At 62.5% G+C, this 56097-nt stretch carries 57 protein-coding genes and 2 tRNA genes (2 of these 59 only partly in view); 29 read left to right on the top strand and 30 right to left on the bottom strand.

The annotated features are described in order from the left end of the window. The 3 genes from trpC to Q0949_RS07245 form a co-directional block, all read right to left on the bottom strand. On the bottom strand, window positions 1-713 hold the 5' portion of the coding sequence (gene trpC / locus Q0949_RS07255; protein WP_299370060.1) for an indole-3-glycerol phosphate synthase TrpC. It extends 103 nt beyond the left edge of the window; the window shows 713 of its 816 coding nt (coding positions 1-713); it begins with the start codon at window positions 711-713; the stop codon falls past the left edge of the window. A gap of 81 nt (window positions 714-794) precedes the next feature. Beyond that, window positions 795-1814, bottom strand: a complete 1020-nt coding sequence (gene trpD / locus Q0949_RS07250; protein ID WP_299370058.1) for an anthranilate phosphoribosyltransferase — start codon at window positions 1812-1814, stop codon at window positions 795-797. Beyond that, entirely contained in the window at window positions 1811-2392 is a 582-nt protein-coding gene (locus Q0949_RS07245; RefSeq protein WP_299370056.1) for an aminodeoxychorismate/anthranilate synthase component II, read from the bottom strand. The genes trpD and Q0949_RS07245 overlap by 4 nt, the downstream gene beginning before the upstream one ends. 165 nt (window positions 2393-2557) lie before the next feature. Here Q0949_RS07245 and Q0949_RS07240 point away from each other — a divergent pair, with 165 nt between their 5' ends. Then, entirely contained in the window at window positions 2558-4006 is a 1449-nt protein-coding gene (locus tag Q0949_RS07240; RefSeq protein ID WP_299370054.1) for a divergent polysaccharide deacteylase family protein, read from the top strand. 5 nt (window positions 4007-4011) lie between these two features. On the opposite strand, the gene Q0949_RS07235 is transcribed toward Q0949_RS07240, so the two are convergent. The 7 genes from Q0949_RS07235 to fabI all read right to left on the bottom strand — a co-directional run bounded on the left by Q0949_RS07235 (window position 4012) and on the right by fabI (window position 11723). After that, entirely contained in the window at window positions 4012-5061 is a 1050-nt protein-coding gene (locus Q0949_RS07235) for a succinylglutamate desuccinylase/aspartoacylase family protein (RefSeq protein WP_299370052.1), read from the bottom strand. Beyond that, on the bottom strand, window positions 5058-6566 hold the full coding sequence (gene trpE, locus Q0949_RS07230; RefSeq protein WP_299370050.1) for an anthranilate synthase component I: 1509 nt from the start codon (window positions 6564-6566) through the stop codon (window positions 5058-5060). The genes Q0949_RS07235 and trpE overlap by 4 nt, the downstream gene beginning before the upstream one ends. Then, a complete protein-coding gene (locus Q0949_RS07225; protein ID WP_299370048.1) occupies window positions 6566-8410 on the bottom strand; it encodes a peptidylprolyl isomerase in 1845 nt (614 codons plus the stop codon). Before Q0949_RS07225 ends, trpE begins: the two co-directional genes overlap by 1 nt. Before the next feature lie 76 nt (window positions 8411-8486). After that, a complete protein-coding gene (locus tag Q0949_RS07220) occupies window positions 8487-9662 on the bottom strand; it encodes an aminotransferase (protein ID WP_299370046.1) in 1176 nt (391 codons plus the stop codon). Between the two features lie 121 nt (window positions 9663-9783). Further along, window positions 9784-10302 carry a xanthine phosphoribosyltransferase gene (gene gpt, locus Q0949_RS07215; protein WP_299370044.1) on the bottom strand — a complete coding sequence of 173 codons (519 nt, stop codon included), beginning with the start codon at window positions 10300-10302 and terminating at the stop codon, window positions 9784-9786. Window positions 10303-10304: 2 nt separating this feature from the next. Continuing rightward, entirely contained in the window at window positions 10305-10913 is a 609-nt protein-coding gene (locus tag Q0949_RS07210; protein ID WP_299370042.1) for a LysE family transporter, read from the bottom strand. Window positions 10914-10916: 3 nt separating this feature from the next. Further along, window positions 10917-11723 carry an enoyl-ACP reductase FabI gene (gene fabI, locus Q0949_RS07205; RefSeq protein ID WP_299370040.1) on the bottom strand — a complete coding sequence of 269 codons (807 nt, stop codon included), beginning with the start codon at window positions 11721-11723 and terminating at the stop codon, window positions 10917-10919. A gap of 105 nt (window positions 11724-11828) precedes the next feature. Here fabI and pdxH point away from each other — a divergent pair, with 105 nt between their 5' ends. The 4 genes from pdxH to Q0949_RS07185 all read left to right on the top strand — a co-directional run bounded on the left by pdxH (window position 11829) and on the right by Q0949_RS07185 (window position 13722). Next, a complete protein-coding gene (gene pdxH / locus Q0949_RS07200) occupies window positions 11829-12464 on the top strand; it encodes a pyridoxamine 5'-phosphate oxidase (RefSeq protein WP_299370839.1) in 636 nt (211 codons plus the stop codon). A 120-nt stretch (window positions 12465-12584) separates the two neighbouring features. Continuing rightward, window positions 12585-13121: a cold-shock protein gene (locus Q0949_RS07195; RefSeq protein ID WP_299370038.1), complete on the top strand. Its 537-nt coding sequence runs from the start codon at window positions 12585-12587 to the stop codon at window positions 13119-13121. A 52-nt stretch (window positions 13122-13173) separates the two neighbouring features. Then, window positions 13174-13602, top strand: a complete 429-nt coding sequence (locus Q0949_RS07190; RefSeq protein WP_299370837.1) for a DUF192 domain-containing protein — start codon at window positions 13174-13176, stop codon at window positions 13600-13602. 43 nt (window positions 13603-13645) lie between these two features. Further along, a tRNA-Pro gene (locus Q0949_RS07185) sits at window positions 13646-13722 on the top strand. An 11-nt stretch (window positions 13723-13733) separates the two neighbouring features. Here Q0949_RS07185 and Q0949_RS07180 read toward each other — a convergent pair. After that, a complete protein-coding gene (locus tag Q0949_RS07180; protein WP_299370035.1) occupies window positions 13734-14018 on the bottom strand; it encodes a hypothetical protein in 285 nt (94 codons plus the stop codon). Between the two features lie 208 nt (window positions 14019-14226). Continuing rightward, on the bottom strand, window positions 14227-14460 hold the full coding sequence (locus tag Q0949_RS07175) for a hypothetical protein (RefSeq protein ID WP_299370033.1): 234 nt from the start codon (window positions 14458-14460) through the stop codon (window positions 14227-14229). 262 nt (window positions 14461-14722) lie between these two features. On the opposite strand from Q0949_RS07175, the gene Q0949_RS07170 reads away from it, so the two are divergent. Then, complete coding sequence (locus tag Q0949_RS07170) at window positions 14723-18391, top strand: vitamin B12-dependent ribonucleotide reductase (protein WP_299370031.1); 3669 nt, start codon at window positions 14723-14725, stop codon at window positions 18389-18391. A 460-nt stretch (window positions 18392-18851) separates the two neighbouring features. On the opposite strand, the gene Q0949_RS07165 is transcribed toward Q0949_RS07170, so the two are convergent. Further along, entirely contained in the window at window positions 18852-19334 is a 483-nt protein-coding gene (locus Q0949_RS07165) for an RNA polymerase sigma factor (protein WP_299370029.1), read from the bottom strand. Window positions 19335-19569: 235 nt separating this feature from the next. Between Q0949_RS07165 and Q0949_RS07160 the strand changes: the two genes are divergently transcribed. Next, a complete protein-coding gene (locus Q0949_RS07160; RefSeq protein WP_299370027.1) occupies window positions 19570-19818 on the top strand; it encodes a hypothetical protein in 249 nt (82 codons plus the stop codon). Between the two features lie 221 nt (window positions 19819-20039). On the opposite strand, the gene Q0949_RS07155 is transcribed toward Q0949_RS07160, so the two are convergent. Further along, window positions 20040-20642, bottom strand: coding sequence for an outer membrane beta-barrel protein (locus Q0949_RS07155; protein WP_299370025.1), 603 nt, complete (start codon window positions 20640-20642; stop codon window positions 20040-20042). Between the two features lie 382 nt (window positions 20643-21024). On the opposite strand from Q0949_RS07155, the gene Q0949_RS07150 reads away from it, so the two are divergent. Continuing rightward, complete coding sequence (locus tag Q0949_RS07150; protein WP_299370023.1) at window positions 21025-22563, top strand: trimethylamine methyltransferase family protein; 1539 nt, start codon at window positions 21025-21027, stop codon at window positions 22561-22563. Window positions 22564-22586: 23 nt separating this feature from the next. Here Q0949_RS07150 and Q0949_RS07145 read toward each other — a convergent pair whose 3' ends face one another. After that, window positions 22587-23762 carry a pyridoxal phosphate-dependent aminotransferase gene (locus Q0949_RS07145; protein WP_299370021.1) on the bottom strand — a complete coding sequence of 392 codons (1176 nt, stop codon included), beginning with the start codon at window positions 23760-23762 and terminating at the stop codon, window positions 22587-22589. Window positions 23763-23834: 72 nt separating this feature from the next. Beyond that, window positions 23835-24191, bottom strand: coding sequence for an MmcQ/YjbR family DNA-binding protein (locus Q0949_RS07140; protein WP_299370019.1), 357 nt, complete (start codon window positions 24189-24191; stop codon window positions 23835-23837). Between the two features lie 223 nt (window positions 24192-24414). Between Q0949_RS07140 and cysS the strand changes: the two genes are divergently transcribed. Genes cysS through Q0949_RS07120 form a run of 4 tightly spaced genes read left to right on the top strand, consistent with a single transcriptional unit; the run spans window position 24415 to window position 28898 of the window. Continuing rightward, window positions 24415-25800, top strand: coding sequence for a cysteine--tRNA ligase (gene cysS, locus Q0949_RS07135; RefSeq protein ID WP_299370017.1), 1386 nt, complete (start codon window positions 24415-24417; stop codon window positions 25798-25800). Further along, the gene (cimA, locus tag Q0949_RS07130) at window positions 25793-27409 is read left to right on the top strand and encodes a citramalate synthase (protein WP_299370015.1); all 1617 of its coding nucleotides are present in this window, start codon (window positions 25793-25795) and stop codon (window positions 27407-27409) included. The genes cysS and cimA overlap by 8 nt, the downstream gene beginning before the upstream one ends. After that, window positions 27406-28134, top strand: a complete 729-nt coding sequence (locus tag Q0949_RS07125; RefSeq protein ID WP_299370013.1) for a class I SAM-dependent methyltransferase — start codon at window positions 27406-27408, stop codon at window positions 28132-28134. The genes cimA and Q0949_RS07125 overlap by 4 nt, the downstream gene beginning before the upstream one ends. Beyond that, window positions 28131-28898, top strand: a complete 768-nt coding sequence (locus Q0949_RS07120) for a squalene/phytoene synthase family protein (protein ID WP_299370011.1) — start codon at window positions 28131-28133, stop codon at window positions 28896-28898. The genes Q0949_RS07125 and Q0949_RS07120 overlap by 4 nt, the downstream gene beginning before the upstream one ends. Here the strand turns inward: Q0949_RS07120 and Q0949_RS07115 are convergent. Beyond that, window positions 28895-30118, bottom strand: a complete 1224-nt coding sequence (locus tag Q0949_RS07115; RefSeq protein ID WP_299370009.1) for an MFS transporter — start codon at window positions 30116-30118, stop codon at window positions 28895-28897. The two genes, Q0949_RS07120 and Q0949_RS07115, sit on opposite strands and share 4 nt — an antisense overlap. A 104-nt stretch (window positions 30119-30222) precedes the next feature. Here Q0949_RS07115 and Q0949_RS07110 point away from each other — a divergent pair, with 104 nt between their 5' ends. Genes Q0949_RS07110 through Q0949_RS07100 form a run of 3 tightly spaced genes read left to right on the top strand, consistent with a single transcriptional unit; the run spans window position 30223 to window position 32185 of the window. Further along, on the top strand, window positions 30223-30897 hold the full coding sequence (locus Q0949_RS07110; protein ID WP_299370007.1) for a precorrin-6A/cobalt-precorrin-6A reductase: 675 nt from the start codon (window positions 30223-30225) through the stop codon (window positions 30895-30897). Next, window positions 30879-31523, top strand: coding sequence for a DNA-3-methyladenine glycosylase 2 family protein (locus tag Q0949_RS07105; RefSeq protein ID WP_299370005.1), 645 nt, complete (start codon window positions 30879-30881; stop codon window positions 31521-31523). Before Q0949_RS07110 ends, Q0949_RS07105 begins: the two co-directional genes overlap by 19 nt. Further along, window positions 31520-32185 (top strand): alpha/beta fold hydrolase, encoded by a 666-nt coding sequence (locus tag Q0949_RS07100; protein ID WP_299370003.1) that lies wholly within the window; start codon window positions 31520-31522, stop codon window positions 32183-32185. The genes Q0949_RS07105 and Q0949_RS07100 overlap by 4 nt, the downstream gene beginning before the upstream one ends. Here the strand turns inward: Q0949_RS07100 and Q0949_RS07095 are convergent. Continuing rightward, complete coding sequence (locus tag Q0949_RS07095) at window positions 32174-33289, bottom strand: hypothetical protein (protein WP_299370001.1); 1116 nt, start codon at window positions 33287-33289, stop codon at window positions 32174-32176. The genes Q0949_RS07100 and Q0949_RS07095 overlap by 12 nt on opposite strands. A 628-nt stretch (window positions 33290-33917) precedes the next feature. Here Q0949_RS07095 and Q0949_RS07090 point away from each other — a divergent pair. Next, window positions 33918-34502, top strand: a complete 585-nt coding sequence (locus Q0949_RS07090; protein ID WP_299369999.1) for an HNH endonuclease — start codon at window positions 33918-33920, stop codon at window positions 34500-34502. Between the two features lie 61 nt (window positions 34503-34563). Here the strand turns inward: Q0949_RS07090 and xth are convergent, their stop codons facing one another. Further along, a complete protein-coding gene (gene xth, locus Q0949_RS07085; RefSeq protein WP_299369998.1) occupies window positions 34564-35346 on the bottom strand; it encodes an exodeoxyribonuclease III in 783 nt (260 codons plus the stop codon). Window positions 35347-35690: 344 nt separating this feature from the next. Between xth and Q0949_RS07080 the strand changes: the two genes are divergently transcribed. Continuing rightward, window positions 35691-36149, top strand: coding sequence for a DUF6749 domain-containing protein (locus Q0949_RS07080; protein WP_299369996.1), 459 nt, complete (start codon window positions 35691-35693; stop codon window positions 36147-36149). Between the two features lie 49 nt (window positions 36150-36198). Next, complete coding sequence (locus Q0949_RS07075; protein WP_299369994.1) at window positions 36199-37269, top strand: hypothetical protein; 1071 nt, start codon at window positions 36199-36201, stop codon at window positions 37267-37269. Window positions 37270-37327: 58 nt separating this feature from the next. On the opposite strand, the gene Q0949_RS07070 is transcribed toward Q0949_RS07075, so the two are convergent. Continuing rightward, window positions 37328-37651, bottom strand: coding sequence for an iron-sulfur cluster assembly accessory protein (locus Q0949_RS07070; protein ID WP_299369992.1), 324 nt, complete (start codon window positions 37649-37651; stop codon window positions 37328-37330). An 84-nt stretch (window positions 37652-37735) separates the two neighbouring features. Here Q0949_RS07070 and Q0949_RS07065 point away from each other — a divergent pair, with 84 nt between their 5' ends. The 8 genes from Q0949_RS07065 (at window position 37736) to Q0949_RS07030 (ending at window position 45875) form a co-directional block, all read left to right on the top strand. Further along, window positions 37736-38884, top strand: a complete 1149-nt coding sequence (locus Q0949_RS07065) for a deoxyguanosinetriphosphate triphosphohydrolase (protein ID WP_299369990.1) — start codon at window positions 37736-37738, stop codon at window positions 38882-38884. Between the two features lie 117 nt (window positions 38885-39001). Further along, window positions 39002-40744: an arginine--tRNA ligase gene (gene argS, locus Q0949_RS07060; protein ID WP_299369988.1), complete on the top strand. Its 1743-nt coding sequence runs from the start codon at window positions 39002-39004 to the stop codon at window positions 40742-40744. Window positions 40745-40946: 202 nt separating this feature from the next. Next, window positions 40947-41840 (top strand): SPOR domain-containing protein, encoded by an 894-nt coding sequence (locus tag Q0949_RS07055; RefSeq protein WP_299369986.1) that lies wholly within the window; start codon window positions 40947-40949, stop codon window positions 41838-41840. After that, the gene (nagZ, locus tag Q0949_RS07050; protein ID WP_299370835.1) at window positions 41837-42841 is read left to right on the top strand and encodes a beta-N-acetylhexosaminidase; all 1005 of its coding nucleotides are present in this window, start codon (window positions 41837-41839) and stop codon (window positions 42839-42841) included. Before Q0949_RS07055 ends, nagZ begins: the two co-directional genes overlap by 4 nt. Continuing rightward, window positions 42834-43637 carry a ScpA family protein gene (locus Q0949_RS07045; protein ID WP_299369984.1) on the top strand — a complete coding sequence of 268 codons (804 nt, stop codon included), beginning with the start codon at window positions 42834-42836 and terminating at the stop codon, window positions 43635-43637. The genes nagZ and Q0949_RS07045 overlap by 8 nt, the downstream gene beginning before the upstream one ends. Further along, entirely contained in the window at window positions 43621-44274 is a 654-nt protein-coding gene (gene scpB / locus Q0949_RS07040; RefSeq protein ID WP_299369982.1) for an SMC-Scp complex subunit ScpB, read from the top strand. Before Q0949_RS07045 ends, scpB begins: the two co-directional genes overlap by 17 nt. Window positions 44275-44334: 60 nt before the next feature. Then, window positions 44335-44568 carry a hypothetical protein gene (locus Q0949_RS07035; protein ID WP_299369980.1) on the top strand — a complete coding sequence of 78 codons (234 nt, stop codon included), beginning with the start codon at window positions 44335-44337 and terminating at the stop codon, window positions 44566-44568. 80 nt (window positions 44569-44648) lie between these two features. Next, window positions 44649-45875, top strand: coding sequence for a hypothetical protein (locus tag Q0949_RS07030; RefSeq protein WP_299369978.1), 1227 nt, complete (start codon window positions 44649-44651; stop codon window positions 45873-45875). Here Q0949_RS07030 and Q0949_RS07025 read toward each other — a convergent pair. The 8 genes from Q0949_RS07025 to Q0949_RS06990 all read right to left on the bottom strand — a co-directional run bounded on the left by Q0949_RS07025 (window position 45872) and on the right by Q0949_RS06990 (window position 51814). Further along, window positions 45872-46951: a 2'-deoxycytidine 5'-triphosphate deaminase gene (locus Q0949_RS07025; RefSeq protein ID WP_299369976.1), complete on the bottom strand. Its 1080-nt coding sequence runs from the start codon at window positions 46949-46951 to the stop codon at window positions 45872-45874. The two genes, Q0949_RS07030 and Q0949_RS07025, sit on opposite strands and share 4 nt — an antisense overlap. A 70-nt stretch (window positions 46952-47021) precedes the next feature. Continuing rightward, window positions 47022-47098 (bottom strand) — tRNA-Pro (locus tag Q0949_RS07020). A gap of 64 nt (window positions 47099-47162) precedes the next feature. Beyond that, on the bottom strand, window positions 47163-48332 hold the full coding sequence (locus Q0949_RS07015) for a MerR family transcriptional regulator (RefSeq protein WP_299369974.1): 1170 nt from the start codon (window positions 48330-48332) through the stop codon (window positions 47163-47165). A 3-nt stretch (window positions 48333-48335) separates the two neighbouring features. After that, window positions 48336-48638, bottom strand: a complete 303-nt coding sequence (ihfA, locus tag Q0949_RS07010; protein WP_299140856.1) for an integration host factor subunit alpha — start codon at window positions 48636-48638, stop codon at window positions 48336-48338. 111 nt (window positions 48639-48749) lie between these two features. Further along, the gene (locus Q0949_RS07005; RefSeq protein WP_299369967.1) at window positions 48750-49727 is read right to left on the bottom strand and encodes a beta-ketoacyl-ACP synthase III; all 978 of its coding nucleotides are present in this window, start codon (window positions 49725-49727) and stop codon (window positions 48750-48752) included. Next, window positions 49724-50815, bottom strand: a complete 1092-nt coding sequence (plsX, locus tag Q0949_RS07000) for a phosphate acyltransferase PlsX (RefSeq protein ID WP_299369966.1) — start codon at window positions 50813-50815, stop codon at window positions 49724-49726. Before plsX ends, Q0949_RS07005 begins: the two co-directional genes overlap by 4 nt. A 40-nt stretch (window positions 50816-50855) precedes the next feature. Continuing rightward, window positions 50856-51062 (bottom strand): 50S ribosomal protein L32, encoded by a 207-nt coding sequence (gene rpmF, locus Q0949_RS06995; RefSeq protein WP_299369965.1) that lies wholly within the window; start codon window positions 51060-51062, stop codon window positions 50856-50858. Window positions 51063-51259: 197 nt separating this feature from the next. Further along, window positions 51260-51814 carry a DUF177 domain-containing protein gene (locus tag Q0949_RS06990; RefSeq protein WP_299369964.1) on the bottom strand — a complete coding sequence of 185 codons (555 nt, stop codon included), beginning with the start codon at window positions 51812-51814 and terminating at the stop codon, window positions 51260-51262. A 103-nt stretch (window positions 51815-51917) separates the two neighbouring features. On the opposite strand from Q0949_RS06990, the gene bamE reads away from it, so the two are divergent. The 3 genes from bamE to Q0949_RS06975 all read left to right on the top strand — a co-directional run bounded on the left by bamE (window position 51918) and on the right by Q0949_RS06975 (window position 55020). Beyond that, window positions 51918-52370 carry an outer membrane protein assembly factor BamE gene (gene bamE, locus Q0949_RS06985; protein ID WP_299369963.1) on the top strand — a complete coding sequence of 151 codons (453 nt, stop codon included), beginning with the start codon at window positions 51918-51920 and terminating at the stop codon, window positions 52368-52370. 78 nt (window positions 52371-52448) lie between these two features. Further along, complete coding sequence (locus Q0949_RS06980; protein ID WP_299369962.1) at window positions 52449-53171, top strand: GNAT family N-acyltransferase; 723 nt, start codon at window positions 52449-52451, stop codon at window positions 53169-53171. A 40-nt stretch (window positions 53172-53211) separates the two neighbouring features. Beyond that, a complete protein-coding gene (locus Q0949_RS06975; protein ID WP_299369961.1) occupies window positions 53212-55020 on the top strand; it encodes an ATP-binding cassette domain-containing protein in 1809 nt (602 codons plus the stop codon). On the opposite strand, the gene Q0949_RS06970 is transcribed toward Q0949_RS06975, so the two are convergent. Together Q0949_RS06970 and mnmA are read right to left on the bottom strand one after the other, a co-directional pair. Continuing rightward, window positions 55021-55776 carry an SDR family NAD(P)-dependent oxidoreductase gene (locus Q0949_RS06970; RefSeq protein ID WP_299369960.1) on the bottom strand — a complete coding sequence of 252 codons (756 nt, stop codon included), beginning with the start codon at window positions 55774-55776 and terminating at the stop codon, window positions 55021-55023. Between the two features lie 72 nt (window positions 55777-55848). After that, window positions 55849-56097, bottom strand: partial view of a tRNA 2-thiouridine(34) synthase MnmA gene (gene mnmA, locus Q0949_RS06965; RefSeq protein WP_299369959.1) — the final stretch only. It continues 891 nt past the right edge of the window; the window shows 249 of its 1140 coding nt (coding positions 892-1140); the start codon falls outside the window, past its right edge — the gene reads right to left on this strand; it ends in the stop codon at window positions 55849-55851.

Raw genomic sequence — 56097 nt, 5'->3', positions numbered from 1 at the left:
GCGCCGTACATCGCGAGATCGGCCAGATCGGCGGGGGTGTTCAGCCCGCTTTCGGCAACGATGGTGCGGTCGGCGGGCACGCGCTTGGACAGGGTGCGGGTGGTGTCGAGCGTCACGTCAAAGGTCTTGAGATTGCGGTTGTTGATGCCCATCAGCGGGCTTTTGAGGAGGGCGGCGCGGTCCAGTTCTTCTGCGTCATGCACCTCGAGCAGGACATCCATGCCCCAGCCGTGGGCCGCGTCCTCCAGCTCTGCCGCCTGGGCGTCACTGACGGAGGCCATGATGATCAGGATGCAGTCGGCCCCAAGCGCGCGGGCCTCGGCCACCTGATAGGTGTCGTACATGAAATCCTTGCGCAGGCAGGGCAGGTCGCAGGCTGCGCGTGCGTCCGTCAGAAACTGTTTCGCGCCCTGAAAGCTGGGCGTGTCGGTCAGGATCGACAGACAGGTGGCGCCCCCCTCTGCATAGGCCTGGGCGAGGGATGCGGGGTCGAAATCGGCGCGGATCAGACCCTTGGACGGGCTGGCCTTCTTGATCTCGGCGATCAGGCCGTAGCCTTCGCGGTTTGCGTATTGCAGCGCCTGGGCAAAGGGGCGGATGGGGCCGGCGCCCTGGGCTTCGGCTTCTACGGCCTCGAGGGGTTTCGCGGCCTTGTCGGCGGCGATTTCGTCGAGCTTGTAGGCCTTGATTTTGTCGAGGATCGTGTCTGTCATATGGTGCGCTTTTTGTCTGGCCGTGGGACCGAGGGGCCAGCCCCTCGTGCTCCCCGGGATATTTGGAGCCAAGAGAAGGGTTTACCCTGCTCTTTGGGTGATCTCGGCGACGGCCTTTATCTTGGCTTTTGCCGCGCCACTGTCGATACTTTCGGCGGCTTGGGCAACGCCGTCCTTGAGGTCGGTCGCGTGGCCTGCGACCTTGAGGGCAGCGGCGGCGTTGAGCAGGACCGCGTCACGGTAAGCGCCGGGCGCGCCGTCCAGCAGTGCGGTAAACGCCTGCGCGTTTTGCTCTGGCGTGCCGCCGACGATGTCCTCGAACGGATGCACGGGCAGGCCTGCGTCCTCGGGGTGCACCTCGAACTCACTCACTGCGCCGTTGTCCAGCGCCGAGACCCAGGAGACGCCCGTGATCGTCAGCTCGTCCGTGCCGTCGGAGCCGTGGACGAGCCACGCGGCCTCGGATCCCAGTTGCCCCAGAGTTTCGGCCATCGGGCGGATCAGGTCGCGGCGGTAGGCCCCCGTGAGCTGCCGTTTGACGCCTGCGGGGTTGGTCAGGGGGCCCAGGATGTTGAAGATCGTGCGCGTGCCCAGTTCTGCGCGGGTGGGCATCACGTGGGCAATCGCAGGGTGGTGCATGGGCGCCATCATGAAGCCGATGCCGGCCTGGGCCAGTGCCGCCTCGACCACGGGCGCGCCGACCATGACGTTGATCCCCATCTGGGTCAGCGCATCGGCCGCGCCGGATTTGGAACTGAGGTTGCGGTTGCCGTGTTTTGCGACCGGGACGCCTGCACCCGCGACGACAAAGGCGGTGGCGGTCGAGATGTTCAGCGTGCCCTTGCCATCCCCACCGGTGCCCACGATGTCCATGGCCCCTTCGGGCGCGGACACGGCGTTGCACTTGGCGCGCATGACAGCTGCGGCGGCGGCGTATTCGTCCACCGTCTCGCCCCGCGTGCGCAATGCCATGAGGAGCCCGCCGATCTGGCTGGGCGTGGCTTCGCCGTCAAAGAGGATCTGGAACGCCGCCTCGGCCTGCGTGCGGGTCAGCGGACCGTTCGCGGCGGCATCGATCAGGGGTTTCAGCGCGTCGCTCATGCCGCCACCGGCATCAGGTCGACGAAGTTCTTCAGCAGCGCGTGGCCGTGTTCGGAGCGGATGCTTTCGGGGTGGAACTGCACGCCGTGGATCGGCAATGCGCGGTGCGACAGGCCCATGATGGTGCCGTCCTCGACCTCTGCCGTGATCTCGAGGCAGTCGGGCAGGCTGTCGCGGTCAACGGTCAGGGAATGGTAGCGGGTGGCCTCGAACGGGCTGGGCAGCCCGGCAAAGACGCCGCGCCCCGCGTGGGACATGGTGCCCAGTTTGCCGTGCACGATGTCGGGGGCGCGCACGACCTTGCCGCCAAAGGCCTGGCCGATGGTCTGGTGGCCGAGGCACACGCCCATCAGCGGTGTGCGCGTTTCGGCGGCGGCGGCAGTAAGGGCCAGGCAAATGCCTGCCTGATCGGGGTCACATGGGCCGGGGGACAGCAGGATCCCGTCGGGCCGCATCGCCATCGCCTCCTGGACATTCAACGCATCGTTGCGCCGGACGACGACATCTGCCCCCAATTCCCCCAGATAATGGACAAGGTTGTAGGTAAAACTGTCATAATTATCGATCAGCAGCAGCATCGCGAAATCTCGTGTTCCAAGGGGGGCCTTTGGCCCGTATAGTTGGGGCCATACATGTTCAGGCTTGTTCGCCAGCGTCAAGGGGCGCTGGGGTGGCGGCGGAGCATGACGGGCATGTGGGGCACATCGCAAAGCGGGGCCTCGCGCACAGGCGGAGAGTGGGACATGGCACGGGGATTTTTGAGCGGCGTTCTTGTCGGGGGCGTGGTCAGTGTTGTGGGTGCGGGTGTCGCATCCGTGGTGGCCGATGGCCCGTTCCGGCCCGAGGCGGAGGTGACGGCCCCTGCGGGCACAACGGCACCTGCGGCCGGAGACACGACGACGGCGTCGGCGGTGACTGATGCGGATCTGGTGCGTGACGGCGATGCGCCGCAAGTGGCGTCGCCCGGCATTGATGACGTGTCCGCGGCAGAGAATGCAGGGGCCGACACACCGACCGTTCCGGAAACCGGCGGGGCGGATGCTCTGTCTGATCCAGCGGCTGCGGCGGATGCGGGCGGCGTGGCGCTGGACACGGATGCCCCGGTGCAACCCGGCGCGCCATCCGACGCGCCCGCGGTGCCCGGTTCCGAAACCGAGCTTTCCATTTCAACCGAGCCTGCGCAGCCTGCCGCGCCCACTGTGCCCGACACGTCCGGTGCCTTTGCGCCGAGCGCGGGCGACGCGCCAGAGGTGCCGGGCAGCGAAGCGCCTGCGCCGGATACAGGCCAGGCCAGCACCGCGCCCGAGGAACCCGACGTGGCCGTGGCACCGGCGCAGCCCGACACGCCCGCACCGCAGCCCGACGTAGTCGCCGCCTTGCCCGAACCGCGTGCCGAAGGGCGACCGACCATCGGCACACCTGCGGGGTCACTGGTGGATCGCACGCCGACCGTGCCGGGCACCGAGGCACCTGAGACGCCCGATGTGGCGCCGGATGCGCCACCGATCGTGGCCTTTGCCACACCGTTCGAGAACCCGGATGACAAACCGCTGATGTCCATTGTCCTGATCGACAGCGGCGTCGACCTGAGCGGTGGCCCGGTGGGGCCGACAGCCTTGCAGAGCTTTCCCTATCCGCTGACCTTTGCGGTGGACGTGACATTGCCGGACAGTGCGGCGCGGATGGCAGAGTACCGGGCGCAGGGGTTCGAGGTCATGGCGCTGGTCGACCTGCCACAGGGGGCCACGGCCAGCGATACGGAAGTCGCGATGCAGGCCGCGCTTGCCGCCGCACCCGAAGCGGTGGCGGTGATGGAGGGACCCGGCTCCGGCGTGCAGGGCACGCGCGAGGCCTCTGACCAGGTGACCGAAGCGGTGCTGGCCTCGGGCCACGGGCTGGTGCTGCAATCCAAGGGATTGAACACCGCGCAAAAGCTGGCGGCCCGTGCGGGTGTGCCTGCGGGGCTGGTGTTCCGAGATTTCGACAGCGCCGATCAGACCCCGACCGTGATCCGGCGGTTTCTGGATCAGGCGGCCTTTCGCGCCGGGCAGGAGGGCGGCGTGATCATGGTGGGCCGGGTGCGGCCTGACACGATCTCGGCCTTGCTGCTGTGGGGGTTGCAGGACCGGGCAGAGCGCGTGGCGCTGGCACCTGTGTCGGCGGTTCTGACGACGCTGAACGGCGATCCTTAGGCGCGTCAGATAATCTCGTCTTCGTCAAAGAGCGGGTCGGCCTCGAGCTGTGCCGTCAGGGCGTCGACCGTGTCCTCGTCCGCCTTGGGGCTGAGGGCCGCGAGGTGGAACACCGCGTCGCCCTCGTTCACGACCGGCAGGACCGCACGCCCGATGAGGATGCCCGCATCGGGGGCCGTCAGCTCGGTTTCCGTGTCGCCCGAAGGGTCGGAGACGGCGGCCAGGACCTCGCCCGCCTCCACGATATCGCCTTCGGCGCGAAAGGTGCGCAAGAGCCCGCCCACGGGCGCGCGCAGCCACGTCGACGACCGGCAGATCAGAGAGGGTGCGCGGGCCTTGGCGATGCCCTTGGCGGCCAGCATGTCCTGATCGCGCATCACGCGCAGGATGCCCGCCACGCCCACGCGCACCGCAAATTCGTCAAAGCGCAGCCCTTCGCCCGCCTCGTAGAGCAGGATGGGCGTGCCGCGTTCCGCGGCCTCGCCACGCAGGGATCCGTCGCGCAGGGGGGATGTCAGGATTACCGGCGCGCCAAAGGCGCGGGCCATGCGTGCGGTGGTCGTGTCGCCGGGGGTCACGCGGATCTGCGGCAGATTGGTGCGGTGTTCCGCCGCCGAATGCAGGTCGATTCCGAAATCGCAGCGCAGCACGACCTCGTGCAAAAAGATATGCGCCAGCCGCGAGCCGAGCGATCCCTTGGACGAGCCGGGAAAGCAACGGTTGAGGTCGCGCCGGTCGGGCAGGTAGCGCGAGCGCGCAAGAAAGCCGAAGCTGTTGACCACAGGCACGACCAGAAGCGTGCCGCGCAGGTTTTCCAGTTGCGGTGTGCGCAACAGGCGGCGCACGATCTCGACCCCGATGACCTCATCCCCGTGCACGGCGGCACTGACGAACATGGTGGGGCCGGGGCGCTTGCCGTGGATCACCTCGACGCGCAGGTTGATGGGGGTGTGATCGGGCAGGGCAGAAACGGGCAGCGGTACGCTGGCGCGCGTGCCTGGGGCGACCTGCGTGTCACCAATGGAAAAGGGCGCGCGGGTCGTGCGCGGCGTCACGTATTGCCCCCGCCAAAGCGCGCGGCATCCGCCGCCGCCCGCCGGATGGCACCGGCCTTGTGCACCGTTTCCATGAATTCGGCCTCGGGATCGCTGTCATAAACGACGCCGCCTCCGGCCTGAATATAGAGCTTTTGATCCTGCACCACGGCGGTGCGCAGGGCGATGCACATGTCCATGTCGCCGCCTGCGCTGAAATAGCCGACGCCGCCACCATAGACGCCGCGCTTTTCCGGCTCCAACTCGTCGATGATCTCCATCGCGCGGACCTTGGGCGCGCCGGACACGGTGCCCGCAGGCATGCCCGCAAAAAACGCATCCAGCGCGTCCTTGCCCGTCGCCAGTTCGCCCACGACGTTGGACACGATGTGCATCACGTGGCTATAGCGTTCGACGATGAATTCCTCGGTTGGACGCACGGTGCCGATCTTGGCCACGCGGCCCACATCGTTGCGGCCCAGATCCAGCAGCATGAGATGCTCGGCCAGTTCCTTCTTGTCGGCCAGCAGATCCGCCTCGAGCGCATTGTCCTTTTCGGGGGTGTCCCCGCGGGGACGGGTGCCCGCGATGGGCCGGATGGTGATCTCGTTGCCGAAGACGCGGACCAGAATCTCGGGGCTGGCACCGATCACCTGAAAGCCGCCGAAATTGAAATAGAACATGAAGGGCGAGGGGTTGGTACGCCGCAGGCTGCGATAGAGCGCAAAGGGCGGTTCGCGGAACTCTTGCGTCCAGCGCTGCGCCGGGACCACCTGAAAGATATCGCCCGCCTTGATATAGTCGCGCGCCTTTTCCACGGCAGCCTTGTAGGCGGGCTTGGTAAAGTTCGAAACGGGGTCCGCCACGGGTGCTGCATCGCCCAGATCGCGGGTTTCCATGGGCATCGCGCGTTCCAGATCGCGCACCGCGTCCATCACTCTTTCGGCGGCCTGCGCATAGGCTGCGCGCGCCGATTGCCCGTCGCTGACCCATGCGGGCGAGACCACGGTGACCTCGCCCTTGACCCCGTCAAGCACCGCGATGACCGACGGGCGCAGCATGACCGCATCGGGCAGGCCCAGCGGGTCGGGATTGATGTCGGGCAGGTGTTCGACAAGGCGGATCATGTCATAGCCCAGATAGCCGAACAGCCCCGCTGCCGCCTGCGGCAGGTCGGCGGGCAGGTCAATCCGGCTTTCGTCAATCAGGTCCCGCAGCACGTCGAGCGGGTTGCCGGGCACGTCCTCGAACGCATCGGCGTCATAGCGGGCGGTGCGGTTGATGGCGGAGGTCTCGCCCCGGCAGCGCCACACCAGATCCGGCTTCATCCCGATGATGGAATAGCGCCCGCGCACCTCGCCGCCGGTCACGGATTCCAGCACAAAGGCGTCCTTTTGCGCGCCGGTGAGCTTGAGCATCAGCGACACGGGCGTGTCGAGATCAGCGGCCAGACGGGTATAGACGATCTGGTTCCTGCCCGCCGCATAGTCGCTGGCAAAGGCGTCAAAGTCGGGGACGAGGGCCATCAGGGAAAGTTCACATGCACGGCGTCAAGCGCCTGTTGGTTGATCTGCGGACCGGCGCGCAGCACCACGTCCTCGCCAAAGAGGTTGAAGAGTTCAGCGGCCACCAGTTGACCGATTTCGCGGCTGAGGGCGGCGGTCTCTTCCTGCGCTTCCGCGTCGTTTTCGATGTCGTTGATCCCGTCCAGACGGACGATCATCACCGCGCCGAAGCCGTCGACGACACGCACCTCACCGGGCTCCATTTCGAACACGGTCTGCATGAAGATCGGCGGCGTGCCCTGAATAAATGCGCTGCGGTCCTGATCGGTTTCGACAATGGAATCGAGCGCTTGCGACGCAAAGCTGTCGCCTGCCTCAAGCGCGGGCAGCACGGTGGCGACCTGCGCGGTCAGACGTTCCTGCGTCTGTTCGGCGCTCCAGTTGGTGCGCACCGCGTCCGCCACGTTCTCAAATGGCGCGGGGCGGGGCGGCAACGTCTCTTCGAGGCGCATGGCGACGATCCCGCCATCGTCGAGCGTGATGATCTCGGGGAAATCGTTGTCGGTCAGGTCGCGCGCGGCGGAGCGGAAATCGTCATAGGCGGCGATGTCGTCGCCCACTGCCGGATACCAGTCGATCGTGCCCAGCTGCATATCCGTTTCCGCGTCCAGTTCCTCAAGCGTGGCGCCACCGGCCAGCAGATTGTCGAATTCCTCGGCCTGAAAGGCGACCTGACGGCGCGCGGCATCCAGTGCCAGATCCTGACGCAGTTGCGGCTGTGCCTCTTCGAACGTGGTCCTTTGCGCGGGCAGGACAGCGTTCACGCGGAACAGCGCAGGGCCCAGCGACGAGGGCAGCGGTCCGACCACGTCGCCCACGGAGGCGTTGAACACGGCCTCGCCCGCGGCATCCAGTTCCAGCCGCGTCACATCGCCCAGATCCACATCGCCCAGCGACAGGCCCCGGTCCTGCACCAGCGCCTCGAAGGTGGTGCCGCCAACCTCAAGCTGGGCCGCAGCGCGGTCCGCTGCCTCGGCATCCAGATAGACCAGACGTTCGACCAGACGCCGTTCCGGGGTGTTATACAGATCCGCCCGCGCCTCGTATTCGGCGCGCAACGTGTCTTCGGCCACCTCGACGGTATCAAGGATCATGTCAGGCAAGAGCGACGCATAGGTGATGCGCTTGGTCTCGGGCAGTTGGTAGTCGCCAAGATTGGCCTCGTAATAGGCGCGCAACATGTCGTCCGTTGGGGTCGGCAAAGGCTCGGTCAGGTCGGCTTCTGACAGGCTGACCCAGGTGAAATCGCGCGTCTCGCCAAGGAATGACACAAGTGTGCGGGCATAGGTGTCGGGCATGGTGACCCCGGACATGATCGCACCCTGCAAGAGGGAACGGGCGACTTCCTCGCGCAGCTGTGTTTCGAACTGCGCCTCGCTGGTGCCCGACTGTTCAAGCGCAAAGCGGTAGGCGTCGCGGTCAAAGCTGCCGTCGAGGCCGCGGAAGCTGGGGATGTTGAGGATCTCGTCGCGCAGGGTCGCGTCGCCGACGCTCAGCCCCATCTGCTCGGCCTCGTGATCGAGTGCGCGTGCGCGCACCATCTGCGACAGCACCGCCTGATCCAGACCGATGGCCTGGGCCCGGGCAAAGGTCAGCTGGCTGCCGGTCTGTTGGCTGACGGCCTGGATTTCCTGTTGCAGGGTGCGGGCATAGTCCTGGATGTCGATATGCTTGTCGCCGACTTGCCCGATGGTGCGGATGGTCCCGCTCAGGTTGGTGGCACCGAACCCGCCAAGCGCAAGGATGAGCAGGCCCAGAAGGATCCAGACTGCGGTTTTCGACAGGTTGTTTGAGCCCTTGGCCATGTGCGCCCTCTCCGGGGTTGTCTTTTGGTTGCCGATGTCTATCCCCGCGCGATGTCACGGGCAAGGGCGGTTCGGATCAGAGCGCGAGCGCTGACAGCCTTGTGTAAAACGCGTCGATCCCGGCGGCATCGAGATTGGCAAAGGCAATGCGCAGCTGCGCCGCGCCGCGTGGATCGCCTTGGGGCCAGAACATGGTGCCGGGCAGGCACAAAATGCCCGCCTCCCTGACCAGCAGCGGCGCCAGATCCGCAGAGGACATATCGAACGGGTGCGTGACATAGGCGAAGTACGCGCCCAGTCCCAGCAGGGACCAGCCTTTGTCGGCGAGGCGCGGAAACCCTTCGGTGATGGCAGCGCGGCGGGCAAGGATCTCGTCCCGTTCGCCCGCGACCCACTGGCTCAGGTTCTCGACCCCCCAAAGGGCCGCATATTGGCCGATCTGGCCGGGGCAGATGGCGACCGTGTCGAGGAATTTCTCGATCTCCGCCAGTCGCGCGGGTGAGGACGCCAGCGCGCCTACGCGGTGCCCGGTCAGGCGGTAGGCCTTGGAAAAGGAGTAGAGATGGATGAACGTCTCTTCCCAGCCCGGTTGTTGGAGGAGGGGGTGCGGCGGGCCGCTGCGGCTGTCGAAGTCGCGGTAGGTTTCATCGACGATCAGAGCCACGCCATGGGCGCGCGCCAGCTCGTAGAAAGCCAGAACCAGATCGGAGGGGTATTCGACACCTGCGGGGTTGTTGGGGGTGACCAGCGCGATGGCACGGGTCCTGTCCGTGATTGCGGCGCGTGCGCTGTCCACATCCGGCAGCATGTCGTCGCCGACGGCCAGTGGCACGGCAGTGACCCCGGCCATGTCGAGCCACATCTTGTGATTGAAATACCACGGCGTCGGCAGGATTACCTCGTCGTCTTCATTACAAAGCGACGCGATGGCTGCGGCAAAAGCCTGGTTGCAGCCGGAGGTGATCGCGATGTGCTCGGCCTGCGTCTCGGCACCGTAGTGGCCATTGATCTGGGCACTGAGTGCCGCGCGCAGGGCGGGCATACCCAACACGGGGCCGTACAGATGGGCGTCGTCTCGCATCAGCGCCGCATCGGCCATGGCCTGACGCAACGCAGGCGGGGGCGGGTCGACCGGGGCGGCTTGGCTCACGTTGATCAGGGGGCGGGCTTCGGAAAATGTGACGCCTTCAATCCAGCGGCGGGCCTCCATCACCGGGGGCGGGAAGGTGGCATTGGTGCGCGTCGGGATCATGAGGCGGGTCCTGGGTCAGAGTGCGGATGCATATTTGTCGGAACAATGAAGGAAAGGAAGGACCCTCGTCTTCATTGTTCGAGAAATATGCCCGCCGGAGGCATGAAAAGTAGGAATACGGTCAGTCGGTGCCGCGATAGGGTTCGACATATTGCAGCGCCATGTCCCAGGGGAAGAATATCCACGTGTCCTGGCTGACGCCTGTAATGAAAGTATCGACCTGCGGCTCGCCTGATGGTTTGGCGTAGACGGTGGCAAAATGGGCGTTGGGATAGAGGCTGCGCACCAGTTCCAGCGTCTTGCCGCTGTCCACGAGGTCGTCGACGATCAGGACGCCGGTGCCGTCGCCCATCATTTCGGCATTCGGGGATTTCAGCACCTCGGCGTCGCGGCGCTGGTCGGCCTTGCCGCCACCGGAGTGGTAGGATTTCACGCTGATCGTGTCGACGGTGCGGATGTCCAACTCGCGGGCGACGATCATCGCCGGGGCCATGCCACCGCGCGTGATGGCAACCACAGCGCGCCAGCTGCCGGCGTCGGGGCCCTTGCCGTCGAGGCGCCAGGCCAGCGCGCGGCTGTCGCGGTGCATCTGGTCCCAGCTGACGTGGAAGCCTTTTTCGTGGGGAAGGCGGTCTGCCATGGTTATTTCTCCAGTATCAGGCGCACGCCAAGCGCACCAAGTAGGGTTGCCGCGATGCGGTCAAAGACGGGTTTCAGGCGGACATATCCGCGCCGGGCGGGACCGGAGCCAAGCACGGTGGCAAGGCAGGTATAGAACAGCAACTCGAGCACCCAGTGGTTCAGAACGATCAGCGCGATATCCGCCGCCCGCAACCCTTGCGGGAAGATCACGACGATCACCGCCGCGGCAAAAAGCATCGACTTGGGGTTGCCTGCATTGACCAGCAGGCCGGACAGGAAAGCACGGCGTCCGGGTGTCGGCGCGTCGCCCAAGGGCGCGCGCGCGTGGCGCCATGTCTGCACCGCGATCCAGATCAGATAGAGCGCGCCGCCCAGTTTCAGCGCCGTATACGTCCACGGAAACAACGTGAACACCGCCTCAAGACCCATCAGCGCCGCAAAAGTCCACAGAGCCGCCGCCGTGCCCAATCCAAAACCGGTGGCAACCCCTGCCAGCCGCCCAGACGCCACCGTCATCCGCGTGATATAGAGCATCGCGGCACCGGGCGAGGCCAGCGCCGCGAGCAGTACGACATTGAAGGCAAGGAGATCGGATCCGGTGAGGCTCATGACTTAGCCTTTTGAGATGTCGGGCGCGTCCACCGCCTTCATGCCGACCACGTGGTAGCCTGCGTCGACATGAAGGTTTTCACCCGTGGTGCCAGAGCCCAGATCGCTGAGAAGGAAGAGCGCCGAGCGGCCGACATCTTCGATGGTCACGTTGCGGCGCAATGGCGAGTTGTATTCGTTCCACTTCATGATGTAGCGGAAATCGCCGATGCCGGAGGCAGCCAGCGTCTTGATGGGCCCCGCGCTGATGGCGTTGACGCGGATGCCGTCCTTGCCCAGATCCTCGGCCAGGTATTTGACCGATGCCTCAAGGGCCGCCTTGGCCACGCCCATCACATTATAATGCGGCATGACCTGTTCGGCCCCGTAATAGGTCAGCGTCACGGCGCTGCTGCCTTGGGTCATCATCTTTTCGGCGCGCTGCATCACGGCGGTGAAGGAATAGACGGAGATGTCCATGGTCAGTGCAAAATTGTTGCGGCTCGTATCGACATAGCGGCCGCGCAATTCATTCTTGTCCGAAAAGCCGATGGCGTGGACCAGAAAATCCAGTTGGCCCCAGCGTTCCTTGAGCGCGGCAAAGAGCGCATCAATCGACGCCTCGTCGCCGACATCACAGGGCAGGACAATATCGCTGCCAAGTTGGCCGGCGAGCGGGTCCACACGCTTTTTCAACGCGTCGCCCTGATAGGAGAAGGCCAGCTCTGCGCCTGCGTCGTGCAAGGTTTTCGCGATGCCCCATGCGATGGATTTGTCGTTGGCGAGGCCCATGATCAGCCCCCGCTTGCCCGCCATCAGGTCATTTGCCATTTTATTGCCCACCCGTCCCGTGTTTCTGTCGGTCAGCTTTAGGCCATTGACATAGGCGCATCAAGAGAGCGCGGACCGGTTGAAGCTGGCGTCAGGCCGCGCTAGCTGAAGCAGGGCAGGCGACAGGAGGCGGATATGACGGACAGGGACGGAAAATTTGCGGGCGACGATCCGTTCGAGATCATCCGCGGCTGGATGCGCGAGGCGGAAGCGAGCGAGGTCAACGATCACAATGCCATTGCCCTGAGTACCGTGGACGCATCGGGCATGCCGAATGTGCGCATGGTCCTGCTCAAGGAGGTCGAAGCGGATGCGTTTGTCTTCTATACCAACTATGGCAGCGCAAAGGCGCAAGAGCTTGACCATGCGGGCAAAGCGGCCTTTGTGCTGCACTGGAAATCCTTGCGACGGCAGGTGCGGGTGCGTGGCCTGGTATCGCGGGAGGATGGCCCGCAGGCGGATGCCTATTACCGGTCGAGGTCGCTGAAGTCGCGCCTGGGTGCCTGGGCATCGGATCAAAGCCAGCCGCTCGACGGCCGGGCGTCTCTGGTGGCAAAAGTCGCCAAGGTGACAGCGCAACAGGGCACCAACCCGCAACGTCCCCCGTTCTGGGGAGGATACCGGATTGAGCCGACTGAATTGGAATTCTGGTCCGACGGGGCGTTCCGATTGCATGACCGGTTCCGCTGGCGGCGGGAAAATTCGATGCAACCGTGGCAGATTACCCGGCTTAACCCGTGAATTTCACGACGCATGAAATGCAACACTCTGGAAACACGCATTTTTTTACGGGTTGAAAACAACGTGCAAAATAGCGCAAGTGTTGGAGTGCGGCACAATACACTCAAAGAAAGACAAGGCGTGTCAGAACAGAACGGCGATACAAGCCAGGTGACGGGAACGGTCAAGTGGTTTGACCCCGTCAAAGGGTTTGGTTTTATTGTTTCGGAAACAGGCGGTCCGGACATTCTTTTGCACGTGAACGTGCTGCGTAATTTTGGCCAGTCCTCTGTTGCGGACGGGGCCGCGATTGACGTGCGCATTCAGCAAACAGAGCGCGGCGTGCAGGCTGTGGAGGTGTTGCAGATCGTGCCGCCAAGCAGTGATGTCACCGCTGGGCTGACCGATATCGCGGAACTCGACGATCATGTCGTGTCGGACGCGCCGTTGCAGCCTGGCCGCGTGAAATGGTTCGACAAGGGCAAGGGCTTTGGCTTTGCCAACGCGTTCGGTTCGGCCGAAGACGTTTTCCTGCATGTCGAAGTCCTGCGCCGCTCGGGGCTGTCGGATCTGGCACCGGGCGAAGCGCTGGCGATGCGCGTGATCGATGGCAAACGTGGCCGCATGGCAGCACAGGTGCTGGCATGGGAAGCGGCGCTGCCGCGCGACGATGACTGACATGTGGCGTACCGCGCGCAGGTTTGCGTTGTGGGTGATTGCCGCCGCCTGCATGGGCGGCGCCGCAGCGGCCGCGGACTGTCGCGAAGATACCGTATGGATTCGGGGCGCGTTCGGCGAAGCGCGGTTCAACGTCGAGATTGCAGATGATGCTGCCGAACGGGCGCAGGGTCTGATGCATCGTCCTTCCATGGCGGCATCGGCGGGAATGCTCTTTGTCTATCCACATCCTCAGCGACTGTCCTTTTGGATGCGCAACACGTTGATCGAGCTGGACATGCTGTTTGTCGACCCACAGGGGGTTGTGCAGCACATTCATCATCGCGCCATTCCGCTGGATGAAACGCCTATACCGGGCGGATCGGGCCTGACCCATGTGCTGGAGATCAACGGTGGCCTGGCCAAGCGCCTGGGCCTTGCGCCGGGGGATCAGTTGCGGCACCCGAGCTTTGAACAAACCGGCGCCGCTTGGGCGTGTTAGGTCTTTTCAATCCTGTGCGGCAAGTCTAAGAGGGGCGCACGGTCGGAGCGTGGCGCAGCCTGGTAGCGCACCTGTTTTGGGTACAGGGGGTCGGAGGTTCGAATCCTCTCGCTCCGACCAAGTTCCCGAATTCACGAATTGTCAGCGGTACCGCCGGTCGCGGCCAGCAACTGGTCCATCAGCCTGTCAAGCTCGGGCTGCTTGAAATAGATGCGGCGTGGATTGCCTGACTTCTGAACCACTTCGGCGAAGTAGGACAGCTCGACCACGACATTTCCGTCGGCCGTTGCGGTTTCTTTCTGCACAACGAGCGTCGGCGCCTCGAGCGCCCCGTCATATTGCAGCACCAGAAAGGCGGCGACATCCGGAGGTGGCAGGATGCGGCACTGGATCACGGCGCGTGACACCTGTTTCAACGTATCACCTGGCGAGTCGCAGGATGAGCGGAATGCGGCATCCAGAGGTTTGGGGGATTCTTCGAATACCGCACGGCGCACGGGCAAATCTTGTCCCGGTTCGACCAGAGTCTCTACATATTGTGGTGCGCAGGCACACAAGCCGACCAGAAACAGGAGTGAAATAGGTCGCATATAGTGCCTCGGCTTGGGGTGTTGCCCCACAACATCATATTTTCCGCAGTGCGGCAAAACCTTTCTGTCCGCGATGCGTTAACGTGTGGATAACTTGATGTGAAGCATCCACAGCCTTGGCTAAGAAGGCCCAGCCGTTGACAAAAATCCGCACATGGCCGGGGATGAATTTCGGGTCCGATATGGCCCTGTTAACCTCTTGAATCAGTGGCATCGGCCAGCGGGTCCAGCAAGCGGTTTGGTCAAGACAAAAGTTGTCAAAAAACATTTAAAATTCCGTTGACGGGTGCCCCTTCAATACGCCAGTTTGTGTGGGCCAAGCGACGCACCACAACATTTAGTGGCCAACACTAGGAGGGGCGCGCAGGGCACGAGGGACAGAAACAAACGCTACTCACAGTTGTTGTTGCGGCCAAATGCGGCGGATGTGCCGGTCTGGTTCACTGACCTTTCGTGTCGGCACATACATACGGACACCCGCAACGTCGGGATGCTCCGCCTAGGACACATGCTGGAAACGAGGCAGCGCGATGAAAATTGAAAGACAGTTCACCAAAGCCGGTCAGGATGCATATGCAGATCTTGATTTCGTGAAAACTGCGTCGGAAATCCGTAACCCGGATGGCACGATCGTTTTCCGCCTCGACGAGGTCGAAGTGCCGGTGAGCTGGAGCCAGGTTGCGAGCGACGTCATTGCGCAGAAATATTTCCGCAAGGCAGGCGTGCCGTCGGCTGTGACCAAGGTCAAAGAAGCGAACGTGCCCGAGTTCCTGTGGCGGTCCGAGGCGGCCGAAGGAGCCGAGATGGGCGGCGAAACATCGTCCAAGCAGGTGTTTGACCGTCTGGCCGGGGCATGGGCCTACTGGGGCTGGAAAGGTGGCTATTTCACCACCGAGGAGGATGCGCGCGCCTACTATGACGAGATGCGCCATATGCTGGCCACGCAACGCGCCGCCCCCAACAGCCCGCAATGGTTCAACACCGGGCTGCACTGGGCCTACGGCATCGACGGGCCTGCGCAAGGGCACCACTATGTCGACTACAAGACCGGCAAGCTGACGAAATCGAAATCCTCCTATGAACATCCGCAGCCGCATGCCTGCTTTATCCAGTCGGTCGAAGACGATCTGGTCAACGATGGCGGTATCATGGACCTCTGGGTTCGCGAGGCGCGGCTGTTCAAATATGGTTCCGGCACCGGCACCAACTTTTCCTCCCTCCGCGGCGAGGGCGAGAAACTGTCCGGCGGCGGCAAGTCGTCGGGTCTGATGGGCTTCCTCAAGATCGGTGACCGCGCTGCGGGCGCGATCAAGTCGGGTGGCACTACACGCCGTGCGGCCAAGATGGTGATCGTGGATGCGGACCACCCTGATATCCAGGACTTCATCAACTGGAAGGTGATCGAAGAGCAGAAAGTGGCGTCGATCGTCGCAGGCTCCAAGATGCACGAGGAAAAGCTGAACGGCATCTTCGAGGCCATCGGCATGTGGGATGGCGCCGAAGCGGACGCTTATGATCCCAAGAAAAACAACGCCTTGAAGGACGCGGTAAAAGCAGCCAAGAAGGTTGCGATCCCCGAGACCTACATCAAGCGCGTGCTGGATTACGCCCGGCAGGGTCACACCAGCATCGAATTCCCGACATACGACACCGATTGGGACTCCGAGGCTTACAACTCCGTCTCTGGGCAAAACTCCAACAACTCGATCCGCGTCACCAACGCCTTCCTGACGGCCGTCGAAAAAGACGCTGATTGGGAGCTGATCAGCCGCGTGGACGGGTCGGTTACGAAGACGGTCAAGGCGCGCGAGCTGTGGGAGCAGGTGGGCCACGCGGCCTGGGCCTGTGCCGATCCGGGCATCCAGTACCATGATACCGTCAACGATTGGCACACATGCCCCGAAGACGGTGCGATCCGCGGCTCGAACCCGTGCTCGGAATACATGTTCCTGGACGACACCGCCTGTAACCTGGCGTCCATGAACCTGCTGACCTTCCTCAAGGACGGCAAGTTCCAGGTCGAGGATTACATGCACGCCGCCCGTCTGTGGACAGTAACGCTGGAAATCTCGGTGATGATGGCGCAGTTCCCCTCGAAGGAAATCGCGCAGCGTTCCTATGACTTCCGCACGCTGGGCCTTGGCTATGCAAACATCGGCGGTCTGCTGATGAACATGGGCCACGGCTATGACAGTGACGAGGGCCGCGCGCTCTGCGGTGCGCTGACGGCGATCATGACGGGGGTGTCTTATGCGACATCCGCTGAAATGGCGGGCGAGTTGGGGCCGTTCCCCGGCTACAAGAAAAACGCCGATCACATGCTGCGGGTCATGCGCAACCACCGCAATGCGGCTTACGGTGCCACCGAAGGCTACGAGGCGCTGGCGGTCAAGCCGGTCGCTCTGGATCATGCCAACTGCCCCGATCCGCGCCTGATCGACGTCGCCATGGGCGCATGGGACGAGGCGCTGAAACTGGGCGAGAAAAACGGGTATCGCAACGCGCAGTCCACCGTGATCGCGCCCACCGGCACCATCGGTCTGGTCATGGATTGCGACACGACCGGGATCGAGCCTGACTTTGCGCTGGTGAAGTTCAAGAAGCTGGCCGGTGGTGGCTACTTCAAGATTATCAACCGGTCGGTGCCTGCGGCGCTGGAAAACCTCGGCTACGGCTCGGCGCAGATCGAGGAGATCATCAGCTACGCCGTCGGCCACGGCTCCATCGGCAATGCTCCCGCGATCAACCACACGACGCTGGCGGGCCATGGCTTTGGACCAAATGAACTGGCCAAGGTGGATGCGGCACTCGAAAGCGCGTTCGACATCCGGTTCGTGTTCAACCAGTGGACGCTGGGCGAGGAATTCTGCACCGGCGTGCTGGGCATTCCGGCGGCCAAGCTGAACGATCCGACCTTTGACCTGCTCAAGTCGCTGGGCTTTGCCAAGGCGGATATCGATGCGGCCAACGACCACGTCTGCGGAACAATGACGCTGGAAGGGGCGCCGCACCTCAAGGAAGAGCACTACCACATCTTTGACTGCGCGAACCCGTGCGGCAAGAAAGGCAAGCGTTTCCTGAGCGTTGACAGCCACATCACCATGATGGCCGCGGCACAGTCCTTTATCTCGGGCGCGATCTCGAAAACGATCAATATGCCCAACGATGCCACGATCGAAGATTGCCAACGCGCCTATGAACTCAGCTGGTCGCTGGGGGTGAAGGCCAACGCGCTCTATCGTGACGGTTCTAAACTGTCGCAGCCTCTGGCCGCGGCGCTGGTGGAGGATGACGAGGACGCGCAAGAGGTGCTCGAAAGCGGTTCTCCGGTCGAAAAGGCCGCTGTCATGGCCGAAAAGATCGTCGAGAAGATCATCGTGAAGGAGATTGTGAAATCTCACCGCGAAAAGATGCCTCAGCGTCGCAAGGGTTATACTCAGAAAGCCATCGTAGGAGGGCACAAGGTCTACCTTCGGACAGGTGAGTACGAAGACGGCAATCTGGGCGAGATCTTCATCGACATGCACAAGGAAGGCGCAGGCTTCCGGGCGATGATGAACAACTTTGCCATCGCCGTGTCCGTGGGCCTGCAATACGGCGTGCCGCTGGAGGAGTTCGTGGACGCGTTCACCTTCACCAAGTTCGAGCCAGCCGGTATGGTGCAGGGCAATGACAGCATCAAGAATGCAACGTCGATCCTTGACTACGTGTTCCGCGAACTGGCGGTGTCTTATCTGGACCGCACGGACCTTGCGCATGTGAAACCCGAAGGGGCCACCTTTGACACGCTGGGTCAGGGCGAGGCAGAGGGGGTGTCCAACGTCTCTGAGTTGTCCGAAACGGCGGCGTCCAAGTCTTTGGAAGTGCTGAAACAAATCAGCTCGACCGGGTATCTGCGCAAGCGCCTGCCACAGGATCTCGTGGTGCTTCAGGGCGGTATGGCCGAAGCAGGGATCGACGCAGAGGTCGCGTTGCAAACGCTGGTGCCCGAGGTGGCCGTGAACGGCGGCGCGATTGCGGCATCGTCGGTCTCGACCACGACCGTTGCGGCGGCAACTACATCCATGGATGCGCGCACAAAAGCGAAGATGCAGGGCTATGAAGGCGAGGCCTGCGGCGAGTGCGGAAATTACACGCTGGTGCGCAATGGCACCTGCATGAAGTGCAACACCTGCGGCGGGACGTCCGGGTGTAGCTGATCAGCATACGCGACCCGGGGAAGGGACGCGAGGGGGCCGGGCCGGTTTGGCCGGTCAGGCCCCCGACGAGACAGGGTGGGGCGCGACTTTAGTCCTTCCCATCCTACTACGGAGGCGGTGCGATCCGCCTCTGGTACACGGGGCGGGTGCGCTCGCCCCTGACGACGTTCAGGCCGCAGGCAGAAAAGTACCGGGCGGTTAACATATTGAGCCTGAACGGCGAAACTAGAGGGGAGCGTTCGCGCTCCCCATTTTTTTGTTCGAGACATCGGCACGCTGACTCCACGCTCGGCTACGCCATGCGTTCTGCCAGAGGAGCGTGCGTCTGCTTGCGAAAACACCCGCGGCACGGCGAAACTCAACGGAGAGCTTCGGCTCTGCGTTTTTCTTGCGTGATGATCGTCGGTGGGTGCTCTCTTTGCTTTGCAAATTCGCCCACCCGCCGACCCCGGCGCGGGCATCAGTTCCGGGGGGTGTCTTCGGACAATGTGATGCGCAGTCGGGCACGGGCACGGGCAAGACGCGACATCACGGTGCCCAGCGGGAGGCCGGTTGCGGTTGCCAGCGCGCGCGGTGAGGTTTCGCCCGCAACCACCAGGTCGAGCAGTTGCCGTTGTGGTTTGGGCAGTCGGGCAATCGCGGCCAGCGTGTCGGCGCAGTCGAGACGCAGAAGGGCGTCGGGCTGTGTCAGCGCGTGGTCATCCTCGAGTTCGTCGGTGGCCTGTATGCGCCAGCCGCGCCGTGCGCGGTTGGACAGGGTGCGCATCGCGTAGGCTTGCAGATCGTCAATTTGCGCACCGTCCTGCAATTTCTGGCACAGGCTCAGCAGAGTGTCCTGTACGAGGTCTTCGGCCTCGGCGCGGTTGCGGGAGAGCTTTCGCGCACGTCTGGTCAGGGACGGGATCAGCGGCACGAGGCGGCGGGGCGTGAGGGGCTGTTTCATGGAGATCACGCTGGGGCTTCGCGCGTGGATTGAACAGCCCGGGGGTTTTCGCCGATGTGTCATCTGCCCTCTTTTTGGGCGGCAGATTGCTGATGGCTGTCGCATGGATCGGCGCGGGTTTGCGTGTTTGCGATAGGGTCTGTCCGGGGCGGATGCTTGGCCCGATTTGCGGCTCTTACCTTGTGAGGGCGCCACTCACGGACCCTCGCAATGCAAAATGCAATGGGAGTTCCCTATGACCAAACTAGCTTCACTGACGTTTCTTGCGGCACTCGCCGTTCCGGCCCTCGCAATGGGGCAGGCGGCGTCAGAGCTGGACACAAACGGCGATGGCGTTCTGACCATCGACGAGGTGCAAGCCAGCTTTCCGGAGGTGACATCGGACGGGTTCACGGCAATGGACCTGAATGCCGATGGGGCGCTGGATGCCGACGAGATCGCAGCGGCCCAGGAAGCCGGGTTGATGCCGGTCACGGACGGCTGACCGCCAAGGGTCACCTGCAATTCTGCATCTGAGAACGGGTAGGGCCGCCAGGTGCAGGAGGGTGGGGGTGTGAGGTCCGGTCTCCCCCCAGGGGCCGGGCCTCACTGTGTTTTTCCGACCTGGAAGGAAAGAAACACGGCGCGTGAAAACGCGCCGTGTGCCTGTTTTTGCGGCCTGATCCCGCAGGCCTTGGGGAGGATGCCTGCGGGACCGTGGCGGGATCAGAACCGGATGGATCCGCGAATCGTAAGGGTGGTGGCGTCAGCGTCCACGCCTGACCCGCCGATATCATCAAAGCTGTGTTCGAGCAGTTCGGCCCCCAGCGTGTACCGGTCCGTGATCCGGTGAGTGACGCCGATGCCAAAGTAGCTGCCGCTTTCCGATCCGATGGAGGTGTCGACTTCGGCGAGGCCTGCGCTGACATACCCCAGCGTACGGCCAAAGTCGTAGCCTGCGCGCAGCTTGAGGCGGGCCACGCTGTCGACGCTGGCCGCCCCGTTCAGATCGATATCGGCGAAGTCATAGTCAACCTCACCGCCCAGAACAAAGGTGCCGAAGTCGTAGTCATAGCCCAGATGCACCCCACCCAGTACGTCGTCACCATCGGCGGCGCCAGACCCGTTCACATCGCCATAGCCCAGCTGGACCCCGCCATATGCGCCGGTCCAGTCGCCGCCCGGAGCAGATGCCGGGGCAGGGGGTAACGGTTGCGCGGGTGGTGGTGCGTCGGCGGCGGGTGTATCGAACCCGCCGGCCATGAGGGGCCCCGCGGCCAGTGCGAACGACATGGCCGCTGCGAGATGCCGGAATTTCTGCGTTTTCATCTTCTGCTCCTTTTCAATCTGTGCGCGCGCGGTGTCGGCGGCGCGTGGCACAGACCTGACCCAAGATGATGGCAGCGCCAAACCACATTGGTGTTGGGTGATGATCTTGGCATGGCACCGCACAAATGGCGGGAATCACTGGGCAACTGCCCGCTGGCGTGGCGTCGCAAACAGGACAGACACGGGACGTTTTCGAGCGCAGGATGAACGCAGTCGGAATGTCACGAGATGCAAGGGAGGCTCGTCGTGCAGGAATGCCGTTGTAAGATATCGCTTGTCTCGCGGACAATCGGGGCGGAACGGGGACGGGCCGCAAGGGGCAGACCCATGCGGGATCAGGCGTAGTCACCTTTTCCCAATCTCTTTTCCCGGATCTACTCACATGAACGATCAATCTCCTTCTCGCTCTGGCGGCCGTGCGGCCCGCCGGGCGGCCCGTGCCGCTGCCTTGCCCGACCACCTGCGCCCCATTCGGCCCGGTATGGAGGGTGGCCGCTACAACCCGCTCACCGATGCCGAGGTGCTGCGCATCCACCACGCCGCGCTTGATGCGTTGGAGCGCATCGGGCTGGCCGATGCGCCGCCCTCGGGTGTCGCCTACCTGACGGCGGCGGGCGCGATCCAGGGCGATGACGGACGCATTCGGTTTCCGCGCGCGCTGGTCGAGGACACGCTGGCCAATGCCAACCGCACGCTCGTTCTGCACGGGCGCGACCCGGCACATGATTTGCACCTGAGCGGCGGCCGTGTGCATTACGGCACGGCCGGGGCCGCGGTGCATGTGGTGGAACCGGACGGTGAGACCTATCGCGAATCCGGCGTGCAGGACCTGCATGATGCGGCGCGCATTGCTGATCAGTTGGACAACATCCACTTTGTCCAGCGGCCGATGGTTTGCCGCGACATTCCCGACACCATGGAGATGGAATATAATTCCGTCTTTGCCTGTGTGTCAGGCACCACCAAACACGTGGGCACCAGTTTTTCCGAACCCAGCTGTGTTGGACCGGCGATCGAGATGTTGCACATGATTGCAGGCGGAGAAGACGCATGGCGCGCGCGTCCCTTTGTCTCGAACTCCAACTGCTTTGTCGTCCCGCCCATGAAATTCGCGCCCGAAAGCTGCGAAGTGATGGAGGCGTGCATTCTGCACGGGATGCCGGTGCTGCTGCTGTCTGCGGGCATGTCCGGAGCTACGGCACCGTCGACGATAGCAGGCGCCATTGTGCAGGCCACCGCGGAATGTCTGGCCGGGCTGGTCTATGTCAACGCGGTCAAGCCGGGGGCGCCTGCGATCTTTGGGACCTGGCCCTTTGGCCTCGATCTGCGCACGGGTGCGATGTCGATCGGGTCCGGTGAACAGGCGCTGTTGACGGCTGGATGTGGCCAGATGCACCGGTTCTATGACCTGCCTGGCGGTGCTGCGGGCGGTGCGTCGGACAGCAAGCTGCCGGATATGCAGGCTGGGTGGGAGCAGATGTGTTCGAACCTCACCGCCGGGCTGTCAGGGGTGAACATGGTCTATGAGGCGGCGGGCATGCATGCGTCGTTGTTGGGCTTTTGTCTGGAATCGCTGATCCTAGGCGATGACATCATCGGGCAGGCGATGCGCTGTGTGCGCGGCATAGAGGTCACGGACGAGACCCTTGCCGTGGACCAGATCGCGGACGTGTGCCTGTCGGGCGTCGGCCACTATCTGGGCACCGACCAGACCCTGAGTCGGATGCAGAGCGACTGCGTCTATCCGACCTTTGGCGACCGAACCTCGCCCAAGGAATGGGCGGAGCTGGGCAAGCCGGCGCTGTTGGCCCGCGTGGCCGCGCGCAAAGACGAGATTCTCGCACAGCGCCCCAAGGCGGCGCTGGATCCTGCGTTGGACGCAGAGATCCGGGCGCGGTTCAACATTCACTTGCCCGCCTAAGCATTTGCCGCCAATAGGTTTTCCTACTCTTTGGCGCAACTGTCGGCAAAGCGGCACAGGGTGCGCAACGCGGCTCCAAATTCCGCGTCGTCAATCGTCATGGCGACGCGGAGATGTCCGGCGGCGGCGGCGCCAAAGCTTTCGCCCGGCATCACCGCGATGTGGTGGGTGTCAAGGAGGGCGTTGGCGAAGTCATCGCCCGTCATCCCTGTCGCGCGGATGTCGAGCATCAGGTACATTGCCCCTTGCGCCGGGATCAGCCCGACGGTGTTCTGCCCGGACAGGATCTCTTGGGCGATGGCACGCCTGCGCTGGAACGGGGCTGCAACCTCGGCCTCGAACTCCGGGCCCTGGTTCAGGGCAAAGACACTGGCATCCTGGATAAAGCCCGGCACGCCATAGGTCGTGTGCGTGGCAAAGGTGATGAGATGGGAAATCACCTCCTCCGGCCCGATCAGCCAGCCGCAACGCGAGCCTGTCATTGCGTGGCTTTTGGACATGGAGCCCACGACGAGCGTGCGTTCGGCCATGCCGGGCAGGGCGCGGGGCGACAGGTGGGAGCCCTCCCAGACCTGGCTGTCATAGACCTCGTCCGAGATCAGCCATAGATCGTGGTCGCGCACGACCTGCGCAATGCCCTCCATCGTTGCGACCGAATAGACCGTGCCGGTGGGATTGTTGGGCGAGTTGATCAGCAGCGACTTGGCCCCGTCACAGGCCGCCGCGATGTCTTCGGCGCGCGGTTGAAACGCGTCTTCGGCGCGGGTCAGAATGGCACGCGGTACGGCGGAGACCCCGCGCAATGTGCCCGGATAAGTCGCGTAGTACGGATCGATGTACAGCGCCACGTCGCCTGGATCGCAAGCCGCCGCGTGGGCGGCAAAGAGGGCAGATTGCCCGCCGGGTGTGATCAGCACGTTGTCGCGGGTTGTGGGCACACCGGTGCGGTCTTGGGTGCGCCGGGCCACCGTGTCGCGCAAGCTGTCCGTGCCGGGCACCATGGCATATCCGGTATGCCCGCCCATCGCACTTTCGTGCATGTCCTGAAGGATCGGTGCGGCGGTGCGGATGTCATGTTCGCCAATGGTCAGCTCGACCACCGGGGTGCCGGCGGCGATCATCTTGCGCGCCTTGATGAACACGTCCCACCCGTCCGATCCGCCGCCGGTGAGATTGGAAATTCGCTGTGAAAGGGCCATGGGTCGCTCCGCCTGATGATCCGGCCAAGGGGTCAGAGGGGTGCGGGATTGTCAACACGGGCAGGCAGGGTTTCAGGTGCTATCCTGCCAGGCGGCCAGCGTGGCCTGCACTTTCTTGGGCAGTGCGCCGCGGATCAGGCCATAGGAGGTGTGGATCCGGTCGCGCACCTGGTCCGCGTCCCGGTCTGCAAATGTCACGCGGACCCAGGAGCGGTGGAAATATTTGGCCTTTTGCGCGGCCCCGATTTCGATCAGGAACTGTGCGCTGTCAACGTCGGGCGTTTTCACCGAAACGCCGTCGGCGGCATGCCCGATGCAGGCAAACATCTTGTCGCCCACCTTCCACGCATCCAGCCCGCCATCGGCATGGCTGACGTAATAGGCGCCGGGCAGTGCGGCACAGATCTGATCTGCTTCTTCACGTGTCATACCGCGACCTTGGCCCGTGCCGCCCGGTGAGACAAGGGTTGACCGCGCCTGTGCGTGTCGGATACGTCCGAGGCATGACCCGGACCATTTGCATCATTTGCTGCATTATCTGCTGAGCACCTCAGCGGGCCGGTTCTGTGTTTTCATGACATCTCAGACTTGATAGGCCCGCGCCAACCCTGTGCGCGCGCATCTGCGCGCCGCCAAGCCTGACGAGACGACGATGGACATTCAGCTTTACAACACTGCGACGCGCCGCAAGGACGCCTTCGCGCCGATCGATCCGGACAATGTGCGGATGTATCTGTGCGGGCCCACCGTGTACGACCGGGCGCATCTGGGTAATGCGCGGCCCGTGCTGGTGTTTGACGTACTCTTTCGGCTGCTGCGGGCCGCCTATGACGGGCGGGTCACCTATGTGCGCAACTTCACGGATGTGGATGACAAGATAAACGCCACCGCCCTCGCGCGTCAGCAGGCCGGGGCAGAGGGCAGTCTCGAAGACCTGGTGGCCGAGCGGACTGAAGAAACCATCGCATGGTATCATGCTGACATGGATGCGCTTGGCGCTTTGCGCCCGAACCATGAGCCACGCGCGACCGGTTATATCAGCCAGATGGTCGAGATGATCGAAGGGTTGATCGCGGACGGGTTCGCCTATGAAAACGACGGCCACGTCCTTTTTCGGGTGCGCAAATACAAAGATTATGGCGCGCTGTCGGGCCGGTCGGTGGACGACATGATCGCAGGCGCGCGGGTCGAGGTCGCCCCTTACAAGGAAGACCCGATGGACTTTGTCCTGTGGAAGCCGTCGGATGACGCTTTGCCCGGATGGCCCAGCCCGTGGGGCCGGGGGCGGCCCGGCTGGCACATCGAATGCTCGGCCATGGCGCATGACCTGCTGGGCGCGGAGTTCGATATCCATGGGGGCGGCAACGATCTGCAATTCCCGCACCATGAAAACGAGATCGCGCAGTCGAAATGCGCGGGCCATGGCTTTGCCAGGGTGTGGCTGCATAATGAGATGCTGCAAGTCGAGGGCAAGAAGATGTCCAAGTCGCTTGGTAATTTCTTTACCGTGCGTGACCTGCTGGATCAGGGCGTGCCGGGCGAGGTGATCCGGTTTGTGATGCTGTCGACCCATTACCGCAAGCCGATGGACTGGACCGAGAAGAAGCGGGCAGAGGCGGAAGCGACGCTGCGCAAGTGGCGGGCCATGACCCGCGGCGTCGCATTTGATGAGGCGCAGGAGTGCGCAAGCTCGGCTCTGGCTGACGATCTGAACGTGTCTGAAGTGATCATGCGGATGCACAGCCTTGCGGCGGAGGGCAAGGCAGAGGCGTTGAAAGCGACCGGAAAGATGATCGGCCTGCTGACCGACGAGATGGGTGCGTGGGCGGCGGCGCCTGACACGGACCTGTCTGCCTATGCGGATGCGCTGAGCGCGGCACGCGCGGCCGCAATGCAGAGCAAGGACTTTGCCGCCGTCGACGCGTTGAAATCGGCGCTGGTCGCGGCAGGGATCGAGGTGCGCATGAGCAAGGCAGGGGTCGAGTTGGTGCCCGGACCGGGCTTTGCGCCCGAAAAGCTGGAGGTGCTCGATGTCTAAGGAACGTCTCTATCTTTTCGACACAACTCTGCGCGACGGCCAGCAGACGCAAGGGGTGCAGTTCTCCACATCCGAAAAGCACCAGATCGCACAGGCGCTGGATACGCTGGGTATCGACTATATCGAAGGCGGCTGGCCCGGTGCCAATCCAACTGACAGCGCGTTTTTCGAGGATGCGCCGCAAACCCGCGCCACGTTCACCGCATTTGGCATGACAAAACGGGCGGGGATCAGCGCCGAGAATGACGACGTTCTGGCTGCCGTTCTCAATGCGAACACGCCTGCGGTCTGTCTGGTGGGCAAGACGCATGACTTCCACGTGGACAAGGCCCTCGGCATTTCGCTGGCGGAAAACACCGCCAATATCGCGCAGTCCTTTGCCCACATCGTGGGGCAGGGGCGCGAGGCGATTTTTGACGCGGAGCATTTCTTTGACGGCTACAAGTCCAACCCCGACTACGCGCTGGAGGCCATTCACGCGGCCTATGACGCGGGCGCGCGGTGGATTGCGCTTTGTGACACCAATGGCGGTACGCTGCCCCATGACATTCACGACATCACGTCTGCGGTCATCGCCTCGGGCATCGACGGGGCGCGTCTGGGCATCCACACCCACAATGACACCGAAAACGCGGTGGCCGGATCGCTGGCGGCGGTGCAGGCGGGCGCGCGGCAGATTCAGGGCACGCTGAACGGGCTGGGCGAACGCTGTGGTAATGCGAATCTGACCTCGCTGATCCCGATCCTTCTGCTGAAAGAGCCCTATGCCAGCCGGTTCGAAACAGGCGTAAGCCTTGATGCGCTGTCCGGTCTGACCCGGACGTCGCGGATGCTGGACGATATCCTGAACCGGGTGCCCCAGAAACAGGCGGCCTTTGTCGGGGCGTCGGCCTTTGCCCACAAGGCGGGGCTGCATGCCAGTGCGATCCTTAAGGACCCGACCACCTATGAGCATATCGTGCCGGAAAGCGTGGGCAACGCGCGCATCATCCCGATGTCCAATCAGGCAGGACAATCGAACCTGCGCAAGCGTCTGGTCGATATGGGGTTGGAGGTGGCACCCAAGGATCCCGCGTTTTTGGCCATTCTCGACCGGATCAAGGCGCGCGAGGCGGATGGCTACAGCTACGACACCGCACAGGCGTCCTTCGAACTGCTGGCGCGCGAGGAACTGGGTCTGTTGCCTGAGTTTTTCGAGGTCAAACGCTACCGCGTGACCATCGAGCGCCGCAAGAACAAGCGCAATCGTATGGTGTCGCTGTCCGAGGCGGTGGTCGTGGTCAAGGTCGACGGACAAAAGATGCTGTCAGTGAGCGAGAGCATGGATGAGAACGGCACCGACCGGGGGCCAGTGAACGCGCTGGCCAAGGCGCTGGCCAAGGATCTGGGGCGGTATCAAAGCTTTGTCGAGGATATCCGCCTCGTGGATTTCAAGGTGCGGATCACGCAAGGCGGCACCGAGGCGGTGACCCGCGTCATCATTGACAGCGAGGACGGCCAGGGGCGCCGCTGGTCGACCGTGGGCGTGTCCGCGAACATCGTCGATGCCTCGTTCGAGGCGCTGTTGGATGCGATCCGGTGGAAGCTGGTGCAGGATGGCGTGACATGACCCCGTCGGAATGGCAGGCTTTCCTGCAGGTTCACAGCGATCTGCCGCGTCAGGGGCCCGGTTTGCCAGAGGATGTCGCATGGGCGCTGGATCACCTGGATCTGTCGGGGCCCGTGCGGGTATTTGACGCCGGATGCGGTCCGGCAGACGACACGGTAACGCTGGCCCGTTTGTTGCCCGAGGCGCAGATCACCGGGGTGGACACAACGCAGGACTTTGTGGACCAAGCGCAGCCGCGGATCGCGCCCTTTGACGGGCGGGTCGAGGTGCGCTGTGACGATATGCGGTTCGCGCCCGAGGGCTGTGAGCTGATCTGGTGCGCAGGCGCGCTCTATTTCCTGGGCGTGACCGAGGGCCTGACCACATGGCGGCCTGCGCTGGCGCCCGGCGGACACGTGGCGTTTTCCGAACCGGTGCTGCTGGACACGCCTGCACGCCCAGAGGTGCACGCCTTTTGGGAAGAGTACCCGCAGATCACGGATCTGGACGGGATCAAGGCGCTGGTGGCCGCCGCCGGGTACCGGACCCACGCACATCGCATGATCGTAGGCGCGCCCTGGCAGGCCTATTACGATCCGATGCAGGCCCGCATCGACACCCTGCGGCAATCGCCCGCAGACGCGGCGCTCTCCAACGCGCTGGACGCTTGCCAAAGGGAAATCGATTTGTGGCGCGCAGCGATGGATCATGTGGCCTACGCGCTTTTGATCGTATCCCCCGAATGAGCCTGCCCGACAGCATAGTGCCCTGCGCGCGATTGGTGGAGCAAGGCGACCCGGACCGGTTCCGCACAGCGATGGCCTCGCCAGTGGCCGCGCGCGCGGTGCTGTTCCCGCTTTATGCCTTCAATGTCGAAGTGGCGCGCGCGCCTTGGGTCACCCAAGAGGTGATGATCGCGGAAATGCGCCTGCAATGGTGGCGGGACGCGTTGGAAGAGGTGCGCGAAGGCCGCGACGTGCGCAAGCATGAGGTGACGACGCCTCTGGCTGCACTGTTGTCGCCAGATCTGGCCGCGATGCTGGACCAGACGGTCGCGGCGCGGCGTTGGGACATCTACCGCGACCCGTTCGAGGATCAGGCGCATATGGATGCCTATCTGGACCAGACGGCGGGGCACCTGATGTGGGCGGCGGCGTCGCTGCTGGGCGCACCTGCGGATCAGGAACAGGCCGTGCGATCCGTGGGGCAGGCGGCGGGCCTCGTGGCCTTCCTGCGCGCGGTGCCACTGCTGGAAGCGGCCAAGCGCGTGCCCTTGGTCGACGGCACGCCGGACGGCATTGCGGCACTTGCTCGCGCGGCGCGGTCCCGGATCACGCGGCCCGATTTGCCGCGCAGCGCGCTGCCTGCGCTGTTGCCTGCGGTAGGAACGCGTGCGGCGTTGGATCAGGTGATCCGCAATCCGCACGTCGTTGCAGACGGGGCAATCTTCCCACCGTTGACCGCATGGCGGCTGGGGCAAAGTGCACTCACGGGGCGTGCCGCGATCTAGGCCAGCGCGCGCCGCTGCCGCATCACCAGCCAGATCAACGATCCTCCGGCCAGCACGAGGAACGGCACCATGGCGATGTTGACCGCGGCCCAGCCTTCGACCGGGTCACCGCCGATGCAGTTCATTAACCCGCCAGAGGCCAGCGAGGCCACCGTGACCCCGCCAAAGACGATCAGGTCGTTCATACCCTGCATACGCCCGCGTTCCTGTGGGCTGTGTGCGCCCGCCAGCATGGTCGTGGCACCGATGAAACCAAAGTTCCAACCCAGCCCCAGCAGAAATAAGGCGGCGTAGAAGTTGGCAAGATCGACGCCCTGGAGGGCGACGATGCCCGCGCCACCCAGAATGGCCAACCCGATCCCCATGATCCATTCCGCGCCAAATCGCGCGATCAGGTGCCCGGTAAAGAAAGACGGCGCGAACATGGCCAGCACGTGCACCGTCACAATATTGGCGGCGTCCGGTTCGGTATAGCCACAGCCCACCACCGCCAACGGCGTGGACGTCATCACCAGGTTCATCAGAGCATAGGACACCGCCGCACAGATCACGGCGACGGCGATGCGCGGCGTCGCCAAAAGCTCCAGCCGGGTGCGGCCGGGCCCGTCTGTGGGCGAGGCTTTGGCGGGTTTCGGGATGTCGAGCAGGAAGAACAGCGCCATGCCCATCACGTTGAACCCCATGGCCACCCAATAGATCGGGATATACCGCGCGACGGTTGCATCTGCTGCACCGGCGGTCACATAGCCCACGACCTGTGGGCCGATGATGGCCGACAAAAGGCCGCCCGCCATCACATAGGAAATCGCTTTGGGCCGGAACGCGTCTGACGCGGTATCGGCGGCAGCAAACCGGTAGAAACCCTGCGCGGACATATAGATGCCGGTCATGTAGCTGCCCACGAGGAACAGCCAGAAGCTGCCGATGCTCAGCGCCCAGACCCCGATGCCCGCACCGATCAGCCCGCCCACAGCGCCCAGGATGAACCCGGTCCGGCGGCCATAGGTCTGCATGACATTGGACAGCCACGGCGCGGTGGTCATCGACCCAAAGACGATCAGCGAGATCGGCAGGGTCGCCAGACAGGCAAAGGGCGTCAATTGCTGGCCGGCAAGGCCCGCCACCACAAACATCATGGTGATCTGGGATCCGAGAAACGCCTGGGCGGCGACCAGGACAGCCACGTTGCGCTTGGCGCGGGAGTCATCGATTTGGGTCATAAGGTCTGACTATCCGCGCCCGCGCGGGCGGGCAAGCATCAGTTTGGGCACAGGTGGTTGCGCGTTTGTGCGGGCGCGCTAGGGTGCGCGCCATGACGTCCCGAATGCCTCTTGTTGTCTTGCTTGCCGGCGCCCGTGAAACAGCGGCTGCCGCGTCCTGGTTGCGCGCGGCCGGGTGTCGCGCCTGTGCGCTTTGGGCGCAGGGTGCGGTGCCCGTTGCGTTGGACATTCCAGCAGTTGCCGCGATGCCAGATGACGTGGCAGGCGTGGTCGATGCAAGCCATGCCTTTGATACTGCAAGCCGGGCGTGCGTGACGGGAGATATGCCATATGCCCGTGTCGGGCGTGACCCGTGGATGCCGCAGCCGGGCGATTCTTGGACCGAAGTGGATGATATCGATGCTGCGGTGGCCGCATTGCCATCCGGCGCGCGCGTGTTTGCCGCGACCGGGCGGGCGAGCCTGCCAAGCCTTGCGGCGCATGATGGGCCGGTGTTTCTACGCCAGTTGACGCGCCATGATCAGCCGACAGGATTTGATACCTGCACTTACGTGTTCGGCACGGCCCCGTTTTCCGTGGCCGACGAGGTTGCGCTGTTGCAGGAGCTGAAGATCCACGTGGTTCTGGCGCGCAACATCGGTGGAGCTGGCAGCTTTCCAAAGCTGGCGGCGGCCCGCGAACTTGGGTTGCCGGTGGTGCTGGTACGCCCGCCTGCGTTACCGCAGGGACCACGTTTGCACAACCTCGAGGATGTAGTGGGATGGGTGCAATCACTGTGACAGGCCGGATCATAGAAACCCAGGCGGATGTCGACGAAGGGGCGGCATGGCTCGCTGCGCAGGATCCGGCGCTGGCGCGGGCCGTCGACATCGCGGGGCCGCTGCCCCTGCGGCGCAGGCCGGACGGGTTCGCCGCCCTCTTGAATGCCATTATCGGCCAGCAGGTCAGCACGGCCTCGGCCAATGCCATTTGGCAGCGGTTGGACGCAGGCGGGTTGACTGCACCTGCGGCTGTTCTGGCCGCACGAGAAGAGGGATTGCGCTCCGCAGGGCTGAGCCGCCAGAAGATCTCCTATGCGCTGGCGCTGGCCGAGGCGGGGATCGACTATGACCAGCTTCGGTCGGTCAGCGACGCCGATGTCATTGCGCAGCTGACGGCGGTGAAGGGGATTGGTGTGTGGACGGCAGAGATCTACGCGATGTTCGCCTTGGGCCGTGCGGATGTGTTTGCGCCCGGCGATCTGGCCCTGCAAGAGGCCGCGCGCATGATCTTTGACCTGCCCGAACGCCCCAAGGAACGCGCCCTGCGCGAGATGGCGGAGGAGTGGCGCCCGTGGCGGGCGGTTGCCGCGCGCCTGTTCTTCACCTACTACCGCGTTGCAAAGGGCCGAGAGGGGATCACATGACACGGGTGTTGCAGGCAGGGCGGGTCGAACCCGCATCAGGTGAATTGCGGTCGATTGTCGTATTCCTGCACGGCTACGGTGCGAATGGCGCGGACTTGCTAGGACTGGCGGAGCCCTTGGCGGAGCATCTGCCCGACACGTTGTTTGTGGCCCCCGATGCGCCCGAAGCCATTCCCGGCTATCCCGGTGGGTACCAGTGGTTTCCGATCCCGTGGATTGACGGGTCTTCGGAAGAAGAGGCCGAACGCGGCCTCATGGCGGCGAGTGACGATCTCAACGCGTTCCTCGATGCGCTGATGGTGGACGAGGACGTGCTGCCCGAACAGGTGGTATTGTTCGGGTTTTCGCAAGGCACGATGATGTCCCTGCATGTGGCGCCGCGTCGCGAAGACCCCGTCGCGGGCATTGTCGCGTTTTCCGGCCGTTTGCTGAACCCCGAAGTCCTGGCCGATGAGGTCGTGAGCCGTCCGTCTGTTTTGCTGATCCACGGGGATCAGGACGACGTGGTCCCACCGCAGTCATTGCCGCAGGCGGCCGAAGCGTTGCAGGAGGCGGGGTGGAAAGACGTCTATGCCCACGTGATGAAAGGCACCGCGCACGGGATCGCACCCGACGGGCTGAGCGTTGCGCTCGCATTCATGCGTGACAAGCTAGGGCTTTAGGAGACTTCGGAAGCTGGCGACGTTCGAGAACACGGGGCGTTGGTATAGCACGGTTGCACCGATACTTTGTGCAAAGTCATTGACCGTTCCAACGCGCACGTCGGGCAAGGTTCCGGGAAACTGCACCACGACCCAAGCCCTTTGACATGCGTCAGATACCAAGAGCGTGCCGCGTTCCATTTGGGTCAGGACATCAAGCAACTCTTTCGCATCCGAGGGCAAGCCATCCACGTCCACCCAATTGTGGATGTCGACGTTCTTTTCATATGCGCGCTCTTTGCAGTAGGCGTCGAGGTATTCTCGCGACTTCCTCTCGCGGCTGGCCACTGTTGCTTCTCGTTGAATATCGCGATTTTCGGCGTCGGTAACTGCACGGGCGATTTTGTCGAGAATTGTTTCTGCTTGGTTTGTCCGCGTTTCAATTTCCTGAGTTGCGGCGGCGACGGTTGAACTCAATTCAGTTTTGGCGACCGTCAGTACACTTTGAAGCCTCGTGCGCACATCTTCCGTTTTTTCGGTCGACTCTTCGAACCGTTCTTCGGCGTCGTCCAATGCAGTCTTGGCTTCCATCAATGACAGACGTGTTTCTTCGAGTTGCGAAGACGACGCGCGCGCAGTGGCTGCCAACTCGACATTGGTGCTCCGGATTGTCGTGACTTCAGTCTGCAAAGTTGCGATCTGCGTGCCCATAGTACTGGCGCTGCCGTTGAGTTTTTCTTCTAGCGTTGAAACGGCCCCGTTCAACGTCGCCGTCTGTCCGGACAATTCCGCGCGCAGCGTATTGAATTCGCCGGTCATCGTAGCGCTGATCGTCTGGGTTTGCGCCTTCAGAAGTTCTTTGAGGTTTTCCGCAGCCGTTTCCTGGGCGGCGAGGCGTTCTGTGCGTTCAAGGGATATCTCAGCACGCAGGCCGCTTATATCGTCCTTAAGGTAATAGGCCACGAAACTACACGCTCCCAAAAGTAGGATCGCGAGACCGTTCAGTATATAAAAGTGAATAGGTATCCCGCGATGCCCGGGCAGCGCTGTATCATTCGCTTGGGACAGTTGGCCCTGAATCTGCGCCAATTGCGCCGACACTTCCTGCAATTTTTGATCCGACACGATAAGATCCGCAAAGAAAATAAAATTGGAGTTAACCTGCAAGACGCAAGAAAACGGGTCAACTCTAAATTCTAAAATATGATCAAAAACAGTTAATGCGGGGTAAGCGCCATCGTATAATTATGCTCTTACGGTATGGGTCGTCGTGAATGATCTAGATGACTGGCTGAAACGGTTCTCAGCACATGCCTTCAAAACCGTCCTGAACAGATGTCCGAGGCGCGCGCGTGATGTCGGGCCCGTGGAGATGTGCCGCGCTCGGTTCGGAAACCGTGTCTTGATCACCGCGGAAAACGAGCGTCATGAACGCGCGTGTCCTTGCCATGAGGCTCAAAGCGATTTTGGACTTTGCCTGTTCCATCTGTTTTTCGTCCCTTTCGGTAGTGGGAGCGTTATGGCTGCAGCAGGTCAGTCCGTCCAGTGAGGTTTTCCTGACCCCGCATGCGCGCATGTGACGATAAAGTGTTCATATTGATGTCATGTAGGCGTGCGACGTGAGGCTGCGACATCTCGTGGTATTTCGGCGCTTGCCTATCGCTTTCCACAAGATATAGTCGAGACAAGAAGACCGGGGCGGGATCCCCGCTCTGGTGCCGCAGGCAGACAGGGTGAGGACGGAGTCACAGTGATGGACGGCGATTTCAGAACAGATTTTGTGCGCAGCCCTACGGCGTTGAAACATCATCCGGCGTTGGTGTTGAATGCCGATTACCGGCCGCTCAGTTACTATCCTCTGTCGCTTTGGCCTTGGCAGGAAGCGGTGAAGGCCGCATGGCTCGATCGGGTGGATATCGTCGCCGAATATGACGAGGTGGTCCGAAGCCCGAGTACGGAGATCAGAATTCCGTCGGTCGTGGTTCTGAAGGACTATGTGAAACCCCAAAAGCGCGTGGCCTTCACGCGCTTTAATTTATTTCTGAGGGACGAATTCTGTTGCCAGTATTGCGGCGCGCGGGGGGAATTGACATTTGACCACGTCGTGCCGCGTGCAAGCGGAGGCGTGACGAGCTGGCAGAATGTGGTTGCGGCCTGTAGCCCGTGCAATTTGCGCAAGGGATCGAAAGCATTGCATCGGACCGGAATGGCACTGCGCAAGCCGCCACGTCAGCCCGGGGCGGAAGAGCTGCGGAATATGGGGCGCAAGTTCCCGCCGAACTATCTGCACGACAGCTGGATGGACTTTTTGTACTGGGACGCGGAATTGCAGGCCTGAATGCGTCGTTGCGCGGCTCTGTTTGCCTTGCGGCAAAGGCGCCCGCCCACCGACCCATGCGTCAGGCGGCCAGATCGATCCAGACGGGCACATGATCCGAGGGTTTTTCCTCGCCGCGGGCATGTTTGTCGATCTGGCAGTCTGTCAGAAGATCGGCGCAACCTGGCGACAGAAGGAAGTGATCAATTCGAATGCCGTCATCCCGGTTCCAGGCCCCGGCCTGGTAGTCCCAGAATGAGTAGTGTCCGGGACCGAAGGTGCGGGCGCGAAAGGCTTCTGTCAGGCCCAGGTTGAGTAATTTGCGAAACGCGGCGCGGCTTTCCAATCGGAACAGCGCATCATCGCGCCAGGCGTCGGGGCGTTTTGCGTCCTCGGCTTGTGGAATGATGTTATAGTCGCCCGCCATCAGGAACGGGATCTCTTCGGCCAGCAAACTGCGGGCTCTTTGGCGGAGACGTTCCATCCACGCCAATTTATAATCGTATTTGGGCCCTGGACTTGGGTTTCCGTTTGGCAGGTAGAGGCCGCACAGACGCACGGCGTGACTGTCTCCGACCACCGTTGCCTCTATATAGCGGGCCTGTTCGTCTTCGGCATCACCGGGCAGGCCGCGTGTGACGTCTTCGAGCGGGTGCTTGGACAGGATCGCAACGCCGTTGAAGGATTTCTGGCCATGGGTCTCCACGTTGTACCCGCGATCCTCGAAAATCTCGCGCGGGAAATTTTCGTCGACCGATTTGATTTCCTGCAACAGGGCGACGTCGGGTGCCGCGCTGTCGAGCCAGCGGGGCAAGGCCTCGATCCGCGCCTTGATCCCATTGATGTTGAACGTGGCTATCTTCATCGCTGACCCCAATCACTGACTTGCCCCAGATGTGACCGATCCCGGCCGGTGCCGCAAGGGGTGTGGCACAGGCACAATTAACTAAATCTTAACCGTTCGATTCGGGTCCGAAATGCATGAATGTGCAAATTTCTCTCAAATCTGCGCATGTATAAATTTGTGGATAAGTTTTTTTCCAGCGCTGATGGCGCTGCGGAAATGACCGGCTCTCCATTCAGATTTTGTCGCGTAGCCTGTGGATAATTGACACCGATATCCCCCTTAGCGCGAAAAACAGCTTCTCAACACACTTTTTGCGGGTAACCGTTAAGGCATCACAACCAACGGGATGAAAGGATGTCCTCATGACCGCTCAACGCAAAATCACAGCTGAATTTTCCGCAACTGACGTCAGCGCCGCGCTTGTCGGCGACGGGGTCGAGATGTTTTCGTCCGGCAGCGCACCTGCGATGGTCGACCCCTTGCGCGGCGATGCGGTCGAGATGTTTTCGTCAGGCTCTGCGCCGATGACAGCAGATGCATGCGCGGGTGAAGGCATCGCCATGTTCTCATCGGGCTCTGCACCTGTCACGTCGGATGCCAATTCCGGTGACGCGATCGAGATGTTTTCGTCCGGATCGGCACCGCGGGGGCGCGATGCCGTGACAGGGGATGCGACCGAAATGTTCTCTTCGGGGTCGGCCCCGGTGGCGACGCATACAGCGGACGGAGACGTGACAGGCGCATTCTCCTCTGGGTCCACACCAGTGACAGGCACGGTGATCGAGGGTGCGGTTACGGGGCTGTTCTCTTCGGGATCCTGAACCCGGAACACCGGACGCGGCGGTTGCCGACTTTGAAAAGGACTCAGACATGTCAAACATTCTTGCCTTTACCGCCCCGCCGCGTCGCCAGGTCTTGTCAGAACGCGCGGCCGCACTGGTCGCGTGTTTCGCCAGCCATCGTCGGATCGAGGACGATGTGTTCTGGTTGAAGGAAAACGCCGAAACGCTGAATATCCTTGAATGTACGGGGCAAAAAGTGGATGCGGCAGCACTGCAGCCGCATCTGGGATTTTATCAGAAGCTGTCCGACCGACTGACGTTTTTCCCGCAATACTACCGGTTCCTGTTGTCAATCGGCCTGGATCTCGAAGACCTTGGAATGCCCGGTGCCCAGATGGAAAGTCTGTGCCACTGGGTGGCGACGCAAGGGTTGCCGGATGCAGAGTTGAGCGACTTGCAGCGGGCAGAGGCGCGGCGGCTCTTGGCGCGCCGGGGGGTGTTCACCCGTGCCGCCGATGCGGGGCTGGATGATCGGTTGCGCGCCTTCATCAGTCGCCCCGAAACCTTTGCGCTGCCGAACAAGAAGGCGGCCTACGAACTGACGCATATCGTGTTCTACCTGTCCGAATACGGGCGGCGAGATCCGCACATCGGCGCGGCGGCCCGGCTCAGTCTGGAATATGCGGGAATCACCGCATTCCTGGATCAGAACCTCGATCTCTTGGCAGAAATCTGCATTGCCCTGCGGCAAGCGGGGCAGGTGCCCAATGCTCATTGGGTGGCGGCGATACGTCGTAGCCTTGCAAATTTCACTGTGGACGACAGCGTCTACGTGGCGCCGGCGGATGACTATCACGAGTATCTCGTATCCACGTGGGCGATGTCGGTCATGGGTATTGATGACCCTTGCGCGGCGGTCACGGCCAAGCCCTGCGCGTTTCGCAAGCCGGAGGCCAGCGAAGGGGCGTTGCGGGCGGTTTCGGCAGCCCTGCTGGGTCTTGGCCGCGCCCGTTCAGGGTCTTGGGAACGGATGCAGGATACGCTTTATGCAATGCTGGATGACCGCGCAGCCGAAACCCTGTGCGATGCCGCGGCGTCGACATCCCATTTCGAGGCCTATTTCGAAGGGTTCGCGCGCGCAAGCTTGGCGACGCACTGAATTTCAGGCAAGAAAAATTGAACCGATGGCGCCAAGGCAGATGTGGCGCGTCGGTCGATCACATCGAAAAGGACGTTCCGCAGCCACACGAGCTGGTTGCGTTCGGGTTTTCGATGACAAAGCGCGCGCCGATCAGCTCTTCGGAGAAATCAATGACAGCGTTGGACAGAAACGGCAGGCTGATGGCATCGACCACAACCTTCTGTCCGGATCCTTCGAGGACCAGATCGTCATCCTTGGGTGCGTCCAGCGCGATTTCATACTGAAATCCGGAACAACCGCCGCCTTCGACAGCCACGCGCAGGGCCTGTCCCTGATCGGCCGCACCGATTTCGGCCAGACGTTCAAAGGCGCGGGGGGTCACCGTAGGGGGCAATTGCATCGCATTTCTCCGAAAAGGCGCGTTTTAACTTCGCTGCACCTGCAATATATGGGCTGTGTGAACAGGCGACAAGGATCCGTCGACATGACTGCGCCCTATGCATCCGATCCCGCCACTGCGCGGGGCCGGCGCTGGCCCGAAGATGAGCTGCCGTTTCGGTCCTGCTTCCAACGGGATCGTGACCGGATCATCCATGCGTCGGCGTTTCGACGGCTAAAGCACAAGACTCAGGTTTTTGTGGAGCATGAGGGTGATTACTACCGCACCCGGCTGACCCATTCCATCGAGGTGGCGCAGGTGGCGCGCACCATCGCGGGCGCCTTGGGCCTGAATGACTGCCTGACGGAGGCGGTGGCATTGGCGCATGATCTGGGTCATCCACCGTTCGGTCACACGGGCGAGGATGCCTTGCAGGACCTGATGCGGCCCTTTGGCGGGTTTGATCACAATGCGCAGGCCATCAAGATCGTGACACGGCTCGAATGCCATTACGCGGAGTTTGATGGGCTGAACCTGACGTGGGAATGTCTGGAAGGCATCGCCAAGCACAACGGGCCTGTCACGGGTGATCTGCCTTACGCCCTGGCGGAGTATGACGCGGAGCATGATCTGGAGCTGGGCACCCATGCCAGCGCAGAAGCGCAAGTGGCTGCTCTGTCCGATGACATTGCCTATAACAACCACGACCTGCATGACGGTTTGCGTGCCGGGCTGTTCACCGAAGAAGACATCTGTGCCTTGCCACTGATTGGGCCGGCGTTTGACGTTGTGGACAGTGCCTATCCCGATCTTGACCCCGTGCGGCGCCGGCACGAAGCGTTGAGACGCGTATTTGGTGCAATGGTGAGCGACGTGGTGGCCACATCCCGCATCCTGCTGCAAAACAGTGGTGCGACAAATGTGGCCGAGATCCGCCATCTTGGTCGGCCTGTCATTCGGTTTTCCGATCAACTTTGGTCTGACCTGAACCAGATCCGCCATTTCCTGTTTCACAACATGTACCGCGCGGCGCCGGTCATGGCCAAACGGCAGGAGGTGACGCGGATTGTGCATGATCTATTCCCGGCTTACTTGGCCAATCCGGATCTGCTGCCGGGCGAATGGCGGACCGAGGCACAGTCGGCCACGATGGATGAGGCTGCCCTTGCGCGGATGGTGTCGGACTATATTTCCGGCATGACCGACCGATTTGCCATTCAGGAACATGCGACGCTGTTTCCGGATCATGGGTGATTGCCGCCCTTGAGGCACCGTCCGAGGCCGTGAAACCTGATCGCTGACAGAAACTTCACATTGACGCAGTCTTTGAACTTGATACACGCGAACCCTCACGTTGCAAGAGACCCATCCATGAACCTGTTTGCCGATATTCGCGCCCTTGTGCTGTCCGATCTCTCCGCCATGGTGGAGGCCGGGCAATTGCCCGCTGACCTGCCCACGACGAATGTCACGGTCGAGCCGCCGCGCGATGCGGCGCACGGGGATATGGCCACCAATGCGGCCATGGTTCTGGCCAAGCCTGCGGGCATGAAGCCTCGGGATATTGCCGAAGCTCTTGCCGCGCGTCTGGCAGAGGATCCCCGGATCACGTCAGCCGAAGTGGCGGGCCCCGGCTTTCTCAACCTGCGGCTGGCGCCGGGGGTCTGGCAACAGGTTGTGCAGGCCGTTCTGACGACGGGCACCGGCTATGGCCGGTCGGACATGGGGCAGGGCAAGAAGGTGAATGTCGAATATGTGTCCGCCAACCCCACAGGCCCCCTGCACGTGGGCCACACGCGGGGCGCAGTGTTCGGGGATGCTCTGGCGTCGCTGCTGGATTTTGCCGGGCATGATGTCACTCGTGAATATTACATCAACGACGGTGGCGCGCAGGTCGACGTGCTGGCCCGCTCCGTCTACCTGCGGTATCTCGAGGCGCACGGCCAGGACGTGGCCTTTCCCGACGGAACCTATCCCGGCGACTACCTGATCGAGGTGGGCGAGGCGCTGAAGGCCAAGGTGGGTGACGCCTATCTCGACAAGGGAGAACAGTTCTGGCTCGAGGACGTGCGCAATTTTGCCACGGATGCGATGATGGACCTGATCCGCGCCGACCTGGCCGCCCTGGGTGTCGAGATGGACGTGTTCTATTCGGAAAAGTCACTTTATGGCACGGGCCGGATCGAGGCGGCGCTGGACGATTTGCGCGGCAAGGGCCTGATTTATGAAGGGGTGCTTGAGCCGCCGAAGGGCAAGAAGCCCGAGGATTGGGAGCCACGCGAGCAGACCCTGTTCAAGTCAACAGAACATGGCGATGACGTAGACCGGCCGGTGATGAAATCGGACGGATCATGGACATATTTTGCCCCCGATATCGCTTATCACTATGACAAGGTGCAGCGCGGCTTTGATGCCCTGATCGACGTGTTTGGCGCTGATCATGGTGGCTATGTCAAACGGATGAAGGCGGCGGTGTCCGCGTTGTCCGGTGGTACCGTCCCGCTGGACATCAAGCTGACGCAGCTGGTGAAGCTCTACAAAAACGGCGAGCCGTTCAAGATGTCCAAGCGGGCAGGGACGTTTGTGACCCTGCGCGACGTGGTGGATCAGGTGGGGCCGGGTGTGACCCGCTTCCATATGCTGACGCGCAAGAACGATGCCGCGCTGGATTTCGATTTCGACAAGGTGCTGGAGCAGAGCCGCGAGAACCCTGTGTTTTACGTGCAATACGCCCATGCCCGTGTGACCTCTGTTCTGCGCAAGGCAGGCGAGGCGGGTGTCGATGTGGCGGATGACACGCTGGCGGCAGCTGACCTGAGCAAGCTTGAGCACGAGGCGGAACTGACACTTGCGGCCAAGCTGGCCGAGTGGCCGCGTCTGGTCGAGACGGCGGCGCGCACCAACGAACCGCACCGGGTGGCATTCTACCTCTATGATCTGGCCGGGACGTTCCACGGGCTGTGGAACCGGGGTAATGATCTTCCAGAGCTGCGCTTTTTGCAGGATGACGTTGCAACATCTCAGGCAAAAATTGCCCTGGCGCGTGCCTGCGCCGTTGTAATTGCATCCGGTCTTGGTATTCTTGGCGTCGAACCAGCCGAAGAGCTGCGTTAAGCCCCGGCAAACAGGGGCAACACAGGCACGTTTCCCTTTGCGTCTACCGGACGCATCCACAACTAGATGATCTGCGCTGGCATGTATCGGCGCGGACGACGAGGCAGAGATGGCAGATATGCAGTACACCCATAATATGGGTCACGTCGGGTATTCCGCGCCCGAGAATACGTCCGTTCCGTCTTCTAACCCATTGAAGAACTTGACAAACTTAGCTGGCGCTGCTGTGTCGCTGGCGCTGATCGCCGGTGTGTCCGTGTGGGGTTACAAGCTGGTGATGCGCGATGTGTCGGGTATTCCGGTCGTGCGCGCCGCCGAAGGCGAGATGCGCGTGCGCCCGGCCGATCCGGGCGGGCAACTGGCCGTGAACACCGGGCTTGCGGTCAACGAAGTGGCCGCCGTGGGTGAGGCATCCGGACTTGTGGATCAAGTCATTCTTGCCCCCAGACCCATCGATTTGACGGAAGAAGACCAGCCGATGAGCACCGCAACGGTGGCACCTGTGCAACAGCCTGCGCCGCTGGACGTAGCAGCAAGCCTAGACACCGACCAGCCCTTGGATGTTGCCAGCGCGCTGACCGATGGCAGTGTCGAGGACCTCGTGAACCAGCTGACTGCTGGGGTTGCGGCCATTGATGCGGTTGAGGAAGAAGCGCAACCGGTGCTGGCCAGCGTGGCCGCCCCTGCAACGCCCGCGCCGCGCGCCGCGCCTGCTGTCCAAGGACCGGGACCGCAATTGTCCAAACGTCCGCAACTGCGCCCCAGCACGGCCCCCGCGGTTGTGGTGCCCGCTTCGGCACCCGTCGCAGTCCCGCAAACTGAACTGGACGCTGCGGCCTTGCCTGCGGGAACGCGACTGGTACAGCTGGGCGCTTTCGACAGCGCAGAGATTGCGCGCGCGCAATGGGAGCGGATGCAGGGCCGTTTTGGCGACTACCTCGCAGGCAAAGACCGCATCGTGCAAAAGGCGCAGTCGGGCGGGCGGACGTTCTACCGGTTGCGTGCACATGGCTTTTCCGATCTGAGCGACGCGCGCCGGTTCTGCTCGGCCCTTGTCGCCGAGGGTGCGGATTGCATCCCCGTGGTGACACGATGAATTTCGGCGCGACCATCCTCGATGCGGACGGTCTGGCGCTCTCGCGCGATGAAAAGGCGTTTTTTCGGGACGCAGATCCGTTTGGGTTTATCCTCTTTGCGCGCAATATCGACACGCCGGATCAGGTCTATGGCCTGTGTTCGGAGTTTCGAGACGCCGTCGGGCGGGATGCGCCGATCACCATCGATCAGGAGGGCGGCCGGGTACAGCGTCTGCGCGGGCCAACCTGGACCGAATGGCTGCCGCCTTTAGAATTTGTTCAAGCTGCGGGTGACGATGCGGAACGCGCAATGTATTTGCGATACAGGCACATAGCGCACGAACTTCATGCGCTGACTATTGACAGCAATTGCGCGCCCATGGTCGATCTGATTGTGAAGGAGACGCACGAGTTCCTGCGCAACAGGTGCTATGGCTCATCGCCCGGGGATATCGCAGCCTTGGGGCGCGCCGCTGCCGACGGAATGCTGGATGGCGGTGTGCTGCCGGTGCTCAAACACATCCCCGGCCATGGGCGCACCGATCTCGACAGTCACTTCGATCTGCCGCGCGTCGATGTCAGCCTCGATACCCTGCGCGAGACGGACTTTGCCCCCTTCCGGGCGTTAAACGACCTGCCCATGGGGATGACGGCGCATGTGGTTTACGAGGCCGTGGACGAGGTGCCCGCCACCCTGTCGCCAGACACGATGGCGCTGGTGCGCGAGGATATCGGCTTTGACGGACTGATCATGACCGACGATATCGGGATGAAGGCGCTGAGCGGGACGCCCGCGCAGAATGCGGTTGATGCGCTGGCCGCAGGGTGCGACGTGGTTCTGCATTGTAACGCGCCGCTGTCCGCTCGCATCGCCTCGGCCAATGCCGCGGGCCAGATGACCGATGCCGCCCAAACCCGCGCCAACGCCGCACTGGCCGCCCGCCGCACCCCTGACGAGATTGACATTGCCGACCTGAACGCCGAACTTGAGGCGCTTTTGGGCGGACATGTGCATGGCTGAAGACACATTCGAAGAAGACACGGTTTCTGTCGCCGAACGCCTCGCCGCCGAGGCGCTGATCGTGGACGTCGACGGGTTCGAAGGGCCGCTTGACCTGCTCTTGACGCTGAGCCGAACTCAAAAGGTGGATCTGCGCAAGATCTCGGTTCTGCAACTGGCGCATCAATACCTGGCCTTTGTGGAAAAAGCCAAACAGCTGCGGCTGGAACTGGCTGCCGATTACCTTGTCATGGCGGCGTGGCTGGCCTTTCTCAAATCGCGGCTGTTGTTGCCGCCGGACCCCAGCGAAGAGGGGCCGTCCGGCGAGGAGCTTGCCGCGCATCTGGCGTTCCAGTTGGAACGGCTGCAGGCCATGCGGGACGCCGCCGCGCGGCTGATGGCGCGTGACCAGCTGGGCCGGGATTTCTTTGCCCGCGGGCAGTCGGAAATGGTGACGCGGGTGCGCAAGGTGACCTATTCGGCGACGCTGCTGGACCTTATGCAAGGCTATGCCCGGATCCGCACGCGTGACGAATTCCGCCCCTTTGTCATGGACCGGGATGCCGTGTTCACGATGGAACAGGCACTTGACCGCATGCGCGGGTTGATAGGCTATGCCGGGGACTGGACTGACATCCTGTCCTATCTGCCCGAGGGCTGGGAGACCGACCCGGCCAAGCGTCGGTCGGCGACGGCTGCGACCTTTGCGGCATCACTGGAATTGGTCAAGGAAGGCCACCTCGACATTCGACAATCCGAGACATTCGCACCGATCCAGCTGCGTAAACGGGATGAACCACGTGACAGAAGCACCTGAAGAAAAAGAAGAAAGCCTGTTCGAGGCCCCGCCCATGGCTGAACAGGAACGCATGGTCGAAGCGATCCTCTTTGCCACCGCCGAGCCTGTGACTATCCGCGAGCTTGAAGCGCGGATGCCGCATGGCTGCGATCCGGCGGAGGCAATTGTGTATCTGCGCAAGCGCTACGAGGGGCGCGGCGTAAATGTGATGAAGATCGGCGATGCCTGGGCGATCCGGACGGCGGCGGATCTGGGCTTTCTGATGCAGAAGGAAACGGTGGAGACCCGCAAACTGTCTCGCGCGGCGATCGAGACATTGGCCATCATCGCCTATCACCAGCCCGTCACCCGTGCAGAGATCGAGGAGATCCGCGGTGTCAGTGTCAGTCGGGGTACGGTGGATCAATTGCTGGAACTGGAGTGGATCCGGTTCGGGCGCCGCAAGATGACGCCGGGCCGCCCCGTGACATTTGTGGTCACGCAATCCTTCTTGGATCACTTCGGCCTCGAGAACGCGCGAGACCTGCCGGGCCTCAAGGAATTGAGGGCCGCGGGCCTGTTGGAAAACCGCCCCCCGCCAGGCACCTTGCCCGGACCCGACACGGAGGAGGGCGATGAAAGCGCGGAGGGCCAATCCGAGCTTTTTGAAGATTGACCTGAAAATCGCCGCATTTGCCGCTATAGTGCGGGCAACGCAACAGGGCGGAGCAGTCCCATGAATGCAAATCAGATTATCAACATGATCATGCGCATCGTCATGCGCAAAGCGATCTCGAAGGGGATTGATGCAGGCGTCAATCGCGCGACGCGTGGTCGCAAGCAGCCCCAGCAACGCCAAGTGACCATGGATGACGACGCGGGGCAGGGCGGCCCCACGCAGGCCGAGGTGCGCGCCGCACGGCAAGCCCGCCGCGCGGCACGACAGGCCCGCGAAAACAACCAGGGCTGAGGGGTACGGAAATCCCTAGTTGATCGCGCAGCGGTAGTGACCTAGCGTAAACCCATTGATTTCAATGGGAGTTTCGGGTCATGGCCGATGATGTAAAACGCAAGAGCTTTGGCACGGTGATGCTGGGGGTCACGGTTATCGGCCTCTACTTCCTGTTTGTGAGCCTCGTCGCTTTTGGCTTTGGCAGTTATATCTATCGCACCACATGGCAGGTGGAGGCTGCATCCGGGACCAGTAACAGTGGCACGGATGCAGAACAGGCCGCGGATATCGACAATATGCTGTTCATCCTCAAACGCGAAGAATCGCTGGAGGCCGCAAAGACCGTCATATTGGCGCAGATTGCCAAGACGGAAATTGAACTGGCCGGTCACAGTTCGCGGGTGAACCAGTCGTTTGGGCCGATTGGACGGGCCAAGAACGCGTTGCGCGATCAACTGGGGTTGAGCATCGATGGGCTGGAAGAGTTCCGATTTGCCCTGCCGGGGGACAATCGGTCGGCCTATGAAAAAGTGCTGAATGAGCCGGGCATAGACCCCGACCCCAAGATCCGGCGCCTTTTGCAGATTGTACATGTCGGGCTGGACCCCGAAAACCCGGCAACCGACCCGGAGGTGCGCGCCGCATTTGATACGTTCCGCGACAAGACCGAGACGACATTCGATGATCTGTTGAAGGCACGGGATGACGCGAACAAGGCGTCGCTCGACATTCAGGCCGAAAGGACCGTGGTCGAATCAAAGATCAAGTCGCTGGAGGCGAAGATCGCCAAACATGACGCGGTCATCGCGGATCTGCAAAAACGTCTGCCACCTGCCTCGGTGGCGCGGGCCCGGCTGGCGGCTTTGACATTCGATACGCCTTATGTGCCGGACATACTGATGCGTCTGGTCAGCTTTCCCACCATTTTCCTGACCCTGATCGTGACCATTGCGGCGGGTGGTCTTGGCACTGTTGTTGCGTTTTCTCGGCGCTATTATTCGTCCAAACATGCCAGCACATTGACCCTGTCGCGCCTGTTCGTGAACGTGGGCGAGGGGATCGCAGCGGCCATCGCGATTTTCCTGTTCTCCGGCGCGGGCATGCTGGCGCTGACCCAAGGGGGCAGTCCCGGCAATGACGTCGAACTCAGCCCCTATACGGTGGCGTTCATCGCCTTTTTGTCCGGGTTCATGGCCGAAGACGCATTTGCGTCGATCCAGTCTGCGGGCAAGCGGATCTTCAAGCCGGATCCCAGCGTCGTGGCGCAAAAGCGCGGCGACGACACGCTGGTCAACACGGTCGAGGGAGAGGATACCAGCGCCTAAGCGGGTGTCTTGAAGTGTTTGGACAGCTTCAGCCCTTGTCCCTGATAGTTGGACGCAATGCCCGCACCATAAAGCTGTGCGGGCTGCGCGCTCATCCGTTCATAGATGAGGCGGCCAACGATCTGGCCGTGTTCCAGCACGAACGGCGCTTCGTGGCATCGCACCTCGAGCACACCTCGTGACCCGGTGCCACCCGCCGCGTCATGGCCGAAACCGGGATCAAAGAATCCGGCATAGTGCACTCTGAATTCCCCGACCATGGCCAGATACGGCGCCATTTCGGCGGCATAGTCGGGCGGGATGTGCACGGCCTCGCGGCTGACGAGGATGTAGAATGCGCCGGGATCAAGGATGATATGCCCGTCGTTGGCGTGGACCTCTTCCCAGAATTCGGCGGGGTCATAGTGCCCGATATGGTCCAGATCGATGACGCCCGTGTGCGGTTTGGCGCGGTACCCGACAAGAGTGCTTCCAGGCAGACGCAGATCGACCGAAAATCCGAGGCCCTCGTCAATCACCGCGCCGCCGTCGACCAGCGGCATGTCCTGGTGGAGCGCCGTCAGTTCGTCATCGCTCAGCACGGCTTGACCGGCACGGAACCGGATCTGGTTCAGCCGCATGCCCGGACGGACCAGCACGGAAAACGAGCGGGGGCAGATTTCAGCAAAAAGCGGTCCGTGATAGCCCGGCGCGATCCGGTCAAATTCGGTGCCGCCATCCGTGATCGTGCGCGTCAGCAGGTCCAGCCGGCCGGTTGAGCTTTTGGCGTTGGCGACCGCTTGCACGTCGCGGGGCAGGGCCAGTTCTTCCATCAAGGGCACGACATAGACACAACCCTTTTCAAGAACCGCGCCGTCGCTCAGGTCCACCCGGTGCATTTCGAATTCGGCCAGACGGTCGGATACGGTGCGTCCATGCCCGGCGAGAAACGAAGCGCGCACGCGGTAAGCCACTGTGCCCAGTCGCAAATCGAGGCTGGCAGGTTGGATCTGCTCTTTGGTTACGGCGGGTTCGGCAGTGATTTCACCGCGCGCCATCATTTCCTTGAGCTGTGTGTCTGCAAGAACGCCGGTCATGTTCCCCTCGAACAAGTGCTTGGTGCAACGGTCTGGGAACAAGGCCCCGTAGCGCTGGGGCGGAAGAAAATGGTCGGGCTAGCAGGACTCGAACCTGCGACCTTCCGTCCCCCAGACGGACGCGCTACCAGGCTGCGCCATAGCCCGACGTGAGGAGCGTCATACCCGATTTCTGGCCGGGGGCAAGGGAGAATTCGCACCGATGACCTCTTTAACGCGGATCACGCCGGGCGCTGGTCATCTGATCCCGCAATGCCGTCAGTTGCGCCAGCAATGGACGGATCGCGTCGCGCTGATCGGCGCGCAAACGGGTCAGTCGCGAAACGCGCGTCAGGGCCGAGGGGACGACGTCCAAATGTGCCGGATCCGGATCATCGGGCACGTCAACCACTCGGGCGCGCGGTTCCTCGGGTGCGGGCTCCTTGGACATGAACGACGGCAACTCAGACGCAGGGTCTTGCGCCAGCGGCGTGTCAGTTGGCGCGGTTGGTTCTTCCGCCGGTGGGGCGTCCTGCAGAAAGGAGGGTAGGGTCGGTGCGTCTTCCTTGACGGCGTCTGGCGCGGGCGTGCTGACCTGCGGCTCCTCTGGGCGCAGAAATGATGGGAGCACGGGGTCCTGCGCATCTTCTGACATGATCTCGGCAGGCTCTGCCGGATGGTTTGCCTCCACGGCCTCGGCCGGGTCAGGTTCGCTCTGAGGCGCATCCGGGGTGGGGTCTGGCACCGGTTCCGGCGCGCGTGCCGCGATGGTTTCAATCTCGTCCGGCTCGGGCGATGCCAATTCGACCGGCGCGGCAGGGGGTGGCGGCGTATTGTCCGCCGGTGTTTCGTCTTGAGAGGCCGGCGCCATGGGTGATGTCAGAAAAGATGGCAGATCGGCTTGGGTCGGTTCTGTCTTGGGGGGCTGTGCGGTCTGGTCGTCGGTCAGGTTGACCGGTGCGCGTTCCTGCCGCACGTCCGCTGATGGCACAGCAGGGGTTTCGCCAAGGACTTCAATCGGTTTTGGGGTTGCCTGTGTCGGGGACGGGTGCACCGGCGCGACCGTCGCATTCGTTTCGTCAATCCGCGAAACAAGATCGCGATCCAGCTGCGCCTCGGATTCGTCGTCCAGCGGGGGCGACATATCCGCGACATGTGCCATGCCTTCCTCGCGCAGGATCTTCTGAACACCTTTGATGGTCAGCCCGTCTTCGTGCAGAAGTTTGCGGATCCCGCCCAAGAGCAGCATGTCGGCGGGTCTGTAATACCGTCGACCACCGGCGCGCTTTACCGGTTTGACCTGTGTGAACTTGCTTTCCCAAAACCGCAGAACGTGGGTCTGCACCCCAAGCCAGTCTGCCACTTCGGAAATTGTGCGAAAGGCGTCTGCGGATTTGGTCATCGGTCAGGACTTGTTGCCGTCGGCCACACGCTCTTTCATCAGATGCGAGGGGCGAAAGGTCAGGACCCGACGCGGGTTGATCGGGACTTCCTCGCCGGTTTTCGGGTTGCGACCGACACGGGCCGACTTGTCCCGTACGGAAAAAGTGCCGAAGGACGAAATCTTGACTTGCTCACCTTTTACCAACGCATCCGACATGTGATCCAGCACGCTTTCCACCAGTTGCGCGCTTTCGTTCCGCGACAATCCGACCTCGCGAAACACTGCTTCGCTCAGGTCCATGCGCGTCAAAGTCTTCTCAGCCATGAATTCCCCCCTTTGCCCGACCATAAGTTGAGGGGAAATTCCGAGTCAATATCAATGGCTTGCGAAACGCAGCAAAAGCCGTCCTCCGCCGCCCTTCGTGGGCCTGAGCGCCTACCAGCGCAAAACCACGGCGCCCCAGGCCAATCCACCGCCAATGGCTTCGGTCACGATCAGGTCGCCATCCTTGAGCTGACCGCGCGCGCGCCCCACCGACATGGCCAGTGGAATCGAAGCCGCAGAGGTGTTGCCGTGGTCTTGTACCGTCACGACCACCTGATCCATCGGGATGTTCATTTTCTTGGCAGTGCCCTGGATGATGCGGATATTGGCCTGATGCGGCACGATCCAATCGACCTCATCCGCAGTCACGCCCGCGCGGTCCATTGCCGTGTGCGCAGTCGAGGCGAGCTTTTCCACCGCGTGCCGGAACACCTGGTTGCCCTGCATCCGCAAATACCCGCTGGTGCCTGTGCTGACGCCACCATCCACGTATAGCAGGTCCCGGTAGCGGCCATCCGAATTGAGGTCGGTGGCCAGGATGCCGCGGTCCGCGCTTGTGCCTGCCCCGTCTTCTGCTTCGAGCACCAGAGCGCCGGCGCCGTCTCCGAACAGAACACAGGTGCTGCGATCGGTCCAATCCATGATTTTGGAGAAAGTTTCTGCCCCGATGACCAGCACCCGACGTGCCTGGCCCGAGATAATCAAAGCATTGGCGTTTGCCAGCGCATAGACAAAGCCCGCACACACCGCCTGAACGTCAAAGGCAAAGCCGCGCGTCATGCCAAGCGCGCTTTGCACCATTGTTGCCGCGGATGGAAAGGTCAGGTCGGCCGTTGAGGTGGCCAGCACAACCGCGTCGATGTCATCCGCGCTCATCGCGGCATCGGCAAGCGCCGCCCGCGCAGCCGCCGCAGCCATCGAGGACGTTGTATCGCCGTCGGTCGCGAAATGCCGCCGTTCGATGCCCGACCGGGTCTTGATCCATTCATCAGTCGTGTCGAGATCCGGCATGGCCTCGAATTCCGCGTTTTCTACCACGCGGGTGGGCAAATAGTGCCCCACGCCCCGGACGACGGCCCGCATTGTCATTTCTTGCTCTCCTCGGCGGCAGATGCCGCGCGGGCCACACGGGCCGCCAGTTTATCGTTAAAGCCCAGTTCTGACAGCCGGGCCGCAAGTTTGATCGCCGCGGACACGCCGGTTGCATCCGCCCCGCCATGTGACTTCACGACCGTGCCATTCAGCCCGAGGAACACGCCGCCATTCACCCGTCGCGGGTCGATCCGTTTTTTAAGGCGGCGCAGAGAGGTGAAGGCCAGGATGGAGGCGAGGCGCGACAGGGGGGTAAAACGGAACGCCTCGCGCAACAGCTCGCCAATCAACGTCGCCGTGCCTTCGCCAGTCTTGATGGCAATGTTGCCGGTGAACCCGTCGGTGACAATGACGTCGGCCACATCCCCGGGAAGATCACCACCCTCGACGAATCCGACAAAGTCGAAATCGGCAGCGTCGGCATGATCGCGGATCAGCTCGTAGGCGTCTTTCAACTCGGCCCGCCCCTTGTGCTCTTCCGTGCCGACATTCAGCAGACCGATGCGGGGGCGGGGCAGTTCCATCCCGTTGCGGGCATAGGATGCGCCCATCAGCGCAAAGCGCAACAGATCATCGGCGTCAGCGCGCACATCGGCGCCCACATCCAGCATGACGTTGAACCCTTGCGGATTGCGGCTTGGCCACAATACGGCAATCGCGGGGCGATTGACACCCGGCAGCTTGCGCAGGCGGATCATCGACAGCGCCATCAAGGCACCGGTGTTGCCGCAGCTCACGGCGACGGTCGCCTCTCCGGCGCGCACCGATTCCACGGCGGACCACATCGAGGTGTTCTTGCCATTGCGCACGACGTGGCTGGGCTTGTCGTCCATGGTGACGACGTCCTGCGCGTCCCGGATGATGCAGCGTCCACGCAAATGCTTGCGCCGCTCGACAAGCTTGCGCAGCTCGGCCTCGGGACCATGAAGGATAAACCCGATATTCGGGTTCTTTTTTGCGGATGTCGAACAGCCGGACACGACAACGGCGGGGCCATCGTCCCCGCCCATTGCATCAACGGATAGAATGATCGGAAAATCGAGGGCGGCGCCGGCGTCGGCCTGGTCTGATGTGAGGGCCGTCATTGGGTGCTGTCGTGCCGTGCCGCCTTGTTACCCGCTTACGTTACGCCGCGTCGTCTTCGAGATCAACTTCTTCGGTCAGCGCGACGATCTCATTGTCGTCATAGTGACCGCAAGCGGCGCAAATGTGGTGCGGGCGCTTGAGTTCGCCGCAGTTCGGGCATTCGTTCGGGTTCGCGGCGGTCAAGCTGTCATGCGCACGGCGGTTGTTGCGGCGCGATTTCGACACTTTATTCTGTTGCACAGCCATTGGAATGGGCCTTTGGTTTTTGGGGCAGGGCCGTGCGGGGCACGGGTGCGTGTTTCAGTTTGCCCAGCAGGCGGGCACAAATTCTGTCGTCCGAAAGCGGGCGTGACGTGCGTTTAGGCAAAGCCCTTGGTCATGTCCAACCCAAAATGACGTGAGGGCGGCAAAATACGCATCTTTCTCAGAGGTGCAAGCGCAAATCAGCCGTCATTTTCGCCCTCCAGTTTCGCCTTGAGATCGGCCAGTCCGGCAAAGGGGCGCATGGCCTCATCCGTCAGGGGGGCCACGCCCGGTTCGGCCAGCACGGCCTCGCCCAGTTCCGCGTCCGGCGCGCGCGGATAGGCGGGCACCTCGAGGCTGAGTGCTTCGATCATCACCGCCTCGGGGTCGATCCATTGCTTCAGGGGTTCAATCGAATCGTCTTCGGGCATTTCGACTTCTTCGCCCTCGACCTCCTGCCAGTCGGCGACAAACAGCCGGGTCACAGGCACATCTATTCGCGTCGTCACCGGGGCCAGTGTCACGCCGCAGGGCTGGATCACCGTGGCGCCCAGTTTCGCGGTCAGGCGCCAGTCCGCCTTGCCCTCGGCCTTAATCTCGCCCTCAAAGCGCATCTTGCGCAAACCGCTCAGATCAAGCTCTTGGGCGAGGGCCGCCATCTGTGTCTGATCGGGCACGATCTCGAACGAAGTTTTCGCGTTTTGCGCGAGGTCGGAGACCCGCAGGGCCGCCCGCGAGGGGGGTGTCTTGGACATGCCGTTTACTTTCGTTTCTTGAACCAGAGCCAAACCTTGAGTAAGTCGAGATAAAAGCACGGCGTCTCCTGAGCAAGGGCCGTCGCAGACAAGGGGGGCCGGTATGCGGACCTTTACAGCATCATTGGTCACTGTTCTGGCCCTTTCCGTTGCCGCCTGTGCGCCAACTTTTCGCAATCACGGCTATATCCCGCCCGAAGAAGATCTTCAGGAACTGGTGGTCGGTATCGACACCCGTGCGTCGGTGGAGGACCTGGTGGGCCCGCCCACTGCCGGTGGCGTGCTGGAAGGGGGCGACTATTTCTACGTGCGCAGCCGCGTTCGCACCTTTGGTCCGCGCCGCCCGCAAGTCGTGGATCGACAGGTGCTGGCCGTCAGCTTTGACGCCGAAGGTGTTCTGCAAAATATCGAACGGTTCGGGTTGGAGGACGGCAATGTCGTCCGGCTGGACCGCCGCGTGACGGACAACGGGACCACCAATATCGGCTTCCTGCGGCAGCTTCTGGGCAATATCGGTCGGGTCGGACCCGCGGGTGCATTTGGCGGTGACGGCTAGCCAGACGCAATTTGTCATGCCATCGTCGTAGTGGCGCGGTACATCATGACTGCACGCCATCTGCGGAGGCCGCTGGCCATGATCGGTTTGAAAAAGGGACGCTACAGCGCACGGCAAGCCTGTTCCGAGGCGGATGTGCGCGCAGCGCAGTCCCTGCGGGCGCGATGCTTTGGCCTGATCAGTGATGCGGACCCGTTCGACGCGCAGTGCACCCACATTCTCATCACCCGAACCAGCGATGATGCTTTGGTATGCTGTTTCCGTATGATGCCGCTTACCGGGTCCGAGATATCGACCAGTTACTCTGCACAGTTCTACGAGCTGAGCGCGCTGGCTGATTTCCGGGGCAAGATGGTCGAGATGGGCCGATTCTGCGTGGATCCGGAGGCCGCCGACCCGGATATCCTGCGTGTCGCGTGGGGGGCTATGACGGCCTATGTGGACGACATTGGGGTTGAGCTGCTGTTTGGCTGCTCGTCATTTGCGGGCACCGAAACAGGCGACTACCTGGATGCGTTTGCGATGCTCAAGGCGCGTCACCTTGCGCCGAAACGTTGGTTGCCGCGCGTCAAGGCGCCCCACGTGTTCAAATACGCGGCCCGCCTGCGGCGCAAACCGGACGTGAAAAAGGCGATGCTGCGCATGCCCCCACTTTTGCGCACCTACCTGATGATGGGCGGCTGGGTCAGCGATCACGCGGTGGTCGACAGCCAGATGAACACGCTTCACGTGTTTACCGGGGTCGAGATTGGCGCGATTCCTCCGGCGCGAAAACGTCTTCTGCGCGCGGTCGCCGGATAGGATGGTTGACGCCCCGGGGGTGGGCCGCTAGCTGGCGGGTATGGCCCGTGTACCCTTGCTTCAGCTTTCCGATATTTCGCTCACTTTCGGCGGAGATCCCGTGTTTGACGACCTGTCGCTCGTGGTGCAGCCCGGTGACCGTGTGGCCCTTGTCGGGCGCAACGGGTCGGGCAAATCGACCCTGATGAAGGTCATGGGCGGTCTGGTTGAGCCCGACCGGGGCGAGATCGTCGCAGGTCCGGGTGTCAATGTCGGATATATGGAGCAAGACCCTGATATGTCAGGGTTTTCGACGCTGGGGGACTTTGCCACTGCTGGCCTCGATCCATCCGATCTATACAAAGTCGAGCGCGCTGGCGAAGGGTTGAAATTCGATCCCGCGCGGCCCGTGTCCACGGCCTCGGGCGGCGAGCGTCGCCGGGCTGCCTTGGCGCGGCTGATGGCCGAGGCACCGGATCTGATGCTGCTGGACGAGCCCACGAACCACCTTGATATCGAGGCGATTGCCTGGCTGGAGGCCGAGCTGAAGTCCACGCGGGCGGGATTTGTACTGATCAGCCACGACCGGGCGTTTTTACGTGCATTGACACGCGCAACCCTCTGGATTGACCGGGGAATTGTGCGGAGGCAGGAAAAGGGGTTTGATGCCTTCGAGGCGTGGCGCGACAGCACGTGGGAAGAGGAAGACACCCAGCGTCACAAGCTGAACCGCAAGATCAAGGCAGAGGCGCGGTGGGCCGTCGAAGGGATCAGCGCGCGGCGCAAACGCAATCAGGGACGTGTGCGCGCGCTTCAGGAATTGCGCGCGGAACGTGCCAGCCAGATCAAGCGTCAGGGCACTGCGGCGATGGCCTTTGAGGCAGGCCCGAAATCAGGTCGTAAGGTTCTGGACGTCAAAGATATTTCAAAGGCTTATGGCGATAACCTCATCTTAGAGCCGTTCTCGATCACGGTGCAGCGCGGCGACCGGATTGCCTTTGTGGGCCCGAATGGCGTGGGCAAGACCACGCTCCTGAACATGCTGATCGGCAAGACCGAGCCCGACACCGGCACCGTCACCCTCGGCACCAATCTGGACATCGCGGTCTTTGATCAGACGCGTGCGCAGCTTGATCCGGACATGAGCCTCTGGGACAGCCTGACAGGCGACCCCGAGATGCGGGTTAGCGGCAAGGCTGATCAGGTCATGGTCCGCGGCGCGCCGAAACACGTGGTGGGCTATCTCAAGGAGTTCCTCTTTGACGAGGCGCAGGCGCGCGCCCCTGTCCGGTCGTTGTCGGGTGGGGAAAAGGCGCGGTTGCTGCTGGCCAAACTGATGGCGCGGCCCAGCAACCTTCTTGTGCTTGACGAACCGACCAACGATCTGGACGTGGAAACGCTGGACCTGTTGCAGGACCTGATCGAGAGCTACGACGGCACGGTTCTTTTGGTCAGCCACGACCGGGACTTCCTCGACCGGGTGGCGATTACGACCATCGCAATGGAGGGCGACGGCAAGGCCACCGTCTATGCGGGCGGGTGGAGCGACTACCGGTCCCAACGCGGTGCGGATGCCGTCACCGCAGCTGCGGACAAACCGAAACAGGCGGCGTCCAAGTCCAAAGCAAAGCCCGCCACCAAATCCGGCCTGAGTTTTACCGAACGCCATCGGCTCGAGGCGCTGCCGGCCGAGATGGAGCGGCTGGAGGCCGAAATCGGAAAATTGCAGGAACTGCTGTCGGATCCCGAGCTGTTTACTGCCAACCCGGTCAAGTTTCAGAAGGCCACCGATGCGCTGATCGAGCGGCAGGCCAGGCTGGATGGTGCAGAAGAGGAATGGTTGTTGCTGGAAGAAAAGGCCGAGGCCTGATCACCGCATCCTCAGCGCACCGTCCAGGCGAATGACTTCGCCGTTCATATAACCCATTTCAACAATAAAGCCCGCAAGCCGCGCGTATTCCGCAGGATCACCCAGCCGCGCCGGGTTTGGAACGTCTGCGGCCAATGCGGCCTGCAACTCCTCGGGCAAGCCCGCCAGCATCGGAGTCTTGAAGATGCCCGGCGCGATGGCCATGACGCGCACGCCGCTTGACGCAAGATCACGGGCCATGGGCAGGGTCATGCCGACAATGCCGCCCTTGGACGCAGCATAGGCCGCTTGCCCCTTTTGCCCATCAAAGGCGGCGATGGAGGCCGTGTTGATGATCACCCCGCGCGCGCCGTCTGGTTCGGGGGCATTGCGCGCCATGGCCACAGCGGCGAGCCGTGCGACGTTGAAGCTGCCCACGAGGTTGATGTCGATGGTCTGTTGAAAAGCGGGCAGGGGATGCGCGCCGTCGCGGCCTACCGTTTTGATCCCCAGTGCAATGCCCGCGCAATTCACCGCCGCCGTGATCCCGCCCATACGGTTACAGGCCAGATCGATCGCCGCCTGCACCGATTCCTCTTGGGTCACGTCCGTCTCGGCAAAGTGGCCTCCGATCTCGCTTGCCACCTGTTCCCCGCGATTCGCATCGCGATCCAGGATCGTAACAGTCGCACCCTTGGCCGCAAAATGCCGCGCGGTCGCTTCTCCGAGGCCAGAGGCCCCGCCAGTTACTATCGCTAAGGTTGTGTCGAGTTGCATCTCGGGCGCCTCCGGCTGGATATGAACGTTTGTTCATTTAGCCGGATTTGAGGCCCGCTGGCAAGTCGCAGCTCAGCCCTTGTGGATCCACCCGCCGCCAAAGATGCGGCTGCTGTCGCGGTCGTAGAACACACAAGCTTGCCCGGGGGACACGCCCGCTTCGGCGGCGACAAGTTCCACGGTTGCCTCGGTCGCGCTGATCGGCCTGATCACGGCGTCCGTCGGCGGGCGGGTCGAGCGGACCTTCACGGCGACATGCCATTCCCGCTGGCTGTCAAACGGTGCATCGCCCAGCCAGTTGACCTCTTTGACCGGCACCGT

It is taken from the genome of uncultured Tateyamaria sp. (assembly GCF_947487805.1).
Taxonomy (GTDB): domain Bacteria; phylum Pseudomonadota; class Alphaproteobacteria; order Rhodobacterales; family Rhodobacteraceae; genus Tateyamaria.
The sequence above is the reverse complement of the archived record's forward strand: the minus strand, read 5'-3'. Positions and strand labels throughout refer to the sequence as shown.

Bases quoted from the DNA above. Each gene is read 5' to 3' on its own strand.
- trpD (WP_299370058.1), bottom strand. From the start codon at position 1,814: ATGAGCGACGCGCTGAAACCCCTGATCGATGCCGCCGCGAACGGTCCG.
- Q0949_RS07245 (WP_299370056.1), bottom strand. From the start codon at position 2,392: ATGCTGCTGCTGATCGATAATTATGACAGTTTTACCTACAACCTTGTC.
- Q0949_RS07240 (WP_299370054.1), top strand. From the start codon at position 2,558: ATGGCACGGGGATTTTTGAGCGGCGTTCTTGTCGGGGGCGTGGTCAGT.
- trpE (WP_299370050.1), bottom strand. From the start codon at position 6,566: ATGGCCCTCGTCCCCGACTTTGACGCCTTTGCCAGCGACTATGCGGCG.
- Q0949_RS07225 (WP_299370048.1), bottom strand. From the start codon at position 8,410: ATGGCCAAGGGCTCAAACAACCTGTCGAAAACCGCAGTCTGGATCCTT.
- Q0949_RS07220 (WP_299370046.1), bottom strand. From the start codon at position 9,662: ATGATCCCGACGCGCACCAATGCCACCTTCCCGCCCCCGGTGATGGAG.
- gpt (WP_299370044.1), bottom strand. From the start codon at position 10,302: ATGGCAGACCGCCTTCCCCACGAAAAAGGCTTCCACGTCAGCTGGGAC.
- Q0949_RS07210 (WP_299370042.1), bottom strand. From the start codon at position 10,913: ATGAGCCTCACCGGATCCGATCTCCTTGCCTTCAATGTCGTACTGCTC.
- fabI (WP_299370040.1), bottom strand. From the start codon at position 11,723: ATGGCAAATGACCTGATGGCGGGCAAGCGGGGGCTGATCATGGGCCTC.
- Q0949_RS07190 (WP_299370837.1), top strand. From the start codon at position 13,174: ATGGGCGGCGCCGCAGCGGCCGCGGACTGTCGCGAAGATACCGTATGG.
- Q0949_RS07175 (WP_299370033.1), bottom strand. From the start codon at position 14,460: ATGTTTTTTGACAACTTTTGTCTTGACCAAACCGCTTGCTGGACCCGC.
- Q0949_RS07170 (WP_299370031.1), top strand. From the start codon at position 14,723: ATGAAAATTGAAAGACAGTTCACCAAAGCCGGTCAGGATGCATATGCA.
- Q0949_RS07165 (WP_299370029.1), bottom strand. From the start codon at position 19,334: ATGAAACAGCCCCTCACGCCCCGCCGCCTCGTGCCGCTGATCCCGTCC.
- Q0949_RS07160 (WP_299370027.1), top strand. From the start codon at position 19,570: ATGACCAAACTAGCTTCACTGACGTTTCTTGCGGCACTCGCCGTTCCG.
- Q0949_RS07155 (WP_299370025.1), bottom strand. From the start codon at position 20,642: ATGAAAACGCAGAAATTCCGGCATCTCGCAGCGGCCATGTCGTTCGCA.
- Q0949_RS07150 (WP_299370023.1), top strand. From the start codon at position 21,025: ATGAACGATCAATCTCCTTCTCGCTCTGGCGGCCGTGCGGCCCGCCGG.
- Q0949_RS07145 (WP_299370021.1), bottom strand. From the start codon at position 23,762: ATGGCCCTTTCACAGCGAATTTCCAATCTCACCGGCGGCGGATCGGAC.
- Q0949_RS07140 (WP_299370019.1), bottom strand. From the start codon at position 24,191: ATGACACGTGAAGAAGCAGATCAGATCTGTGCCGCACTGCCCGGCGCC.
- cysS (WP_299370017.1), top strand. From the start codon at position 24,415: ATGGACATTCAGCTTTACAACACTGCGACGCGCCGCAAGGACGCCTTC.
- cimA (WP_299370015.1), top strand. From the start codon at position 25,793: ATGTCTAAGGAACGTCTCTATCTTTTCGACACAACTCTGCGCGACGGC.
- Q0949_RS07125 (WP_299370013.1), top strand. From the start codon at position 27,406: ATGACCCCGTCGGAATGGCAGGCTTTCCTGCAGGTTCACAGCGATCTG.
- Q0949_RS07120 (WP_299370011.1), top strand. From the start codon at position 28,131: ATGAGCCTGCCCGACAGCATAGTGCCCTGCGCGCGATTGGTGGAGCAA.
- Q0949_RS07115 (WP_299370009.1), bottom strand. From the start codon at position 30,118: ATGACCCAAATCGATGACTCCCGCGCCAAGCGCAACGTGGCTGTCCTG.
- Q0949_RS07110 (WP_299370007.1), top strand. From the start codon at position 30,223: ATGCCTCTTGTTGTCTTGCTTGCCGGCGCCCGTGAAACAGCGGCTGCC.
- Q0949_RS07105 (WP_299370005.1), top strand. From the start codon at position 30,879: ATGGGTGCAATCACTGTGACAGGCCGGATCATAGAAACCCAGGCGGAT.
- Q0949_RS07100 (WP_299370003.1), top strand. From the start codon at position 31,520: ATGACACGGGTGTTGCAGGCAGGGCGGGTCGAACCCGCATCAGGTGAA.
- Q0949_RS07090 (WP_299369999.1), top strand. From the start codon at position 33,918: ATGGACGGCGATTTCAGAACAGATTTTGTGCGCAGCCCTACGGCGTTG.
- xth (WP_299369998.1), bottom strand. From the start codon at position 35,346: ATGAAGATAGCCACGTTCAACATCAATGGGATCAAGGCGCGGATCGAG.
- Q0949_RS07080 (WP_299369996.1), top strand. From the start codon at position 35,691: ATGACCGCTCAACGCAAAATCACAGCTGAATTTTCCGCAACTGACGTC.
- Q0949_RS07075 (WP_299369994.1), top strand. From the start codon at position 36,199: ATGTCAAACATTCTTGCCTTTACCGCCCCGCCGCGTCGCCAGGTCTTG.
- Q0949_RS07070 (WP_299369992.1), bottom strand. From the start codon at position 37,651: ATGCAATTGCCCCCTACGGTGACCCCCCGCGCCTTTGAACGTCTGGCC.
- Q0949_RS07065 (WP_299369990.1), top strand. From the start codon at position 37,736: ATGACTGCGCCCTATGCATCCGATCCCGCCACTGCGCGGGGCCGGCGC.
- argS (WP_299369988.1), top strand. From the start codon at position 39,002: ATGAACCTGTTTGCCGATATTCGCGCCCTTGTGCTGTCCGATCTCTCC.
- nagZ (WP_299370835.1), top strand. From the start codon at position 41,837: ATGAATTTCGGCGCGACCATCCTCGATGCGGACGGTCTGGCGCTCTCG.
- Q0949_RS07045 (WP_299369984.1), top strand. From the start codon at position 42,834: ATGGCTGAAGACACATTCGAAGAAGACACGGTTTCTGTCGCCGAACGC.
- Q0949_RS07035 (WP_299369980.1), top strand. From the start codon at position 44,335: ATGAATGCAAATCAGATTATCAACATGATCATGCGCATCGTCATGCGC.
- Q0949_RS07030 (WP_299369978.1), top strand. From the start codon at position 44,649: ATGGCCGATGATGTAAAACGCAAGAGCTTTGGCACGGTGATGCTGGGG.
- Q0949_RS07025 (WP_299369976.1), bottom strand. From the start codon at position 46,951: ATGACCGGCGTTCTTGCAGACACACAGCTCAAGGAAATGATGGCGCGC.
- Q0949_RS07015 (WP_299369974.1), bottom strand. From the start codon at position 48,332: ATGACCAAATCCGCAGACGCCTTTCGCACAATTTCCGAAGTGGCAGAC.
- ihfA (WP_299140856.1), bottom strand. From the start codon at position 48,638: ATGGCTGAGAAGACTTTGACGCGCATGGACCTGAGCGAAGCAGTGTTT.
- Q0949_RS07005 (WP_299369967.1), bottom strand. From the start codon at position 49,727: ATGACAATGCGGGCCGTCGTCCGGGGCGTGGGGCACTATTTGCCCACC.
- plsX (WP_299369966.1), bottom strand. From the start codon at position 50,815: ATGACGGCCCTCACATCAGACCAGGCCGACGCCGGCGCCGCCCTCGAT.
- rpmF (WP_299369965.1), bottom strand. From the start codon at position 51,062: ATGGCTGTGCAACAGAATAAAGTGTCGAAATCGCGCCGCAACAACCGC.
- Q0949_RS06990 (WP_299369964.1), bottom strand. From the start codon at position 51,814: ATGTCCAAGACACCCCCCTCGCGGGCGGCCCTGCGGGTCTCCGACCTC.
- bamE (WP_299369963.1), top strand. From the start codon at position 51,918: ATGCGGACCTTTACAGCATCATTGGTCACTGTTCTGGCCCTTTCCGTT.
- Q0949_RS06980 (WP_299369962.1), top strand. From the start codon at position 52,449: ATGATCGGTTTGAAAAAGGGACGCTACAGCGCACGGCAAGCCTGTTCC.
- Q0949_RS06975 (WP_299369961.1), top strand. From the start codon at position 53,212: ATGGCCCGTGTACCCTTGCTTCAGCTTTCCGATATTTCGCTCACTTTC.
- Q0949_RS06970 (WP_299369960.1), bottom strand. From the start codon at position 55,776: ATGCAACTCGACACAACCTTAGCGATAGTAACTGGCGGGGCCTCTGGC.